This is a genomic window from Syntrophomonas wolfei subsp. methylbutyratica (assembly GCF_001570625.1).
Taxonomy (GTDB): Bacteria; Bacillota; Syntrophomonadia; order Syntrophomonadales; family Syntrophomonadaceae; genus Syntrophomonas; species Syntrophomonas methylbutyratica.
This window is the reverse complement of sequence record NZ_BBQT01000002.1, coordinates 230,687-279,135: the sequence shown is the minus strand read 5'-3', so window position 1 is coordinate 279,135 and position 48,449 is coordinate 230,687. Positions and strand designations below refer to the sequence as shown.

At 45.5% G+C, this 48,449-nt stretch carries 63 protein-coding genes, 5 tRNA genes and 2 other annotated features (1 of these 70 cut by a window edge); of the genes, 1 reads left to right on the top strand and 67 read right to left on the bottom strand.

Annotated elements, in window-relative coordinates:
• The coding region (locus AWB54_RS03135; RefSeq protein WP_174520052.1) for a transposase at nt 1-260 on the top strand (260 nt) is incomplete at its 5' end.
• A gap of 43 nt (nt 261-303) precedes the next feature.
• Here AWB54_RS03135 and truA read toward each other — a convergent pair.
• The 67 genes from truA to gltX all read right to left on the bottom strand — a co-directional run.
• The gene (truA, locus tag AWB54_RS03130; RefSeq protein ID WP_061213158.1) at nt 304-1,041 is read right to left on the bottom strand and encodes a tRNA pseudouridine(38-40) synthase TruA; all 738 of its coding nucleotides are present in this window, start codon (nt 1,039-1,041) and stop codon (nt 304-306) included.
• 72 nt (nt 1,042-1,113) lie between these two features.
• A complete protein-coding gene (locus AWB54_RS03125; protein WP_061213157.1) occupies nt 1,114-1,917 on the bottom strand; it encodes an energy-coupling factor transporter transmembrane component T family protein in 804 nt (267 codons plus the stop codon).
• Between the two features lie 204 nt (nt 1,918-2,121).
• On the bottom strand, nt 2,122-2,985 hold the full coding sequence (locus tag AWB54_RS03120) for an energy-coupling factor transporter ATPase (RefSeq protein ID WP_061213156.1): 864 nt from the start codon (nt 2,983-2,985) through the stop codon (nt 2,122-2,124).
• A complete protein-coding gene (locus AWB54_RS03115; RefSeq protein ID WP_061213155.1) occupies nt 2,970-3,791 on the bottom strand; it encodes an energy-coupling factor transporter ATPase in 822 nt (273 codons plus the stop codon). Before AWB54_RS03115 ends, AWB54_RS03120 begins: the two co-directional genes overlap by 16 nt.
• Nucleotides 3,792-3,845: 54 nt before the next feature.
• Entirely contained in the window at nt 3,846-4,187 is a 342-nt protein-coding gene (rplQ, locus tag AWB54_RS03110; RefSeq protein WP_061213154.1) for a 50S ribosomal protein L17, read from the bottom strand.
• 15 nt (nt 4,188-4,202) lie between these two features.
• A complete protein-coding gene (locus AWB54_RS03105; RefSeq protein ID WP_061213153.1) occupies nt 4,203-5,153 on the bottom strand; it encodes a DNA-directed RNA polymerase subunit alpha in 951 nt (316 codons plus the stop codon).
• A gap of 112 nt (nt 5,154-5,265) precedes the next feature.
• Nucleotides 5,266-5,895, bottom strand: a complete 630-nt coding sequence (gene rpsD / locus AWB54_RS03100; protein ID WP_061213152.1) for a 30S ribosomal protein S4 — start codon at nt 5,893-5,895, stop codon at nt 5,266-5,268.
• Nucleotides 5,896-5,911: 16 nt separating this feature from the next.
• The gene (gene rpsK, locus AWB54_RS03095) at nt 5,912-6,304 is read right to left on the bottom strand and encodes a 30S ribosomal protein S11 (protein WP_011641681.1); all 393 of its coding nucleotides are present in this window, start codon (nt 6,302-6,304) and stop codon (nt 5,912-5,914) included.
• 21 nt (nt 6,305-6,325) lie between these two features.
• A complete protein-coding gene (rpsM, locus tag AWB54_RS03090; RefSeq protein ID WP_061213151.1) occupies nt 6,326-6,694 on the bottom strand; it encodes a 30S ribosomal protein S13 in 369 nt (122 codons plus the stop codon).
• A gap of 21 nt (nt 6,695-6,715) precedes the next feature.
• Nucleotides 6,716-6,829, bottom strand: a complete 114-nt coding sequence (gene rpmJ / locus AWB54_RS03085) for a 50S ribosomal protein L36 (protein ID WP_011641683.1) — start codon at nt 6,827-6,829, stop codon at nt 6,716-6,718.
• A 34-nt stretch (nt 6,830-6,863) separates the two neighbouring features.
• Nucleotides 6,864-7,082, bottom strand: a complete 219-nt coding sequence (infA, locus tag AWB54_RS03080; RefSeq protein ID WP_061213150.1) for a translation initiation factor IF-1 — start codon at nt 7,080-7,082, stop codon at nt 6,864-6,866.
• Nucleotides 7,075-7,308 (bottom strand): KOW domain-containing RNA-binding protein, encoded by a 234-nt coding sequence (locus AWB54_RS03075; RefSeq protein ID WP_082735986.1) that lies wholly within the window; start codon nt 7,306-7,308, stop codon nt 7,075-7,077. The genes infA and AWB54_RS03075 overlap by 8 nt, the downstream gene beginning before the upstream one ends.
• A gap of 72 nt (nt 7,309-7,380) precedes the next feature.
• Nucleotides 7,381-8,145 (bottom strand): type I methionyl aminopeptidase, encoded by a 765-nt coding sequence (gene map, locus AWB54_RS03070; protein ID WP_061213148.1) that lies wholly within the window; start codon nt 8,143-8,145, stop codon nt 7,381-7,383.
• On the bottom strand, nt 8,146-8,793 hold the full coding sequence (locus AWB54_RS03065; RefSeq protein ID WP_061213147.1) for an adenylate kinase: 648 nt from the start codon (nt 8,791-8,793) through the stop codon (nt 8,146-8,148). It abuts the gene before it with no gap.
• 11 nt (nt 8,794-8,804) lie between these two features.
• Nucleotides 8,805-10,070: a preprotein translocase subunit SecY gene (gene secY, locus AWB54_RS03060; protein ID WP_061213146.1), complete on the bottom strand. Its 1,266-nt coding sequence runs from the start codon at nt 10,068-10,070 to the stop codon at nt 8,805-8,807.
• A complete protein-coding gene (gene rplO / locus AWB54_RS03055) occupies nt 10,070-10,510 on the bottom strand; it encodes a 50S ribosomal protein L15 (RefSeq protein ID WP_061213145.1) in 441 nt (146 codons plus the stop codon). Before rplO ends, secY begins: the two co-directional genes overlap by 1 nt.
• 21 nt (nt 10,511-10,531) lie before the next feature.
• Nucleotides 10,532-10,717, bottom strand: coding sequence for a 50S ribosomal protein L30 (rpmD, locus tag AWB54_RS03050; protein WP_061213144.1), 186 nt, complete (start codon nt 10,715-10,717; stop codon nt 10,532-10,534).
• A gap of 12 nt (nt 10,718-10,729) precedes the next feature.
• Nucleotides 10,730-11,233 (bottom strand): 30S ribosomal protein S5, encoded by a 504-nt coding sequence (rpsE, locus tag AWB54_RS03045; RefSeq protein WP_011641691.1) that lies wholly within the window; start codon nt 11,231-11,233, stop codon nt 10,730-10,732.
• Between the two features lie 30 nt (nt 11,234-11,263).
• Complete coding sequence (gene rplR / locus AWB54_RS03040) at nt 11,264-11,629, bottom strand: 50S ribosomal protein L18 (RefSeq protein WP_061213143.1); 366 nt, start codon at nt 11,627-11,629, stop codon at nt 11,264-11,266.
• Between the two features lie 21 nt (nt 11,630-11,650).
• Nucleotides 11,651-12,190, bottom strand: coding sequence for a 50S ribosomal protein L6 (rplF, locus tag AWB54_RS03035; protein WP_061213142.1), 540 nt, complete (start codon nt 12,188-12,190; stop codon nt 11,651-11,653).
• A gap of 18 nt (nt 12,191-12,208) precedes the next feature.
• The gene (gene rpsH, locus AWB54_RS03030; RefSeq protein ID WP_061213141.1) at nt 12,209-12,607 is read right to left on the bottom strand and encodes a 30S ribosomal protein S8; all 399 of its coding nucleotides are present in this window, start codon (nt 12,605-12,607) and stop codon (nt 12,209-12,211) included.
• Between the two features lie 28 nt (nt 12,608-12,635).
• A complete protein-coding gene (locus AWB54_RS03025) occupies nt 12,636-12,821 on the bottom strand; it encodes a type Z 30S ribosomal protein S14 (protein ID WP_061213140.1) in 186 nt (61 codons plus the stop codon).
• Nucleotides 12,822-12,836: 15 nt separating this feature from the next.
• Entirely contained in the window at nt 12,837-13,373 is a 537-nt protein-coding gene (gene rplE, locus AWB54_RS03020; RefSeq protein WP_061213139.1) for a 50S ribosomal protein L5, read from the bottom strand.
• Between the two features lie 27 nt (nt 13,374-13,400).
• Nucleotides 13,401-13,712 (bottom strand): 50S ribosomal protein L24, encoded by a 312-nt coding sequence (gene rplX, locus AWB54_RS03015; RefSeq protein ID WP_061213138.1) that lies wholly within the window; start codon nt 13,710-13,712, stop codon nt 13,401-13,403.
• Nucleotides 13,713-13,731: 19 nt separating this feature from the next.
• On the bottom strand, nt 13,732-14,100 hold the full coding sequence (gene rplN, locus AWB54_RS03010) for a 50S ribosomal protein L14 (RefSeq protein ID WP_011641698.1): 369 nt from the start codon (nt 14,098-14,100) through the stop codon (nt 13,732-13,734).
• 29 nt (nt 14,101-14,129) lie between these two features.
• Complete coding sequence (gene rpsQ, locus AWB54_RS03005) at nt 14,130-14,399, bottom strand: 30S ribosomal protein S17 (protein WP_061213137.1); 270 nt, start codon at nt 14,397-14,399, stop codon at nt 14,130-14,132.
• A 24-nt stretch (nt 14,400-14,423) separates the two neighbouring features.
• Nucleotides 14,424-14,624, bottom strand: coding sequence for a 50S ribosomal protein L29 (gene rpmC / locus AWB54_RS03000; RefSeq protein WP_041427591.1), 201 nt, complete (start codon nt 14,622-14,624; stop codon nt 14,424-14,426).
• A complete protein-coding gene (gene rplP, locus AWB54_RS02995) occupies nt 14,614-15,048 on the bottom strand; it encodes a 50S ribosomal protein L16 (protein ID WP_061213136.1) in 435 nt (144 codons plus the stop codon). The genes rpmC and rplP overlap by 11 nt, the downstream gene beginning before the upstream one ends.
• The gene (gene rpsC, locus AWB54_RS02990; protein ID WP_061213135.1) at nt 15,048-15,731 is read right to left on the bottom strand and encodes a 30S ribosomal protein S3; all 684 of its coding nucleotides are present in this window, start codon (nt 15,729-15,731) and stop codon (nt 15,048-15,050) included. The genes rplP and rpsC overlap by 1 nt, the downstream gene beginning before the upstream one ends.
• On the bottom strand, nt 15,731-16,072 hold the full coding sequence (gene rplV, locus AWB54_RS02985) for a 50S ribosomal protein L22 (RefSeq protein ID WP_011641703.1): 342 nt from the start codon (nt 16,070-16,072) through the stop codon (nt 15,731-15,733). Before rplV ends, rpsC begins: the two co-directional genes overlap by 1 nt.
• Nucleotides 16,073-16,087: 15 nt before the next feature.
• Nucleotides 16,088-16,372 (bottom strand): 30S ribosomal protein S19, encoded by a 285-nt coding sequence (gene rpsS / locus AWB54_RS02980; RefSeq protein ID WP_061213134.1) that lies wholly within the window; start codon nt 16,370-16,372, stop codon nt 16,088-16,090.
• A gap of 84 nt (nt 16,373-16,456) precedes the next feature.
• Nucleotides 16,457-17,284: a 50S ribosomal protein L2 gene (gene rplB, locus AWB54_RS02975; RefSeq protein ID WP_061213133.1), complete on the bottom strand. Its 828-nt coding sequence runs from the start codon at nt 17,282-17,284 to the stop codon at nt 16,457-16,459.
• 110 nt (nt 17,285-17,394) lie between these two features.
• Nucleotides 17,395-17,682, bottom strand: a complete 288-nt coding sequence (rplW, locus tag AWB54_RS02970) for a 50S ribosomal protein L23 (RefSeq protein ID WP_061213132.1) — start codon at nt 17,680-17,682, stop codon at nt 17,395-17,397.
• Nucleotides 17,683-18,306 (bottom strand): 50S ribosomal protein L4, encoded by a 624-nt coding sequence (gene rplD / locus AWB54_RS02965; protein WP_061213131.1) that lies wholly within the window; start codon nt 18,304-18,306, stop codon nt 17,683-17,685.
• A 54-nt stretch (nt 18,307-18,360) separates the two neighbouring features.
• On the bottom strand, nt 18,361-18,975 hold the full coding sequence (rplC, locus tag AWB54_RS02960) for a 50S ribosomal protein L3 (protein ID WP_061213177.1): 615 nt from the start codon (nt 18,973-18,975) through the stop codon (nt 18,361-18,363).
• Nucleotides 18,976-19,125: 150 nt separating this feature from the next.
• Entirely contained in the window at nt 19,126-19,437 is a 312-nt protein-coding gene (gene rpsJ / locus AWB54_RS02955) for a 30S ribosomal protein S10 (RefSeq protein WP_061213130.1), read from the bottom strand.
• Nucleotides 19,438-19,532: 95 nt separating this feature from the next.
• Entirely contained in the window at nt 19,533-20,735 is a 1,203-nt protein-coding gene (gene tuf, locus AWB54_RS02950; RefSeq protein WP_061213119.1) for an elongation factor Tu, read from the bottom strand.
• 231 nt (nt 20,736-20,966) lie between these two features.
• Nucleotides 20,967-23,051: an elongation factor G gene (fusA, locus tag AWB54_RS02945; protein WP_061213129.1), complete on the bottom strand. Its 2,085-nt coding sequence runs from the start codon at nt 23,049-23,051 to the stop codon at nt 20,967-20,969.
• An 18-nt stretch (nt 23,052-23,069) separates the two neighbouring features.
• On the bottom strand, nt 23,070-23,540 hold the full coding sequence (gene rpsG, locus AWB54_RS02940) for a 30S ribosomal protein S7 (protein ID WP_061213128.1): 471 nt from the start codon (nt 23,538-23,540) through the stop codon (nt 23,070-23,072).
• Between the two features lie 14 nt (nt 23,541-23,554).
• Nucleotides 23,555-23,932 carry a 30S ribosomal protein S12 gene (gene rpsL / locus AWB54_RS02935; RefSeq protein ID WP_061213127.1) on the bottom strand — a complete coding sequence of 126 codons (378 nt, stop codon included), beginning with the start codon at nt 23,930-23,932 and terminating at the stop codon, nt 23,555-23,557.
• 26 nt (nt 23,933-23,958) lie between these two features.
• Nucleotides 23,959-24,219, bottom strand: a complete 261-nt coding sequence (locus tag AWB54_RS02930; protein ID WP_061213126.1) for a ribosomal L7Ae/L30e/S12e/Gadd45 family protein — start codon at nt 24,217-24,219, stop codon at nt 23,959-23,961.
• A 115-nt stretch (nt 24,220-24,334) separates the two neighbouring features.
• Nucleotides 24,335-27,880, bottom strand: coding sequence for a DNA-directed RNA polymerase subunit beta' (gene rpoC / locus AWB54_RS02925; RefSeq protein WP_153014642.1), 3,546 nt, complete (start codon nt 27,878-27,880; stop codon nt 24,335-24,337).
• A gap of 110 nt (nt 27,881-27,990) precedes the next feature.
• Nucleotides 27,991-31,320 (bottom strand): DNA-directed RNA polymerase subunit beta, encoded by a 3,330-nt coding sequence (gene rpoB / locus AWB54_RS02920; RefSeq protein WP_061213125.1) that lies wholly within the window; start codon nt 31,318-31,320, stop codon nt 27,991-27,993.
• A 181-nt stretch (nt 31,321-31,501) separates the two neighbouring features.
• A complete protein-coding gene (locus tag AWB54_RS02915) occupies nt 31,502-32,161 on the bottom strand; it encodes a hypothetical protein (protein ID WP_061213124.1) in 660 nt (219 codons plus the stop codon).
• 323 nt (nt 32,162-32,484) lie between these two features.
• Nucleotides 32,485-32,862, bottom strand: coding sequence for a 50S ribosomal protein L7/L12 (rplL, locus tag AWB54_RS02910; RefSeq protein WP_061213123.1), 378 nt, complete (start codon nt 32,860-32,862; stop codon nt 32,485-32,487).
• Nucleotides 32,863-32,932: 70 nt separating this feature from the next.
• Nucleotides 32,933-33,457 carry a 50S ribosomal protein L10 gene (gene rplJ, locus AWB54_RS02905; protein ID WP_235811068.1) on the bottom strand — a complete coding sequence of 175 codons (525 nt, stop codon included), beginning with the start codon at nt 33,455-33,457 and terminating at the stop codon, nt 32,933-32,935.
• A gap of 21 nt (nt 33,458-33,478) precedes the next feature.
• Nucleotides 33,479-33,627 (bottom strand) — a sequence feature (ribosomal protein L10 leader region).
• A gap of 5 nt (nt 33,628-33,632) precedes the next feature.
• Nucleotides 33,633-34,343: a 50S ribosomal protein L1 gene (gene rplA / locus AWB54_RS02900; RefSeq protein WP_061213122.1), complete on the bottom strand. Its 711-nt coding sequence runs from the start codon at nt 34,341-34,343 to the stop codon at nt 33,633-33,635.
• 69 nt (nt 34,344-34,412) lie between these two features.
• Nucleotides 34,413-34,838, bottom strand: a complete 426-nt coding sequence (gene rplK, locus AWB54_RS02895; protein ID WP_061213121.1) for a 50S ribosomal protein L11 — start codon at nt 34,836-34,838, stop codon at nt 34,413-34,415.
• A gap of 72 nt (nt 34,839-34,910) precedes the next feature.
• Entirely contained in the window at nt 34,911-35,420 is a 510-nt protein-coding gene (nusG, locus tag AWB54_RS02890; protein WP_041428091.1) for a transcription termination/antitermination protein NusG, read from the bottom strand.
• A 110-nt stretch (nt 35,421-35,530) separates the two neighbouring features.
• Nucleotides 35,531-35,773, bottom strand: coding sequence for a preprotein translocase subunit SecE (gene secE / locus AWB54_RS02885; protein ID WP_061213120.1), 243 nt, complete (start codon nt 35,771-35,773; stop codon nt 35,531-35,533).
• 18 nt (nt 35,774-35,791) lie between these two features.
• Entirely contained in the window at nt 35,792-35,941 is a 150-nt protein-coding gene (rpmG, locus tag AWB54_RS15180) for a 50S ribosomal protein L33 (RefSeq protein ID WP_082735982.1), read from the bottom strand.
• A 162-nt stretch (nt 35,942-36,103) separates the two neighbouring features.
• On the bottom strand, nt 36,104-37,306 hold the full coding sequence (tuf, locus tag AWB54_RS02880) for an elongation factor Tu (protein ID WP_061213119.1): 1,203 nt from the start codon (nt 37,304-37,306) through the stop codon (nt 36,104-36,106).
• Nucleotides 37,307-37,666: 360 nt separating this feature from the next.
• Nucleotides 37,667-37,743: transfer RNA gene (locus AWB54_RS02875), tRNA-Met, on the bottom strand.
• Between the two features lie 3 nt (nt 37,744-37,746).
• A tRNA-Thr gene (locus AWB54_RS02870) sits at nt 37,747-37,822 on the bottom strand.
• 394 nt (nt 37,823-38,216) lie between these two features.
• Nucleotides 38,217-38,292: transfer RNA gene (locus tag AWB54_RS02865), tRNA-Met, on the bottom strand.
• A 7-nt stretch (nt 38,293-38,299) separates the two neighbouring features.
• Nucleotides 38,300-38,384, bottom strand: a tRNA-Tyr gene (locus tag AWB54_RS02860).
• Nucleotides 38,385-38,396: 12 nt separating this feature from the next.
• Nucleotides 38,397-38,472 (bottom strand) — tRNA-Thr (locus tag AWB54_RS02855).
• A gap of 67 nt (nt 38,473-38,539) precedes the next feature.
• The gene (gene sigH / locus AWB54_RS02850) at nt 38,540-39,190 is read right to left on the bottom strand and encodes an RNA polymerase sporulation sigma factor SigH (protein ID WP_011641726.1); all 651 of its coding nucleotides are present in this window, start codon (nt 39,188-39,190) and stop codon (nt 38,540-38,542) included.
• Nucleotides 39,191-39,291: 101 nt separating this feature from the next.
• Nucleotides 39,292-40,038 (bottom strand): 23S rRNA (guanosine(2251)-2'-O)-methyltransferase RlmB, encoded by a 747-nt coding sequence (gene rlmB / locus AWB54_RS02845; protein ID WP_061213118.1) that lies wholly within the window; start codon nt 40,036-40,038, stop codon nt 39,292-39,294.
• A gap of 110 nt (nt 40,039-40,148) precedes the next feature.
• On the bottom strand, nt 40,149-41,264 hold the full coding sequence (locus AWB54_RS02840) for a phosphomethylpyrimidine synthase ThiC (RefSeq protein ID WP_235811067.1): 1,116 nt from the start codon (nt 41,262-41,264) through the stop codon (nt 40,149-40,151).
• Nucleotides 41,240-42,610 carry an SIR2 family protein gene (locus tag AWB54_RS02835; RefSeq protein ID WP_061213117.1) on the bottom strand — a complete coding sequence of 457 codons (1,371 nt, stop codon included), beginning with the start codon at nt 42,608-42,610 and terminating at the stop codon, nt 41,240-41,242. The genes AWB54_RS02840 and AWB54_RS02835 overlap by 25 nt, the downstream gene beginning before the upstream one ends.
• A gap of 16 nt (nt 42,611-42,626) precedes the next feature.
• A complete protein-coding gene (locus AWB54_RS02830) occupies nt 42,627-43,136 on the bottom strand; it encodes a dihydrofolate reductase (protein ID WP_061213116.1) in 510 nt (169 codons plus the stop codon).
• Nucleotides 43,137-43,148: 12 nt separating this feature from the next.
• Nucleotides 43,149-43,979, bottom strand: a complete 831-nt coding sequence (gene thyA / locus AWB54_RS02825) for a thymidylate synthase (protein WP_061213115.1) — start codon at nt 43,977-43,979, stop codon at nt 43,149-43,151.
• A gap of 412 nt (nt 43,980-44,391) precedes the next feature.
• On the bottom strand, nt 44,392-44,781 hold the full coding sequence (locus AWB54_RS02820) for a Mini-ribonuclease 3 (protein WP_061213114.1): 390 nt from the start codon (nt 44,779-44,781) through the stop codon (nt 44,392-44,394).
• A complete protein-coding gene (gene cysS / locus AWB54_RS02815) occupies nt 44,774-46,372 on the bottom strand; it encodes a cysteine--tRNA ligase (RefSeq protein ID WP_082735981.1) in 1,599 nt (532 codons plus the stop codon). The genes AWB54_RS02820 and cysS overlap by 8 nt, the downstream gene beginning before the upstream one ends.
• Complete coding sequence (gene cysE, locus AWB54_RS02810; protein ID WP_061213112.1) at nt 46,311-47,033, bottom strand: serine O-acetyltransferase; 723 nt, start codon at nt 47,031-47,033, stop codon at nt 46,311-46,313. Before cysE ends, cysS begins: the two co-directional genes overlap by 62 nt.
• Before the next feature lie 185 nt (nt 47,034-47,218).
• Nucleotides 47,219-47,451: a binding site (T-box leader), on the bottom strand.
• Nucleotides 47,452-47,531: 80 nt separating this feature from the next.
• Nucleotides 47,532-48,449, bottom strand: partial view of a glutamate--tRNA ligase gene (gene gltX / locus AWB54_RS02800; RefSeq protein WP_082735980.1) — the 3' portion only. It continues 555 nt past the right edge of the window; 918 of the gene's 1,473 nt are visible here — the last part of the coding sequence; its start codon lies off the right edge, out of view; the stop codon is at nt 47,532-47,534.

Below are 48,449 nucleotides of genomic sequence, written 5' to 3'. Positions count from 1 at the left end.
TTGAGGAATACCGAAAGCGAGCGAAGATCGAACCCAAGAATGCAGAACTAAAAAGATTCCACGGATTGGACCGGGCCAAAGGCTACGGTCTACGAAGTATCCGCATTCAGGCCAAACTAACAGCCCTGTCGGTAAATTTAAAGCGGATAGCCAAGCTGGTATCCGCCTTAAATGGTTTACATGTTCTCATTTTGAAGTTATTATCTCCGTTAGTGGTTAACCGACCAGATTGTGACTGGGTTGCCGCCCAGGCGGCTTAAAAAGGATACTTTTTCAGTGGTTTCGGACCGTCCCCTTGACACCTTACGGGTAAAACACCTGCAGCAAGTATAGTCCCTGGGGTGGGGCCGTTGGTCCGGCCCGGGTTCTATCCTGAGAGGCAATTATCTCTCTCAAGTGTTGGGGAGGATACTTGCCCCTTCCTACTTCCAAAAGGGTGCCGGTAATTATTCTTACCATATTGTATAGAAAACCATCTGCTTCTATACGTAAAAGCAGGTAAGGTCCCTTTTCACTTAAACAGCAACGAAATATCTCCCTTTCAAAGGTTCGCGCCGAGGAACCGCTGGCACAAAAGGACCTGAAGTTCTGCCTTCCCTTGAGTATCCCGGCCGCCTCCTGCATAGCTTCCAGCTTAAGCGGTTCAGTACTGCAGAGAGCATAATGACGATAAAAAGTAGCCTTTTTCTTCTGGCGATAGATGAGATAGCCATAGCACTTTTTAAGCGCATCAAAACGGGGATTGAACTCGGCTCTTGTCTCCTGACTTTCCAAGACCTGAATATCCTCCGGCAGCTGGCTGTTTAAAGCATAAGCCCACCTATCACCGGGAATAGTGGAGCAACTATCGAAAGCTACTACCTGACCCCAAGCATGAACTCCCGCATCGGTTCGTCCTGCGCAAACTAAAGTGGCCTGTTCCCCGCTCAGCCGGTAAATAGCTTTTTCCAATTCCGCCTGTACCGTATTGGCATTTTTTTGCAGCTGGAACCCGTGATAATTGCGGCCGTCATATTCCAACAACAGTTTAATCCTGGTCATTGCTTTTCTCCCTATTTTTCAGCCTGAGTTGACATGGGGACGGGGTTGTTGACACACTCGCCGGCGAGTGTGTCAACAACCCCGTCCCCATGTCATAGTTACCAGCAGACACATCCCCAGGCTTAAAATTATATAAACATAATCAAATGCTTTCATTCTCAATTCATTAAGCTGGGTTCTTCCCTCGGCCCCACAGTAGCCTCTCGATTCCATAGCAGTTGCTATCATCTCCGCACGGTAAATGGAGAGCCGGAAAACCGGAATAATAACTGCCCCCAGTCTTCTTATTCTCCCCAGCAGCTTTCCCTGGCGGAAATCAGCACCCCTCCCCAGCTGGGCCTTCCGGATGCGCTCCGCTTCCTCCAGGAGCAAGGGGATAAAACGCAAGCTGATATTCATTACCATTACCAATTCATGCACCGGTAACCCCCATTTCCCTAACGGTCTAAACATTCTTTCCAAAGCAGCGGTGAAAGCCATGGGAGTAGTAGTCAGGCTAAGCAAATTGGCCAGAATAAGTAGAGTAAGCAAACGCAAGCCCAATGACCCCGCAGCCTGCAATCCTTCCACCGTGATTTTAATGAAATAAAATTCAATGAGTTCCTGGCCGGGAGTCATAAGCATCTGAATTAAAAGGGCCAAAGCGAGGATAAATAAAAACGGTTTCAAAGCCAGGTAATGGATGCGCATGCTTATCTTGCTGGTCAGAATAATAATCATTACCAGGAATAGTATGAAGAGCTGCTCTTCCGGAAAAGCGCTTAAAAAAACAGCCAGGCTAAGCAGCGCGGTTCCGATGATTTTGCTGCGTGGATCCAGCTCATGAATTAGAGACTTTTCCGGTATATACTGACCCAGAATCAGGCTTGTATTCATTTTTCCTCGCTCCTGGCTTTAATTATTTTATCCTTTGACAGCACTGTAAAAAAACCTATTTTGTTGCATAAATATACAAAGCGGGCGTCGAAGACCGCCCTTACAACGCCTTGCAGTCGCTATTAAGGTTGTTGCGCCTGATTTGGAACGACACAGGGGTCGTTCCCTACATAACATACGCTGCGAATCAATAATGTTTTTTTACTATTTGCGGGAGCGGCGAATGAAGTCTACCACTGCCCAAGCCGTTTCTTCGGGGCTGCGAGGAGAAGAAGCAAACTCCCATCCTTTTTGCATTAAGCGATATACCAACTCCTGGGAGGCAGTTAGTTCCCACCCCTGCTGCATCAGGAAATCCAAGTATTCCAACCAGGAAGAAGATGCGGCATCCAGGATGAGCCGTCCTTTATCCAGAAGTATTATCCTGGGGCAAGAGGCCAGCAACTGCTGGTAATGGTGTGATACCATGACAATGCTGATACCCTTTTCCCGGTTTAGATAGTTCAGGCGCTGCAGCAAGGCCTGCCATCCTTCATAATCCAGTCCGGCAGCAGGCTCATCCAGAAGAAGGATTTGCGGTTGCATGGCCAAAATTGCCGCAATGGCCAGGCGGCGCTTCTCGCCGCTGCTCAGGCTATGACAATGGCGTAAGCTGTATTTTTCAAAGCCCAGCCCCATGTGATTCATGGCTTCCCGCACCCGCTCATCTACTTCACTCCGGGAGAAACCCAGGTTGCGCGGGCCAAAAGCTATTTCATCATATACCTGGAGCTCGAAGATTTGCTCCTCCGGAAACTGGAATACCAGTCCCACTATCCGGCGCAGCCGATTGAGCGACTTCTTCTGACCCGGATTGATGGCTTCAGTATCCAAGCAGAGTTTACCTGCAAAAGGGAATAGTAAACCGCTTAAAACCTGCAAGAGGGTGGATTTTCCGGAACCGCTTCCGCCGGTAATACCTACGAAATCACCGTCATTTATGCTCAGGCTTACCCCGCTCAAAGCAGTTTTTTCAAAAGGCGTCCCTGACTGATAAGTAAAGGAGATGTTCTCTAGATAAAGTGACATATTTCTTCAACCAGCTTATCCATATCTAAAATATCTGTTCTTAGCAAAATCCCCTGGCGGTTGATTTCTGCAATAATATGGCTTATTTCCAGGGGCGCCAGGCCCAGGGCCAATAATGAAGCGTGCCCGGGGAATAGTTCTTCGGGAGTAGAGATAGTTTTTACTTTTCCCTCTTCCAACACCACCACCCGGTCTGCTTCTCTCGCTTCCTCCAGGTCATGGGTAATCATAATCACTGCTACTCCCTCATTTTTATGCAGGCTGCGTATACTCTCCATTATTTCCCGCTTTCCCCGGGGGTCAATCATGGACAATGCCTCATCCAAGACCAGGTAGCGCGGCTTCATAGCCATCACTCCGGCAATGGCTATTTTTTGTTTCTGGCCTCCGGACAAGAAAGCGGGAGCTGAATCTTTATAGGATTCCATAGAGACCAGTCGCAGTGAATCATTTACTCTACGGCGAATCTCAGCAGGGTTTAGACCTAGATTTTCCGGACCGAAAGCCACATCCTCCTCCACCTGGTTGGAAATCAACTGGTTCTCCGGGTTGGAGAAGAGCAAACCCACTTTTTGCCGGATAAGCTGAAGCTGGTTAGCATCAGCGGTATTCCAGCCATCTACTTCCACTTTTCCCTGACTGGGAAGCAAAAGCCCGTTTAACAAACGGGCCAGAGTTGATTTGCCGGAGCCATTTCTCCCTAATATCACCAGGAATTCATTCTCTCGAATATCCAGGCTTATGTTTTTTAAAGCCGGAAGCTCTTCTCCCGGATAGAAATAGGTCAAATCCCTAAGACTTATCATGCTTACTCCTCATGGCCGAGGACTTCAACCACCGCTCACCGATGAAAGGTGAGTTTATTCTACCAGTTCAATCAAAACCATAGGTGCACCATCACCCTTGCGATAACCCGTTTTTATCAGCCGGGTATAGCCACCATTCCGTTCCTCATAACGAGCAGCAATATCGCTGAAAAGTTTCTGTATGACCTCATCGCTCATAATATAGGCAGCAGCCTGCCTGCGGGCATGTAAATCTCCTCTTTTGCCCAGGGTAATCATTTTTTCCGTCAGCCTTTTTATTTCCTTGGCCCTGGTTTCAGTAGTGCTGATTTTTCCTTCTTTCAGCAGAGAGGTCACCGAGTTTCTTAGCACCGACCTTCTATGATCACTCCTGAGCCCTAACCTGCGATAACTCACGGGGGCCCCTCCTTTCTAATCTTCTGACTTCCTAAACGACAGGTTTAATTCCTTAAGCTTTCTTTCAATTTCCTCCAGTGATTTTTGGCCCAGATTTCTTATCTTGCTCATTTCCTCACGGTTTTTGGCAATCAAATCTCCCACCGTATTAATACTGGCTCTCTTCAGACCGTTGGATGCTCTTACGGAAAGCTCCAGTTCCTCTATGGACATCTCCAGGATCTTGTCTTTCTTTTCCTCTTCCTTCTCCACCAGGATTTCTACCTCGGCATAGGTATCATCTATTTCCGTGAAAAGTTTTAAGTATTCAATTAAAATTTGAGCAGAAAGGCTGATAGCTTCCTCCGGGCTTATACTGCCATTGGTCCATACTTCCAGGTTCAGGCGATCATAGTCCGTCCTTTTCCCCACCCGGGCGTTCTCTACCGTATAATTGACCCGGCTCACTGGTGTAAATATGGAATCTATGGGAATCAAGCCCACAATATCATCGTTTTTCTGCGGTTGCTGGTCAGAACTTACATAACCCCGACCCCGCTCCACCGTCATTTCGATTTCCACTTTTCCGTCTTCATCCAAACTGGCCAGATGCAAATCCGGATTCAATATCTCTACTTCAGCATCAGGCGTAATATCGGAAGCCTTTACTTCCTTTGGTCCCTGCTGCTCCAAACGGATAATTTTACGCTCGCTGCCGGTATAACTTAAGACCAGTTTTTTGATGTTAAGAATAATCTCGGTAGTATCTTCCAATACACCGGGTATGGTGGAAAACTCATGAAGTACTCCATCGATTTTTATAGATGTAACTGCAGCTCCCGGTAAAGAAGAAAGCAGGACCCGGCGCAGTGAATTCCCTAGAGTAGTACCATATCCTCTTTCCAGGGGTTCGATAACAAATCTTCCATAATTGCTGCTAGAATTCTTTTCCACACATTCTATACGTGGTTTTTCCATCTCCAGCATTTATATATCCCCTCCTTTTTTTGGGCGGCACCAGGCCAGTTTAAGCTGATACCTGGCCATCCAACCAGCCTCGACCTTTTGATTAAAACCTGAGTACTGGCTTAGAGGTGTTTTATCTGGAATAAAGTTCGACAATAAGCTGCTCATTTACCAGTGTATCAATCTGTTCTCTCCTCGGATAGGCCAGAACTGTACCGGTCATTTTCTCCGCATCTACACTCAGCCACTCGGGCGGGGTCTTATAGGCAGCCTGTTCCTTCATTTCTTGGAATTTGTTTGATTCTCTGCTGGATTCCCGAACTTCTATAATGTCCCCAACCCTAACCAACATTGAAGGAATGTTGGCTTTGTGTCCGTTAATAAAAAAGTGACCATGATTAACCAGTTGCCGGGCCTCTTTCCGGGAGGAGGCAAAACCCAATCGGTAGACTACATTATCCAGACGTCTTTCTAAAAGCACCAGCAAATTATCTCCGGTTATCCCCTGTTTGCGATCAGCTTTCCGAAAATAGTTGCGGAACTGCTTTTCTTGAATCCCGTATATCCTGCGGGTTTTTTGCTTTTCGCGTAATTGAATCCCATATTCACTGGGCTTTTGCCGGCGTCCCTGCCCGTGAGCGCCTGGCGGGTAAGCTCTTCTGCTAACCGAGCATTTTTCCGAATAGCAGCGGTCGCCTTTGAGAAACAGCTTTTCCCCTTCCCGGCGGCACTGGCGGCAGACTGAATCAGTATATCTTCCCACTTAAACTATTACCTCCTTAAACTCTTCTTCTCTTGGGCGGTCTACATCCGTTATGAGGAATAGGAGTAACATCTTTAATAACACTTACCTCCAGGCCGGCGGCTTGCAGTGAACGAATAGCCGCTTCACGCCCTGCTCCAGGTCCCTTGACATAGCACTCTACCTCTTTCAGGCCATGTTCCATAGCTGCCTTGGCCGCATTCTCCGCTGCCTGCTGGGCCGCAAAAGGCGTACTTTTTCTCGATCCCTTGAAACCAATGGTTCCAGCACTGGACCAGGATATGGCATTACCATGCCGGTCGGTAATTGAAATAATGGTATTGTTAAAAGTGGATTTTATATGTGCTATACCATGTTCGATATTCTTTTTTTCCCGTCTCTTGACTCTCGTAGTAGTCCTGCGTGCCACTGATTCTTCCCCCTTTGTGCTTTATTTTTTCTTCCCGCCGGCGGTACGCTTGGGTCCCTTGCGGGTACGGGCATTGGTCTTGGTATTCTGTCCTCTTACCGGTAAACCGCGACGGTGACGGATTCCCCGGTAGCAACCCAAATCCATCAGCCTTTTGATATCCATATTTACCTGCCGGCGCAGGTCCCCTTCAACATGGTATTCCTTTTCGATAATTTCTCTTAGTCTGGATACTTCTTCCTCGGTTAAATCTTTTACTCTGGTATCGGGATTTATACCTGCTTCTGCCAGTATTTTCCGGGAAGAAGACCTTCCTATCCCGAATATATAGGTAAGGGATACTTCTATTCTCTTATCCCGGGGTAAATCTACACCTGCTATTCTTGCCAAATTCGCTCACCTCCCTGTTTATTAACCCTGAACTTGTTTATGCTTGGGGTTTTCACAGATAACCATGACTTTTCCCTTGCGCTTGATAATCTTACATTTCTCACAGATAGGCTTTACTGACGGTTTTACCTTCAAAACAATTACCTCCTCTTAGCCCATGCCAAGTTTCTTATTTGAAACGATAAATGATTCTTCCCCGCTTTAAATCATAAGGCGACAATTCTACCATCACCCGGTCTCCGGGTAATATCCGAATGAAATTCATGCGCATCTTTCCAGATATGTGGGCGAGGACCTTGTGGCCATTATCCAGTTCGACTTTAAACATGGTATTGGGTAACGGTTCCACCACCGTCCCCTCAACTTCAATGACATCTTCTTTAGCCATCAACCAGACCTCCTTCCCCTCTGTCCTGTATTCGCTTCAAGTTTTTTCTAATTATATGGTTCTCCGGAACTTCGCCTCTCGCCAGGTAGCTTTCCACTTCTTCCGCCTTGATCCTGGTCCATTGCAGGTGTTTAATATTTTTGAGCTTGGGGTTTTCAATTTTGCGTTGTTCTCCATCAGCTACTAATACAAATCGCTCGTTTACCAGCTTTACTACTACAAACATCCTGCCTTTATCACGCCCTGATTTGGAATAAACCACTTTCCCTAAATCATCATAAATGACCGATCACCCCCGTTACCTTAAGGTAAGGATCTCCGGTTCCCCGGCAGTAATGGCAATGCTATGCTCAAAGTGCGCCGACCAGCCCCCGTCACGGGTTACCACCGTCCACTCATCGGACCTGGTATATACCTGGCAACTACCCATATTAAGCATTGGTTCAATAGCAATAGTCATTCCTTCCTTTAAGACCGGTCCTCGATCACGTTTTCCATAATTGGGTACAGGAGGTTGTTCATGCATATCCCGACCTATACCATGCCCGACAAAATCCCTCACCACCGAAAAGCAGTTTTTCTCGGCATGTTCTTGAATTGCCCGGGATACCGCACCTAATCGTCTGCCTGCCCGGGCCTGTTCTATGCCCTTCATAAGAGATTCTTCGGTAGTGGAAATCAATTTCCTTACCCTGGGATCAACCTGGCCCACTGGAACTGTAATGGCCGCATCGCCGGCAAATCCGTCCAGTATAACAGCAAAATCAATGCTTATGATATCCCCTTCTTTAAGAAGCCGGGAGCCGGGGATACCATGAACAACCTCCTCGTTAAGTGAAGTGCAGATAACAGCAGGAAACGCTCTTCCTCCTCTGGAGTGAGGATAGTTTTTGAATACTGGTATGGCGCTATTTTTCCTGCATTCTTCTTCCGCCAGGGCATTTAGTGCCCCGGTAGTAATACCTGGTTGAACTTTATTTTCCAGCATTTTTAACACTCGAGCAACCAGCTTCCCGGCTTTCCTCATCTTTGCTATCTCATCCCGAGTTTTTAAGCAAATCATTTACAGGCTCTCCAGCTTCTCTTGAATATCGGCGAAAACCTGATTGCTGCCACGGCTTCCTTCAATATTGAAGAGCACTCCCTGGGCTTCATAATACTGCAGCAGGGGGCGAGTTTGCTGGCTATAGACTTCCAGGCGTTTGGCCACGGTTTCTCCCCGGTCGTCATTGCGCTGAACCAGCTCACTCCCGCAACTATCACACTTTCCTTGCTCGCGCGGGGGATTAAAATTAAGATTATATACCCGTTTGCATTCCTGACAGCTGATTCTGCCTGATAGCCGCTCAATCAGGAGTTCCGTGGGCACATCAATATTAACGGCCAGATCTATTTTTTTGCCCAGTTCTGTCAGGGACTGATCCAGAGCCTGGGCCTGAGCCGTGGTGCGGGGAAATCCATCCAGTAGAAAACCCTGCTCGCAGTCAGCCTGAGTTATTCTTTCTTTAACTATAGCGGTAGTAATCTCATCCGGCACCAGTTGCCCGCTGCTCATGTATTTCTGAGCCTCCTGGCCCAGTTCGCTCCCCTGGTTTACCGCATCCCGGAAAATATCCCCGGTGGAAATATGGGGGATGGGAAAGCGAGCTTTTATTAATTCTGCCTGGGTACCTTTACCGGCGCCGGGAGGACCCATCAGTATGATATTCATCTCTTCATCTCCTATTTTACAAAACCCTCGTAACTGCGGAGCAGTAAGTGGGACTCAATCTGCTTCATGGTATCCAGAGCCACGCCAACCACAATCAACAAGGCCGTACCGCCAAACCAGAGACTGGTAATTCCGGTCAAGCCAATTATAAAGTTGGGCAAAATAGCAATCAATGCCAGAAATACTCCCCCCGCCAGGGTCAAGCGGGATAAAACCCGGTCAATATACTCGGCAGTAGGGCGTCCCGGCCTTATACCAGGGATGAATCCACCATACTTTTTAATATTATCGGCCACATCCATGGGATTAAAGATGATGGCAACATAAAAATAGGTAAAAAAGACAATCAAAGCGGCATAGACCATATTGTACGCAACACTGCTAAAACTAAAGTATTCTTGCAGAAAACGATTCAATCCCGAAGCCGGATCCATCCAGGAACCTATGGTAGCCGGAAACATCATCAAAGACATAGCAAAAATAATGGGGATAACTCCGCCGGCATTTACCCTAAGGGGTAAAAAGGTACTCTGTCCTCCATAGACTTTGCGTCCTACCACCCGTTTGGCATATTGAACCGGTAGTCTTCTCTGTCCTTCGTTTACCGCAATAATAGAAGCAATTATCGCTAATGCTAGAACGATAAAGAGAAGTATATTAAAATAACCGATTATTCCTCCGGCCAATTCCTGTCCCACTCCGGCTATTTGTCCGGGTAAGCGGGATACAATTCCGGCAAAAATAATTAACGAAATTCCGTTTCCTATTCCCTTTTCGGTAATCGTCTCCCCTATCCACATTAAAAGAGCGGTACCGGCGGTCAGGGAAATGGCAATTATAATGTAGGAAAGAAAACCTGTGTGCATCAAGGCTCCGCTTCTACCCAGGGCTATGGACATCCCCATAGCCTGGATAAACCCCAGGACAACGGTTCCATAGCGGGTATACTGTACTATCACTTTTCTGCCTTCTTCGCCTTCTTTTTGCAGTTCCTCCAGTCTGGGCACAACTACAGTTAGAAGCTGCATGATTATGGTGGCATTGATATAAGGGGTGATACTCATAGCAAAAATACTAAAGCGTTTAAAAGCACCACCGGATATTATGTCAAAAAAACCAAACAGCTGGCCGCTTAACAGTTTTTCCATGGCCCCGGGATTGACCCCGGGGACAGCTATGTGAGCCCCCAGGCGGAAAACCAGCAGCATAAACAAAGTAAACAGGAGTTTCTTTCTTAAGTCTCCCACTTTAAAGGCCTGTTGAAACGAATCGAGCATTATATCACCTCTACTTTTCCACCTTTGGCCGTGATCTTTTCTTCCGCTTGCTGGCTGATTTTGTGAGCTTTAACTTGCAATCTCTTTTCCAATACTCCATTCCCGAGTATTTTCACTCCATCTTTGATAGCCTTTACCAGCCCGGCTTCCTGTAGAGTATCCGGGTTAACTTCACTGCCATCGGGGAAAATATTCAAATCCTCTACATTGACAATAGCATATACCTTCTTGAAAATATTGTTGAAACCGCGTTTGGGCAGGCGTCTTTGTAGAGGCATTTGTCCGCCTTCAAAACCGGGGCGCACTCCACCACCGGAACGGGATTTTTGTCCTTTATGGCCCCTAGTGGAAGTTTTGCCGTGGCCGGACCCAGTTCCCCGACCTACTCTTTTCGTGCGCTTATTCGCACCGGCTGGAGCTTTAAGTTCTTCCAGTCTCACAATTGAACCTCCTTGTATCAACTAATCAATTTCTTCCACCGTAAGCAGGTGTTGTACTTTATTAATCTGACCCCGAATCTGCGGGCAATCCTCTTTAATAAGACTCTGTTGCAACTTCTTGAATCCTAGACTCTTAATCGTTGCTCTCTGGGTTTCAGGGCAGCCGATGAAACTCTTAGTCCAGGTCAACTTCAAGTGCTTGGCCAAGTCGTATCCCTCCTAGTTCATGATCTCATCTATGGTCTTACCCCTCTGCCTGGCAACATCTTCAACCCTTTTAAGGCTTCTTAAACCTTCCATGGTAGCATGTACTATATTGGTAGCGTTATCTGAACCCAGTGATTTGGTAAGTATATCCTTAATCCCGGCAGCTTCCAAAACAGCTCTTACCGGTCCGCCGGCAATAACCCCGGTACCCTCTGAAGCTGGTTTCAACAAAACCTGCCCCGCACCGAAAATTCCTAAGATTTCGTGGGGAATGGTTCTGCCATCTATCAAGGGAACGGAAAGCATATTCTTCTTGGCATTTTCTATGGCTTTACGAATGGCTTCGGGAACTTCCGTGGCTTTACCTTTACCGGTTCCCACCTTGCCTTCACCATCGCCCACTACTACCAGGGCGCTGAAACTAAACCTGCGTCCACCTTTAACCACCTTGGCTACCCTTCTAATAGTTACAACTTTTTCTATCATTTCCGGGGCAGCTTGTTCTTTATCAATCATCATTTCCCTCCTTACTTACGGAAATAATCGCTAAAATACAAGTCCCTTATCCCTGGCAGCATTGGCCAGGGCCGCTACACTACCATGATATTTATAACCGTTGCGGTCAAAAACCACTTCTGTAATGCCTTTTTCCCTGGCTCTTTCCGCAATGTTGGCCCCCACTTCCTGGGCTGCAGCAACATTGCTTTTGGATTCGAGTCCTTTAAGGCCTTCTTCCAGGGTGGAAGCTGCCGCCAAAGTTACTCCTTTTTCATCGTCAATTATCTGCGCATATATATGGTGCAGGCTCTTGAATATACATAAACGCGGTCTCTCGCCGGTACCCGCTACTTTCCTGCGCACTCTTTTATGCTTACCCTGCCGAAGTGTCTTTTTGTCGGGCTTCTTAATCAACGAAAACACTCCTTTCCTGCTTTATTTGCCCCCTGCTTTACCTGCCTTACGCCTGATTACTTCGTTTTCATATTTAATTCCCTTTCCTTTGTAAGGCTCAGGCTTCCTTATGGCCCGAATGTGAGCTGCAGTATTTCCAACCAGTTGTTTGTCTATTCCCTTTATGGTAATACGGGTGACGGCCGGAACTTCAAATTCTATGCCCTCCGGAGGCTCTACCTCTACCGGATGGGAGAAACCGATACTTATAACCAGCTTTTTTCCCTGCATTTGAGCTCGGTAGCCGACACCTACCAGTTCCAGCTTCTTTTCAAAACCTGCGCTAACCCCTTGCACCATATTGGCAATCAAAGCACGAGAAAGGCCGTGCATAGCACGATGTTGCTTAATGTCACTGGGCCTGTTTACTACCAGTTCATTGCCTTCCTGAACCACCGTTATACCCTCGGGCAACTCCCATTCCAGAACCCCTTTAGGCCCTTTTACAGAAATGGCATTGTCCTTTATTGAGACTTCTACGCCTGCAGGTAGGCTGATAGGTTTTTTTCCTATTCTTGACACTTTCGTACCCTCCTTCAGCTACCAGATGTAACAGATTACTTCCCCGCCAAGACCTTGTTTGCGGGCATTTTTATCGGTCATAAGTCCTTTTGAGGTGGAAATCACAGCGGTCCCCAATCCTCCCAAGACCCTGGGAATTTCATCTTTTTTAACATATACCCTCAATCCAGGTTTACTAATCCTCTTTATCCCGGTAATTACCTTCTTTTTATCCGGTCCATATTTGAGGTATATTCTGATAATCCCCTGTTTTCCGTCTTCGACGAATTCATAATCCTTGATGTACCCTTCTTCTTGCATTATCCGGGCTATGGACAGCTTGATTTTGGAACCGGGTACTTCAACGGTTTCGTGCATGACCATGTTGCCGTTTCTAACCCGGGTTAGGAAATCGGCTACGGGATCAGTCATGACCATGGTGTATACCTCCTTTACATAAAAGCGTTTACCAGCTAGATTTTGTAACGCCGGGGATTTCTCCCTTGTGGGCCATCGCTCTGAAGCAAATCCGGCACATGCCGAATTTCCGCATATAAGCCCGGGGTCTTCCGCATATTTTACAGCGGTTATAGCTGCGAACGGAAAATTTCGGCATTCTTTTTTGCTTGGCTATCATAGCTTTTTTGGCCATTGCTCCTAATTCCCCCTATCTAAATGGCATTCCCATACTTTTTAACAATTCCCTGGCTTCTTCATCAGTCTTGGCGGTGGTAACCATTATAACCTCCAAACCCCTGATTTTATCGATTTTGTCATAATCTATTTCCGGAAATATGGTCTGTTCCTTTATTCCCAGGGAATAATTCCCTCTTCCATCAAATGCCTGGGGAGATACTCCCCTGAAGTCACGAACCCGGGGAAGGGCCAGATTGATCAGGCGATCCAAAAAGTCATACATTCTCTCCCCCCGCAGGGTGACTTTACAACCTATGGCCATACCTTCCCTTAATTTAAATCCGGCAATGGATTTACGCGCTCTGGTTATAACCGGCTTTTGACCGGATATAATGCTTAGATCGTTTACAGCTCCATCAAGAGCCTTGGGATTCTGAATGGCCTCTCCCACTCCTATGTTTACTACCACCCGTTCTACTTTGGGAACCTGCATAATATTATCATACTGGAATTTCTCCATCATCTTCGGCACTATGTCATTTTTATATGTTTCATATAACCTGGCCATTAAAGTGCTGGCCTCCCTTCTGGAGTTTTAATCTAAGGCTTCTCCGCATTGCTTGCAAATTCTGGCTTTTTCGCCGTTTTCCATTATTTTATGGGCTATCCGGGTGGGCTTGTTGCACCGGCTGCAAACCAGCATCACATTACTGGCATTTAGGGGTGTTTCAATTTTCAAGATACCACCCTGGGGAAGAGAACGACTGGGTTTTTGGTGCTTCTTTACCCGATTCACGCCTTCAATTACCACCCGGTTCTTGTCGGGTATTACCCGCAGTACTTTGCCCTTCTTGCCAGCGTCTTTGCCGGTTGTGACCAGAACGCTGTCACCTTTTTTAATTCGCATCTACTACACCTCCCAAAGCCTAAAGTACTTCTGGCGCCAGGGATATGATTTTCATAAAGTTCTTTTCCCGTAGTTCCCGGGCCACCGGTCCAAAAATACGGGTGCCTTTGGGATTATTGTTGTCATCTATGATAACAGCAGCATTCTCCGAAAAGGCAATATAGGATCCATCCGCCCTTCTAATTTCTTTCTTGGTACGTACTACTACCGCTTTAACCAGGTCGCCTTTCTTAACCACCCCGCCTGGTGATGCTTCTTTAACTGAAGCCACAATGATATCGCCTACACTGGCATACCTGCGGGTAGATCCACCTAAAACCTTTACACAAAGCACTTTTTTCGCCCCGGTATTATCGCCAACTTGAAGCATTGTTTCCTGTTGAATCACAGCTTAAACCTCCCTGCCGAAAACCAAACTTACTGCAAAGTCTTGGCTTTCCGAACTATTTCCACTAGTCTCCATCTTTTGTCTTTACTTAAGGGGCGGGTTTCCATAATTTTAACAATATCCCCGGTTTTGGCCTCATTGTTCTCGTCATGTGCTTTGTACTTCTTGCTGGTTTTAATCGTCTTTTTATAAAGAGGATGCTGTTTTACGGTTTCCACGCTTACTGTTATAGTCTTATCCATCTTGTCACTGCTTACGGTGCCTATTCTGATTTTCCGGTTAGCGCGGTTCTCAGTCACCCTTTAAAACCTCCTTTCTTCCGATTACCTGCCTGCGGCAATTTCTCTTTGCCTTAAAATAGTTTTGCAACGGGCAATATCCTTTTTTACTGCCTTGATTCTCTTATGGTTATCCAGTTGTCCGGTAGCCAGTTGAAACCTGAGGTTGAATAATTCTTCCTTATAACCGGATAATTTCTGGTTTAACTCATCATCGGTTAGCTCCCTAATCTTTTCAGCTTTCACTAACCTCACCACCCATTTCTTCTCTTTTTAGAAATTTACATTTGACTGGAAGCTTGTGTGCCGCAAGCCTCATGGCTTCGCGTGCTACTTCTTCACTAACCCCGGATAGCTCAAACATAACCCGTCCGGGCTTAACCACTGCCACCCAATGCTCGGGAGAACCCTTGCCTTTTCCCATCCTGGTCTCAGCAGGTTTTACGGTCAAAGGCCGATCAGGGAATATTTTAATCCACAGCTTGCCGCCTCTTTTGACATAACGGTTAATGGCTATTCTGGCCGCTTCAATCTGCCGGTTGGTTATCCAGGCCGGTTCCAGAGCCTGCAGGCCATAATCCCCGTAAGTAACGGTATTGCCCTTGTTGGCCTTTCCCGCAAGACTGGGACGATGTTGTTTTCTATGTTTTACTCTTTTTGGGGTAAGCATTATCTACCTGCCTCCTCCATTTCTTTCTGTTTGGGCTCTTTGGGTCTTTGCTTGGCCTCGGGTAAAATCTCACCCCGGTTGATCCAAACTTTGATACCTATTTTTCCGTAGGTGGTATTGGCCTCGGCAAAACCATAATCAATATCTGCTCGCAGGGTATGCAGGGGTACTTTGCCTTCAGCATACCATTCCGTCCGGGCTATTTCTGCTCCACCCAGTCTTCCGGAAATTGCTATCTTGATGCCAATTCCGCCCGAGCGCATGGTACGCCCCACGGTCTGCTTCATAGCCCGCCGGAATGATATCCTTTTTTCCAGCTGCTGGGCTACATTTTCAGCTACAATCTGTGCATCCAGTTCCGGCCTTCTGATTTCCTGAATATTTATATTGACATTCTTTTTGGTCATCTCAGCCAGATTGACTTTGAGTCTCTCTACTTCGATACCGCCACGGCCGATAATAATCCCGGGCTTGGCGGTATGAATGGTTACTCTTATCCGGTTGCCTGTACGCTGTATTTCCACTTTGGAAACACCCGCGGCATAAAAACGATCCTTTATGAATTTTCTAAGCTTAAAGTCTTCATGCAATAGTTCGCTATAATCCCGATCAGCATACCAGTTGGAATCCCAATCCCTGATAATACCAATTCTGAACCCTTTCGGATGAACCTTCTGACCCACTATTTTACCTCCCTTTCCCTTAGCACCACGGTAATGTGGCTGGTTCTGTGGCGCCTGACGTCTGCACGGCCATATGCCCGGGGCCGCATTCGTTTTACGATGGGGCCTTCATCAATGAATATCTGGGAAACCACCAGGGCATTGGAATCCATATCAAAATTGTGTTCAGCATTGGCAATAGCAGACTGCAGTACTTTCCTTATCAGGGGAGCCGATTTCTTATTGGTATACCTCAAAATCGCCATGGCTTCTTCAGTATCCTTGCCTCGAACCAGATCCGCTACCTGCCGGGCTTTAAAAGGAGATACGCGAATATAACGAGCAATAGCTCTGGCTTCCATTTTCCATCCTCCTTCCTACCGCGCTCTGCTGGATTTTTCAGATTTGCCGGCATGGCCCCGGTAAGTCCGGGTGGGGGCAAATTCGCCCAGTTTCATGCCCACCATATCTTCGGTTACATAGACTGGTATATGCTTGCGCCCATCATGTACCGCCAGGGTGTGCCCGATCATTTCCGGCATTATAGTAGAACGCCGGGACCAGGTTTTGATTACTCTTTTCTGGCCTGATTGATTCATCAATTCTATTTTTTTTAGCAATTTGTCTTCACAATAAGGTCCTTTTTTCAGTGACCTGCCCATCTAAAGACCTCCTTTATTATGCTAGGGATTTCCCTTAAGCGGGCGTTAACCCAATATCTGCTTTTTCTAAGCTTAACCTGCTCCCTAGGGTTTGCGCTTTCTGACAATCATATTGTCCGATGGCTTTTTCTTGCGGGTCTTACCGCCTATGGCAATCTTACCCCAGGGAGAGACTGGATGCTTCCTGCCGATGGGAGCACGGCCTTCTCCGCCACCATGAGGGTGATCAGCCGGATTCATTACCGAACCTCTTACGCCGGGTCTGATACCCAACCAGCGACTGCGGCCGGCTTTGCCCAGGGTCATATTCTCATGCTCCAGATTCCCTACTTGACCAATAGTAGCCCGACAGTTTACATGAATAAGCCTTACTTCTCCGGAAGGCAAGCGCACATGGGCATAGGCTCCTTCTTTGGCCATCAGTTGCGCCACTACTCCGGCCGAGCGTACCAGTTGAGCACCTTTACCGGGTCTTAGCTCGATATTGTGAATCAGAGAGCCTACCGGTATGTCTTTCAATGGCAGGGTATTGCCTGTCTTTATATCAGCATTGGGACCTGATTCTATCACATCTCCCACCCTCAAGTTATGGGGCGCTATGATATAAGCCTTGTGCCCGTCAAAATAATGCAGCAAGGCTACATGGGCAGAGCGGTTGGGATCGTATTCTATCGCTGCTACCCGAGCCGGAACATTATCTTTAACCCTCCTGAAATCAACTATACGGTACTGGCGTTTATGGCCGCCACCCCGATGTCTTACCGTAATACGGCCCTTTACATTTCGGCCCGCTTTCCTTTTGAGGGGAGCAGTAAGGCTTTTTTCCGGTTCCTGCTTGGTAATCTCCTCAAAACTCATGGTGGTCATATGCCTTCTACTGGGTGTCGTAGGCTTGAATTTTTTTATGCCCATCTATCGTTTCACTCCTTACTACGACAGTAAATTAACCTGCTTATAAACAAATTTTTTAAACTAACGCCCCGTTGATAAGGGGACGTATCAAAAGACCTGTCCCTGTTATATTACATGCCTTCAAACAAACGTATCTTATGGCCGGGTTTAAGACTGATTACCGCCTTTTTGCGGTCGGGTTTTTTGCCCTCAAAGCGGCCCATCCTTTTGGGTTTGCCTTTTATATTCATAGTGTTTACACTCTCAACTCGAACGGCAAATATATTCTCGATGGCGTTTTTTATCTCGGTTTTATTGGCCCGCTTGTCAACGATAAAGGTGTATTTGTTATCGGCCAGCAAATTCATCGATTTTTCGGTAACCACCGGCTTAATTATAATGTCTCGGTAATCTCTCATTTAGGCAAATACCTCCTCTATCCGGGCCACTGCCTCGCGGGTTATGAGCAAAGTATCGTAATGCAGTAAATCATAAACATTGATAAAATCTGCTCTTATGGGTTTTACCCCGGGAATGTTACGAGCTGATTTTATTACATTGGGATCACCATAAGCGGTAACTACCAGGGTCTTCTTCCCCACCGGCAACGACTTAAGGGTCTGAACCATAAGCCTGGTTTTGGGTTCATCAAAAGTGAGGGAATCCAGTACAATAATATTGTTATCGAGTACCTTGCTGGATAGAGCTGATTTCATAGCCAATCTTCTGACTTTGCGCGGTAATCTATAGGAAAAGTCTCTGGGCCTGGGCCCAAAAGCGACCCCGCCTTTAGTCCACACCGGGTTTCTGCTGCTACCCACACGAGCCCGACCGGTACCTTTTTGCCGCCAGGGTTTCTTGCCTCCACCTCTGACCTCAGCTCTGGTCTTGCTTGAAGCAGTACCCACTCGCTTATTGGCCAGTTGCATTTTTACGAAGTCAAACATAACCGCCTGGTTGGGCTTAATGCCGAAAACGCTGTCATTAAGTTCTATTTCACCGACCTGGGCCCCGCTCATATCATACAACGCAACCTTGGGCATCTTTTTGCTTACCTCCTCTTAAAATAGTGGAAAGCTCTAATTAGCTGCTCTCTGCTATTTTTCCTTAACTGAATTCTTTATAATGACAAAACCTCTCTTGGGCCCTGGAATTGAACCTTTGATAAGAATAAGATTCCTATCCGGATAGACTTTTACTACCTTCAAGCCCTGAACCGTAACTCTTTCTCCCCCAAGTCGACCCGGGAGCTTTCTTCCCTTAAAAACGCGGGCCGGTCCCTTTGCTCCCAGGGAACCGGGGCGCCGGTGATATTTGGAACCATGACCCATGGATCCACGAGCAAAGTTGTGTCTTTTAACACCGCCGGCAAAGCCTTTACCCTTTGAAGTACCAATTACATCAACCAGATCTCCTGCCGCAAAAATATCCGCTGTTATTTCCTGCCCTACATCGTATTCATCTACATTATCAATACGGAATTCCTTGATGTAGCGCAGCGGTTTCACATTGGCTTTTTTGAAGTGTCCTCTGGCTGGCTTGTTGGCCAATTTTTCTTTCAGGTTGTAAAAGCCTACCTGAATGGACTCATAACCATCGCTCTCCACCTTTTTCTTCTGTAAAACTGTACAGGGGCCAGCTTCAATAATGCTCACTGGTACAGCTTTATCGTTCTCATCAAATATTTGTGTCATGCCAATTTTTATTCCCATTATGGCTTTCTTCTTAGTAGTCACCTTAATTACCTCCGTCTTCTGGTGATAGGTTGGAAGTGGGATATCCAACGTCACTTCTCTTTTTTTGGAATTATTCTCTTGCCTGCGAGGCCTGCTTTCCCACTGGTCTCTTAAGCAGTGATTCAGCTATAGCTTGATCTCTATATCTACTCCTGAAGGTAAATCCAGGTGCATCAGAGCATCTATGGTCTTGGGATTAGGATCCAGTATGTCTATCAGGCGTTTATGCGTTCTCATTTCAAACTGTTCCCGTGAATCCTTGTTTACATGGGGAGAACGCAGGATAGTATAGATACTTTTTTCCGTAGGTAAGGGAATCGGACCGGATACACCGGAACCATTCTTCCTGGCTGTCTCCACAATCTTTTGGGAAGACTGATCCAGAAGCTTATGGTCAAACGCCTTTAGTCTAATCCTTACTTTTTGCTGGCCATTCACTCTTTGTTAAACCTCCTTAGACTGGCTTCAATAATACACGCATCCAGGTGTTCGGGGGCAAGGGCCATTTTATCCCCTGCCCTTTGTCACCCTGTTTACTCGTTCAAACTGGTAACCACACCGGCACCTACAGTTCTTCCGCCTTCACGGATGGCGAATCTCAAACCTTCTTCTACGGCTATCGGGGTTATCAGCTCTATTGCCATCTGTACATTGTCCCCGGGCATTACCATCTCTACTCCTTCGGGCAACTGGATTATTCCGGTTACGTCGGTGGTCCGGAAATAGAATTGCGGTCTGTAACCGCCAAAGAACGGGGTGTGTCTCCCGCCTTCTTCTTTGGTCAGGACGTATACTTCAGCATTGAATGCGGTCAGGGGCTTGATGCTGCCGGGCTTGGCCAGTACCATGCCTCTTTCTACTTCTTTGCGGTCTACTCCTCTTAACAGGGTGCCGATATTGTCTCCGGCTTCGGCATAGTCCAGAAGCTTGCGGAACATTTCTACTCCAGTACACACGGTCTTTCTGGTGGCTTCTCTCATTCCTACTATTTCTACTTCGTCTCCTACTTTTACCTGACCTCTCTCTACTCTTCCTGTGGTTACGGTGCCTCTTCCGGTTATGGTGAATACGTCTTCTATGGGCATCAGGAAGGGCTTGTCAACTGCTCTTTCCGGCAGGGGTATATAACTGTCTACCGCATCCATCAGTTCCCATATATGCTTGCACCATTCGCATTCCCGACTGCCACAACCGCATTCCAGGGCCTTCAGGGCTGAGCCCATTAGTACGGGGATGTCGTCTCCGGGAAACTCATAGAAGCTTAAGAGTTCTCTGACTTCCATTTCTACCAGTTCCAGTAGCTCGGGGTCGTCTACCATGTCGGTCTTGTTCATAAATACTACTATATAGGGTACCCCTACCTGACGGGATAGCAGTATGTGCTCCCGGGTCTGCGGCATGGGGCCGTCAGCGGCTGATACTACCAGTATGGATCCGTCCATCTGCGCTGCTCCGGTGATCATGTTCTTTATGTAGTCAGCATGACCGGGGCAGTCTACATGGGCGTAGTGACGGGTTTCGGTTTGATATTCAACATGCGAGGTGTTGATGGTTATGCCTCTTTCCCGCTCTTCCGGGGCTTTGTCAATCTCTTCATAGGACGTGGCCTTGGCTCCTCCTACTTTCGACAGGGTCTGGGTTATCGCTGCTGTCAATGTGGTCTTGCCATGGTCTATGTGACCTATGGTCCCAATGTTAAGATGAGGTTTCGTCCTCTCGTATTTTGCCTTTGCCATCCTTTCTCTCACCTTTCCTTTTGTATTTGTTTTTATTTTTAGTGCCAGGCGCCTAGTTACTTTTGGATGTAAAAAATTATAATTGTGCATTAGCTTGTATAAATATACCGCTCGCAGTCTTCGCATGGGCAACACCTGCGGCTTGTCTCGCGGCTCAAGGGGTACCGCGCTAATCTCCCGTCTTCCGTCCTCCCTTATCCGACTTCCGCCTTCCGACATCCGTCTTCCGCCTTACACCGGCAGCCCATATCTTCGGGCTATTATCTCCCGGCTTTTGGACTCGGGTACCTCAGCATAATCCTTTATCTTCATGGAAAAACTGGCTCGGCCCTGAGTAAGGGATCTTAAACTGGTAGCGTAACCAAAGGTTTCCGCCAGCGGTACCAATCCTTTTACCGCTTTAGTATCGCGGTTCTCTTCCAGAGCTATTATCCTTCCCCGGCGAGCATTTAGATCGGAAATTACATCCCCCAGGTATTCCTCGGGACAGATAATTTCCAGATCCATCACTGGTTCCAGGAAAACTGATTGGGCGTTTTCCAAAGCTTCCTTCAATGCCATACTGGCGGCAATCTTAAAGGCTGGTTCGTTGGAATCCACCTCATGATAGGAACCACCCTTTAGAACTACTTCCACATCATCCACCGGGTATCCACCCAGTATGCCCGCCTGTAAAGCTTCCCGCACCCCCATTTCCACCGCGGGTATAAATTCGCGGGGTATTGCTTCAGGGCTGGATTTGTCTGCAAACTTTTTTCCCTGACCCTCAGTCAGGGGTAAAATTTCCAATAATACATGAGCATATTGCCCGCGACCACCAGCTTGCCGGTCAAATTTGACTTCTGCAGCGGTCTTTTTCTTAACTGTTTCCTTATAGGCCACCTGGGGCTTGCCGATATTGGCATTAACCTTAAATTCTTTGAGCAGGCGGTCAATAATAATCTCCAGGTGTAATTCCCCCATACCGGATATTATCATCTGGCCGCTTTCTTTATCCTGTCTGGTTTGGAATGTTGGGTCTTCCTCCGCCAGCCGCCGCAGGCTTTCTTCAATTCTTTCCTGGTCAGCTCTGGTTTTGGCCTCGATGGCTACATCGATAACCGGTTGCGGAAAGTCAATCGTTTCCAACAAGACAAGATGGTTTTCGCTGCAGAGGGTGTCGCCGGTTGCCGTATTTTTCAAGCCTACCCCGGCTACAATATCACCGGCACAAGCTTCCTCTATTTCCTCGCGGTGATTGGCATGCATTTTCAACAATCTGGCAAAACGTTCTTTTCTATCCTGACGACTGTTGAAGAGAGTGCTTCCTGCCTTTATCCGACCGGAGTAAATACGAAAGTAGGTTAGTTTTCCCACATAGGGGTCACTGGCCAGTTTGAAGGCCAGGGCACAAAGAGGAGCATCAACTTCGGGCTTTATTCTCACGTTTTCTCCACTGGCTATATCCATCGCCTCAATTGCAGGTATATCAAGAGGGGAAGGAAGGTAGTCCACCACCGCATCCAGCAGCATCTGCACTCCCTTGTTCTTAAATGAAGACCCGCAAAGTACTGGTACTATTTGGTTGGCGATACAACTTTTTCTCAAAGAACTTCTGATTTCCGCTGGGGAAATCTCCCGGGCCTCCAGGTATTTTTCCAGTATATTGTCATCGTATTCTGCTAATCTTTCCAGAAGAAGATTCCTGAATTCCTGAACTTTTGCTCTTTCATCAGGGTTTAATTCCCTCTTCCGGTATTGCTCGCCGCTCTCATCTTCATAGATGTAGGCTTTAAAATCAATCAAATCAATAACACCAGAGAATGCTTCCTCTACCCCAATGGGTAATTGTATGGCCACCGCATCACTGCCCAGATTATTTCTTATCATTTCGATTACTCGAAAAAAGTCAGCGCCTACCCGGTCCATTTTATTGATGTAAGCGATGCGAGGAACCTGGTAACGATCAGCCTGTCTCCATACGGTTTCTGATTGTGGTTGCACGCCGGCTACCGCACAAAAAATACCTATAGACCCATCAAGCACTCTTAATGAGCGCTCTACCTCAACTGTAAAGTCCACATGGCCGGGCGTGTCGATAATATTGACAAAATAACCCTTCCATTTGCAAGCTGTAGCTGCCGAGGTTATGGTTATTCCTCTTTCCTGTTCCTGGCTCATCCAATCCATAGTAGCGGTACCTTTATCCACTTCACCCATCTTATGGACCCGTCCGGAATAAAACAATATTCTTTCCGTGGTGGTGGTTTTTCCGGCATCGATATGAGCCATAATGCCAATATTTCTAATAGCAGTTAAATCATAGCTGTCAGCCATCGAATTCCTCTCTTCGACTTACCAGCGGTAATGAGCAAACGCCTTGTTGGCTTCTGCCATTTTATGGGTATCTTCTCTCTTCTTTACAGCCGCGCCAGTATGATTGGCTGCATCCATTATCTCGCCAGCCAGGCGCTCGGCCATGGTTTTTTCTCCTCTTTTGCGGGCATAACCGACCAGCCATCTTATGGCCAGAGTCTGTCTTCTATCTGAGCGGACTTCCACCGGAACCTGGTAATTGGCTCCGCCTACCCGTCTGGCTCTGACTTCGACAATAGGGGTTATGTTTTTCATGGCTTCTTCAAATACTTCCAGGGGTTCCCGGCGGGTTTTGCTCTGTACAATTTCAAAGGCGCCATAACATATTTTTTCAGCTAAACTTTTCTTTCCATCCCACATAAGCTGGTTAACCAGCTTGGTAAATATCTTACTGTTGTAGATGGGATCCGGTAAGACATCTCGCTTGGGAACTGGTCCTTTTCTCGGCATTTTGCGCCTCCCTCCTATTTCTTTTTCGGCCTCTTGGTGCCATACTTGGATCTTCCTTGATTACGCATCTGAACCCCGGAAGCATCCAGAGTTCCTCTTATGATGTGATATCTTACACCCGGCAAATCCTTGACTCTTCCCCCTCGGATAAGCACCACGGAGTGTTCCTGCAGGTTATGGCCAATGCCCGGAATATAAGCAGTAACTTCTATGCCATTAGTTAATCGTACCCTGGCAATTTTGCGTAAAGCCGAATTAGGCTTTTTGGGGGTGGTAGTATATACCCGGGTACAAACCCCCCTTTTTTGGGGACAGCTTTTTAAGGCGGGCGCGGTTGACTTTTGCTCACCCTTTTCGCGTCCTTTTCTTACCAGTTGATTTATGGTCGGCATTTCTGCACCTCCCTTCTATTGCTGGGCTAACCCCCAATGGGGCCTTTCAAGAGAGCTACCGTTGCTGAGCCCACATCAATCCCACAGTATTTGCCCAATTTTTCCATAGTTTCAGCCATTTCAACTTCCACTTCTTTAGCCTGGCAAAGCTTTTTTATGGCTTCCACAATGTGAGGTTCGGCATCTGCAGCAATAAATACTTTCCTGGCCTCATCCCGGTTAATTGCTTTCTTAACTTGCTTGCTTCCAATCACCCTGGGATAATCCCTGATCTCTTCCAGTGGCAAAGCTAACCCTCCTCCTAAAAAAAGCCTTTGATCAGACTAAGTCGGCTAAATTTGCCACGCACTTAGATATTTTAGCACCTGCTAAGAGCCCCGTCAAATAGTTTCTTGGAGCGCTTTAGTCTGATACCATATTTTCACTTTCCGGAACTTCGCTGATACTGGTTTCCCGGTAAGCTGAATAACCGGTTCCAGCCGGAATGAGTTTGCCAATTATGACATTCTCTTTTAAACCGATTAGATGGTCTATTTTCCCTTTTATGGCCGCTTCGGTTAAAACCTTGGTTGTTTCCTGGAAAGAGGCCGCCGAAAGAAACGAATCTGTATTCAACGAGGCCTTGGTTATCCCCAGGAGCATGGGAGAACAGGTAGCTGGTAAACCCCCTGCCCTGATCTCGCGATTGTTTTCATCTTCAAAACTGGATATATCCACAAATGCTCCCGGTAAAAGCGAGGTATCTCCCGGGTCTTCAATCTTAACCTTTTTAAGCATCTGACGAATCATTATTTCTATGTGTTTGTCACTGATATCAACCCCCTGGGAGCGGTAAACTTTTTGCACCTCCTGCAAGAGGTATCTCTGTACTTCCTGCAGGCCCTTGGTCTTCAAAATATCATGCGGGTTCAAGGGTCCTTCAGTCAAAGCATCGCCTATTTCCACCTCGGTTCCTTCTTCAACCTTCAAACGTGAGCCATAATGAACCGGGTAGGTTCCCAGTACTTCTCCGTTTTCACCAAGTACTTCTACCTCGCGACGCCCTTTGTTTTCTCCAAATCTGACCTTCCCATTGACTTCTACAACTACCGCCTGCCCTTTGGGCTTGCGCACCTCGAAAAGCTCTTCCACCCTGGGTAGACCGCGGGTTATATCGTCCCCGGCTACTCCTCCGGTATGGAAAGTGCGCATGGTAAGCTGGGTGCCAGGCTCTCCGATAGACTGTGCTGCCAGTATTCCTACGGCTTCGCCGATTTCTACATTGTAGCCGGTAGCCAGATTGCGTCCATAGCATTTCTTACAAACCCCGTGCCTGGTCTTACAGGTCAAGACGCTTCTTATTTTAACCTTTTCCATACCGACCCTTTCAATTTCGTAACCGATATCATCATCTATCATCTGGTTTTCCTCCACCAGTATCTCTCCAGTATCAGGATGGATAATGGTATCGACCGATACCCGCCCAATGATACGCTGGTGCAAGGGTTCAATTAGTTGGGAGCCTTCCATAATCCTCCCTACCCAAATACCTTCTACCGATTCACAATCATCCTCGCGAACTATTACATCCTGAGATACATCAACCAAACGGCGGGTCAGGTAACCTGAATCAGCCGTACGCAAAGCAGTATCAGCCAGACCTTTCCTGGCACCATGAGTAGAAATAAAGTACTCCAGAACAGTTAAGCCTTCACGGAAATTAGCTTTAATAGGGAGGTCAATAATTTTGCCGGAAGGATCCGCCATAAGTCCCCGCATTCCGGCTAATTGGCGAATCTGCTGGAAATTGCCCCGCGCACCGGAGGTGGCCATCATGTATACGGGGTTGTCTTCCGATAAAGAATTTTTCAAAACTTCGGTTACATCATCAGTAGCCTGGTTCCAAATCTCCACTACCTGGGCATGCCTTTCTTCATCGGTAATTAAACCTACCTCGTAATCACGCTCAATAGCCTCAACTTCCTGGTCTGCTTCCTGTAAAATCTCATACTTGGCCGGGGGAGTTTCAAAATCAGTCACACCCACGGTAATACCGGCCCGGGTACTGAACTCATACCCCAAACTTTTAAGACTATCCAGCATGTCAGCGGTACGAGCATTGCCTTCCAGGCGATAACATTCGTAGACTATATTGCCCAGCTTTTTCTTATCTATTATTTCATTGTAGAATCCCAGACTGGTCGGGATAGCATCATTAAAAATAATCCTCCCTACCGAAGTATCTACTATTTCCTGCAGGAAGGTCTGCGGCTCATGGCTTTTCAGCAGTTCCCGCCCGGTCTTTTGGGGCACACTCATCTTTACCTTTATTTTTTCATGTAAATCTATCTGATCCAGTTCAAAGGCCATCCTGGCCTCATCCGTACTGCTAAATGCGCGGGGGTTCTCTTTACTAAAAGCTTCCGCACTAATAAATGTAAGGTAGTAGAGACCGATAACCATATCCTGAGTCGGAGTTACCACCGGTTTGCCGTCTTTAGGGTTCAAGATATTATTACTGGCCAGCATCAACAGGCGGGCTTCGGTCTGGGCCTCAGCGGACAGGGGTACATGTACCGCCATCTGATCTCCATCAAAGTCAGCATTATAAGCGGTGCAAACCAGGGGATGCAGCTGCAAGGCGCGTCCTTCCACCAGTACTGGTTCAAAAGCTTGTATGCCCAGGCGATGCAAAGTGGGAGCACGATTCAAAAGTACCGGATGCTCTTTAATGACATCATCCAGAATATCCCACACCTCTTCCCGGCCTCTTTCCACCATCTTCTTGGCGCTTTTGATATTGGAGGCAATAGCCTTGTCCACCAATTTTTTCATTACAAAGGGTTTAAAAAGCTCCAGAGCCATTTCCTTGGGCAGCCCACACTGGTGCATCTTCAGGTTGGGTCCTACTACAATTACTGATCTTCCTGAATAATCCACTCGTTTACCCAGTAGATTCTGGCGGAAACGCCCCTGTTTACCCTTGAGCATGTCACTTAACGATTTGAGCGGGCGATTGCCTGGTCCCGTAACCGGCCTTCCTCTTCGCCCATTATCAACCAGGGCGTCAACCGCTTCCTGCAACATTCTTTTCTCGTTACGAACAATAATATCCGGTGCCCCTAAATCAAGCAGCCTTTTCAAGCGGTTGTTCCGGTTTATCACTCGCCGGTAGAGGTCATTCAAGTCCGAGGTAGCAAAACGGCCGCCATCCAATTGTACCATCGGTCGAAGATCCGGAGGAATAACCGGTAAAACATCCAGAATCATCCACATCGGGTCATTACCCGACAAGCGGAAAGATTCTACTACCTCCAATCGTTTTATGGCCCGGCTCTTTCTTTGCCCGGTAGTAGTGGCTATTTCTTCTTTTAGATCCGAGGACATTTTATCCAGTTCAACTTCATAAAGTAGAGATTTTACCGCTTCCGCTCCTATCCCCGCCTTAAAAACTTCTCCGTATCTATCCCGGTTCTCCCGGTATTCCCGTTCGTTTAGCAATTGTTTTTTCAACAGGGGGGTATCACCGGGATCCAGAACAATATAACTTACGAAATATATTACTTTTTCTAAAACCTTGGGAGACATATCCAGTAGTAAACCCATGCGACTGGGAATTCCTTTAAGGTACCAAATATGACAAACCGGAGCAGCCAGTTCGATATGCCCCATCCGCTCTCTTCTAACCTTGGAGGTAGTTACCTCGACACCACAACGATCACATACTATTCCTTTGTGGCGTACGCGCTTGTATTTCCCACAATGGCACTCCCAATCTTTTACCGGCCCAAATATCTTCTCACAGAATAATCCTTCCTTCTCCGGTCTCAGGGTCCGATAGTTAATGGTTTCCGGTTTCTTAACCTCTCCGCTGCTCCAGGATCTAATCTGCTCTGGGGAAGCCAGGGATATTCTGATCCGATCAAAATTTTCTGACAAATCGTTCTCTCCCTTCCAGAAGATAATCATACCCGTCTCCAGCAAGACCGACAGTAATCACATATACCGTTAATATCAACTCTGCCTCCGGAGAAACATCCAGTCACTTGTTTCTTCCGTACAGTTCCTCATTATCTTCCTTATTCAGGACTGGATTTAACTTCCGCGTCCTCTTTGTCATCTGCATTCTCTATGGGTTGAGTAATCTCCAACATTCTTCCTACGGGATTATCCGGTAAATCCAGGCCCAGTTCCCGGGCTTTTTCCTTTTCATTACCTTCATTTTCATTATCCTTAATCAGTATTTCATGGTCATCTCCAGCCAGAATCCTAACATCAAGAGCCAGGCTCTGGAGTTCCTTTATCAATACTTTAAAGCCTTCAGGTACTCCCGGTTCGGGTATATTTTCTCCTTTGACAATGGATTCATAGGTCTTTAACCGGCCGGCCACATCATCTGATTTAACGGTTAGGATTTCCTGAAGAGTATATGAGGCACCATAAGCTTCCAAAGCCCAAACCTCCATTTCCCCAAATCTCTGTCCTCCAAATTGAGCTTTTCCCCCTAACGGCTGTTGGGTAACCAGGGAATAGGGTCCGATAGAGCGGGCATGAATCTTGTCATCCACCAGGTGCGCCAGTTTCAACATATATACATAACCTACGGTTATTTCGTGTTCAAATTTCTCTCCGGTTCTCCCATCAAAAAGTATGGTTTTCCCACTTTCCAGCAGGCCTGCTTCCCGCAGCTTGGTGAAGATATCTTCTTCGTTGGCACCGTCAAAAACCGGGGTAGCAATATTGAGGCCCAGGGCCCTGGCGGCCCAGCCCATATGACATTCCAGGATTTGTCCGATATTCATGCGGGAGGGCACTCCCAGAGGATTAAGTACTATTTCCACCGGAGTTCCATCTTCCAGAAAAGGCATATCTTCCTCCGGGAGGATACGCGATATTACTCCTTTATTGCCGTGGCGGCCAGCCATCTTATCCCCCTCGGAAATTTTCCTCTTCTGGGCGATATAGACTCGAACCAGCTGGTTAACGCCAGGTGGAAGTTCATCCCCTTTTTCCCGGGAAAAACGTTTCACCGCTACTACCTTGCCTGCTTCCCCATGAGGAACACGCAGGGATGAATCGCGAACTTCACGTGCCTTTTCGCCAAAAATGGCTCTTAATAATCTTTCTTCCGGTGTCAGCTCGGTTTCACCCTTGGGGGTGACCTTTCCTACCAGAATATCGTCCGGCCTTACTTCGGCCCCTACTCTGATTACCCCCTGGTCATCCAGGTTTTTTAACATATCTTCAGATACATTGGGTATATCACGGGTAATCTCTTCCGATCCTAATTTGGTATCCCTGGCTTCACATTCATATTCCTCAATATGAATAGAAGTGAACACATCATCTTTGACCAACTTTTCGGAGATTAGAATAGCATCTTCATAGTTGTAGCCCTCCCAGGGCATAAAAGCAACCATAACATTACGCCCTAGAGCTAATTCACCATGCTCGGTACTGGGGCCGTCAGCTATAACCTCATTTGCTTCCACCCTCTCGCCTACTTTTACTATCGGCCTCTGGTTATAGCAAGTACCCTGGTTGGAGCGCATGAATTTCAAAAGCTCATAATTATCTATAGTTCCATCATCGTTTTCTATAGTTATCCGGCTGGCACTGGCTTTTTTCACCGTTCCGGCCTTTTTGGCTATTACCACTGCTCCGGAATCCCGGGCGGCTTTGTGTTCCAAACCGGTACCCACAATCGGAGCCTCGGTCTTAACCAGGGGCACTGCCTGCCTTTGCATATTGGCTCCCATTAATGCCCGGTTGGCATCATCGTTTTCCAGGAAGGGTATTAAGGCTGTAGCTACACTGAAAACCTGTTTGGGGGAAACATCCATGTAGTCGACTCTATTCTTGGGAATCTCCAGGATTTCTTCAAAGTAGCGGGCTTCAACCTTTTCTTCAATAAAGTAACCATTTTCATCCAGGGGAGCATTGGCCTGGGCTACATAATATTCATCTTCTTCATCGGCAGAGAGATATACAATCTCATTCAAAACCCGACCCAACTTCTTGTCCACTTTCCGGTACGGGGTTTCAATAAAACCAAAATCGTTAACCTGCCCAAAGGTGGCCAGGGACCCGATTAAACCGATATTGGGTCCTTCCGGGGTTTCTATGGGACAAATCCGGCCATAGTGGGAATGATGAACGTCACGGACCTGAAAACCGGCTCTTTCCCGGGTTAGCCCGCCAGGCCCCAGAGCGCTGAGACGACGCTTGTGGGTTAACTCCGCCAGAGGATTAGTCTGGTCCATAAATTGGGATAACTGGGAACTGCCAAAGAATTCTTTTACTGCCGCTGTAATCGGACGAATATTTATTAAAACCTGAGGGGTAAGGGTTTCCACATCATGGATACTCATCCTTTCCCTTACCACCCGTTCCATTCTTACCAGCCCGGTTCTAAACTGGTTTTGCAGCAGCTCTCCAATAGAGCGGAGTCTCCTGTTGCCCAGGTGATCTATAACATCGGTCTTGCCTTCACCTTTTATAAGTTTCAAAAGATAAGCAATGGTAGCCGTAATATCCTCCAGGGTCAGATGTCTGTTTTCGGGAGGAATATTAAGACCCAGTTTTTTGTTAACCTTATAACGACCTACCGCAGCCATATCATAACGTCGAGGGTCAAAAAACAAGTTTTTCAGCAATTGCTCCGCGGCATCTTCGGTAGCCAGTTCACCTGGCCTTAGCCTCCGGTAAAACTCAATTAAGGCTTCTTTCTTATTGGTACTGGTATCCTTTTCCAGAGTACGGGCAATGGTCTCGTCTTCATCATACATTTCAAGTATGACTTCATTGCTCTCGTAACCCAGAGCCCTGAGTAAAACGCTTACCGGTATTTTACGGGTTTTGTCTATTCTAGTGTAGACCAGGCCTGCGCTATCCATCTCCAGTTCAAACCAGGCACCCCGATTGGGAATAATAGTGGCCCCAAAAAGGGGATGTCCGGCCACATCCATCCGTTCGTTGAAATATACTCCGGGCGACTTAACCAATTGGCTGACTACAACTCTTTCCGCTCCGTTAATAATAAAAGTACCTTTTTCTGTCATCAGGGGCAGATCCCCCATATAGACCTCGGATTCTTTTATTTCGCCATTTTCTTTGTCCGTCAGCCTTACTTTGAGTTTCAAGGGAGCCTGATAACTGACATCCCTCTCTTTGCACTCGTTAATGGAATATTTGGGTTCACCCATACTGTAATCCAAAAAGCCCAACTCCAGGTTTCCGGTAAAATCAGAAATAGGAAAAACCTCTTGCAAGGCCTCTCTCAGGCCGTGTTCCAAAAACCAATCATAGGAGTTCTTTTGAATCTGAATCAGGTTGGGTAATTCGACAGGTTCCTTAATGCGGGAATAACTAAGCCTACTGACACGTCCAAATTGTTCAAGATGAGCCATTCAATAATTCACCCCTTTAAAAAATTCCCAAAAGAAGTGAAAAGCAAGGCCTAACCTTAAACCTCGCTTTAATTCCAAACTTACTAATACCATCTATTTAATAAATATTTCACCTTATACTACAATGGCAATTATTAATATTATCATATAGACTATTTGCAGTCAAGATATTTTTCTGTTATCAATCATCATCTTCATCTAAATCTTCTTCCTGTCCAATATTCTCCAGGGAGTATCTTTCTTGAATGAGATTATTTACCCGCTTCATTCTTCTCATAAACCATATTATTATTATCAGAAATCCCGTTCCAAATAGCACCACTCCCAGCATTAGCCCATCCAAAACACTTGCTGCTAAAAGCTTCTGCCCATCTTCCATGGCAGCCAGGCGTTTTAATTCCCAGGTAGCGGCCATGTCTTTAACTTCATCGGCCGAGCTTTCGCCAATGGCACCCGGAATCCTAATCTTAAGCTGTCCCTGTCCTGAATCAACTACTGCTTGTAAAAAATCCGCCGATTTATCTTTTTCCCAGAATAAAGATGTTCTCTTGAATACTATGTAATTCTTAATCTCTGCCTTTATCGGTAATCTTTGCGATTGAGCCTGATAAGCCTGCCAGTTGTCCAGCTTGCGCTCTAACTTGTACTCTTCTCCTCCCTCTATTTGCTTCCACTCCTTAGTATCAAAGCCGGGTGGTTGCTCCATAGTCAGACTTTCATATATGGAACCATCATCGCGTAAATCTATTTGCCAGAGTACCTCTGCCGCCTGAACCGGCCCAGGCCATAATACTATCATAAAGAGGAGAGTAAAGATTAATGGGGAAAAATTCTTCATCATCTATCATACCCCTTCCTTACGTAAAATAAACTTGAACTAAGATTATATCACAAATTTGATTTGAGCAATAAAAAAAGTGCTGCTTGAGCAGCACTTTTTTTAGTCTTTTATTGGACTTCCTGTAAATAAAGCATGATTCGTAAGAAAAGTGAGGAGTAAGGGGTGAGGGGTTAATTTATTTCCTACTGCATCTTACTATTCAAGCGCCTACTAACTCGCTTTTCATCGGTGGTCATGGCCCTCACCCTGCGGGTACTCCTGGTGTTCCACCCTGCGGGTATCACTATTAAGGTTGCGGCCATGAGGGGTTCTACTGCAAAAAACTATTTTACTTCTACACTGCCACCGGCTTCTTCAATCTTAGCTTTTATTTCGTTGGCCTCTTCCTTGGTGATTTTTTCTTTTACCGGATTGGGGCATTCATCTACGAGGGTCTTGGCTTCTTTAAGTCCTAGCCCGGTTATCTCTCTAACTACCTTAATGACATTAATCTTCTTTTCACCGGATGAGGTAAGAATAACATCAAACTCATATTGCTCCTCAACGGCTTCTGCAGCAGCACCAGCGGCAGGGGCAGCAGCAACGGCTACGGGAGCAGCGGCGCTAACTCCAAATTCTTCCTCCAGGGCCTTTACCAGTTCGGATAACTCCAAAACGGTCATTTGCTTGACGATATCGATAACTTCCTGTACTTTACTCATTAATATTACCTCCCAAATTTAATATATTTAATTATTTGTTCTCTTACTCTCATTGAATTACTAAAGGTTCTTAACCTGCTTTTTGTTGCCGGATCTGATCCAATACATTTACCAATCCGCCGATATTGGCATTAAGTACATATACCAGGCTGGTGATTGGCGCCTGCATAGTACCCAGAACCTGGGCCAGTAATACTTCCCGTGGTGGTAATTCAGACAGGGCTTTTACTCTATCAGGTAAAACCATCTGTCCCTCAAGTATAGCAACTTTAACCTCCAGCTTTTTGTACTGCTTGATAAAGTCATAAATAACTTTGGTAGGGCTTACCGGATCTTCCTTGCTAAAAAGCACCACATTGGGGCCGGCAATATGCGATATTACCTCGGGATTCCCCGTATTTTGCAGGGCAAACTCGGTCATGGTGTTTTTGAGCACCTTGAATTCTACCCCGGGCATCCGGAGTTTGTTCCTTAAATCGGTAATTTCTTCAACCTTAATCCCCCGGTAGTCGGCAAAAACAACCAGCATGGAGTCCTGTAGCTTTCCCTCAATCTCTTTTACTATCTTTTGCTTTTCTTCAATTTTGGGCATCATTTTTCACCCCCTCTTTTAACTAAATCCATTAAAAAACCTCTGCCGATGACCTGCAGAGGTTAATATACTGCATGGAAAAATACAGTTTTTATATCAATCCCTCGGCAGGTGAACTACTGTTCTTTAAGGCTTTTGCCACCGGCTGTCTACGGTAATTTTATTGGCAATTTTAATTTTATTTGTTGGCCGCCATTAAGACTAGCGGGTTGATTTTTACTCCCGGGCTCATGGTAGAGCATACTGTGACTGAGCGCATATATTGCCCTTTAGCCGCTGCCGGCCGGGCTTTGAGCAAGGCCTCAGCAAAGGCATTCAGATTTTCTTGCAATTTATCCACCTCAAAGGAAATCCTCCCAATGGGTGCATGTACAATAGCGCTTTTGTCCACCCGGTACTCTATCCGACCGGCCTTTAATTCCTTAATGGTACGCTCGATATCAAAGGTTACTGTTCCTGCTTTCGGATTCGGCATCAATCCGCGAGGCCCCAGGATTTTACCCATTTTTCCTACAACGGCCATCATATCGGGGGTAGCTACCGCCACATCAAAATCAAACCAGCCACCCTGTATTTTTTCGGCCAGGTCTTCTCCTCCGACATAATCAGCCCCTGCCAGTTCAGCCTCTTTGATTTTCTCTCCCTTGGCAAATACCAATACCTTACGGGTTTTCCCCGTTCCATTGGGCAGGCTAACCGTACCTCTGACTTGCTGGTCAGCATGCCGCGGATCCACGCCCAGTTTAATGTGCACCTCTACGGTTTCGTCAAATTTGGCTTTGGCTATCTCCTTAACCAGTTCCAACGCTTCTCGCGGCTCATAAAGTACCAGGCTATCCAATTTTTCGCTGGCTTGTTGGTAATTTTTTCCTCTCTTCAATTCTTTCATCCTCCTTGTGGTAATCGGCTTAGGCCTCCCACCATGGTTCATAATCATAAAACATAAAATCACTTATACTTAATCAATTATTTCCAGTCCCATACTGCGGGCGGTTCCTTCTATCATTTTTACCGCTGCATCAATGTCGCTGGCATTCAGGTCTTCTTTTTTGGTTTCCGCTATTTCCAGCAGCTTGGCCCGGGGGACTTTACCAATCTTCTTCTTGTTCGGCTCACCCGATCCTTTGTCTATATTGGCAGCCTTTTTCAACAAATCAGAAGCCGGGGGTGATTTAATCACAAAAGTGAAAGACCGGTCTTCAAACACTGTTATTTCTACTGGTACAATATAGCCGGCTTGATTGGCTGTTCTGGCATTATACTCTTTGCAAAATCCCATTATATTAACCCCATATTGGCCCAGGGCTGGTCCTACCGGTGGTGCTGGCGTAGCTTTTCCTGCAGCAATCTGTAGTGATATTTTACCCAAGACTTTTCGTGCCATTTCCCTCCACCTCCTTCTTTCCTTAATAGCTTTAAGCATCGGAAGAAACTGCGGAGCAGTTTCAACACAGCGCTATATCTTTTCTATTTGTTCATAATCCAGTTCTACGGGCGTCTCCCTGCCAAACATGGAAATGTTAACTCTTATCTTTCCTTTTTCCGGCAGCAATTCCCGCACTACTCCTTCGAAATTGGCAAAGGGACCGGTTTTGACCCGGATACTCTCTCCTATTTCAATATCAATAATCATGGTCTTCTTTTCCATCAGTCCCATCTGACGGCGAATCTTGTCTATTTCTTCCTGATGCAGGGGAATAGGCTTGCTGCCACTTCCTACAAAACCGGTTACTCCAGGAGTATGGCGCACTACATACCAGGAGTCATCATCCATAATCATGTTTACAATAACATAGCCGGGAAAAATTCTCTTGTTGGTAACCTTGCGTTTGCCGTTTTTGTATTCTACTTCCTGTTCCTCGGGAATAATAACCTCAAAGATTTTGTCCTGCATATTCATGGATTCTACTCTTTTGGACAGGTCAACCTTTATTTTGTTTTCATATCCCGAATAGGTATGTACCACATACCAATCACCCTGATGTCTTGTTTCCTCAGCGGGCTCTACACTTTGCTCTCTTTCAAGAACTTCCGTGACACCTGCTTGCCGGTCGTTAATTAGATCCACCTCCTTATCTAGGCAAAGGCTTCAAATAGCTTCGCCAATAAAAACGAGAGTCCTGAATCAAATAACCAGATTATAACGGCTACCAGGGTTACAGCGATTAGTACCACTCCAGTATAAGCTATCATTTGTTGTCTATTAGGCCAGTGTACCTTTTTTAATTCACTGTAAACATTTAAGAAGAATTGTTTCCCATTCTCCCAGCGTAGTTTTAAAGCTGATTCCTTAACTTCCGAAACATTATTTTTCACCATTTATTCACACCCTCTAGATTACTTGATTTCTTTGTGGAGTGTATGCGTATTGCAAAAGCGACAATATTTCTTCTTCTCTATTTTTTCACCTTGCTTTTTCTTGTCTCTGGTGGTCGTATAATTACGTTGTTTACATTCGCTGCATGCCAGTGTTACTCCAACTCTCACTGCAATGACACCTCCATCCTCTGCACAAAAATCCTATAATAATCTATCACAAGGCTATTCCTCATGTCAAATAGCTCTTTTTTCTTCATCAGTCAATACAGCAGGGGAACAAGACCCCTGCTGTATAATCCCTTAACAGAAATATAGGATCATTTTCCCTGTTTACTCGTTCAAACTGGTAACCACACCGGCACCTACCGTTCTTCCGCCTTCACGGATGGCGAATCTCAAACCTTCTTCTACGGCTATCGGGGTTATCAGCTCTATTGCCATCTGTACATTGTCCCCGGGCATTACCATCTCTACTCCTTCGGGCAACTGGATTATTCCGGTTACGTCGGTGGTCCGGAAATAGAATTGCGGTCTGTAACCGCCAAAGAACGGGGTGTGTCTCCCGCCTTCTTCTTTGGTCAGGACGTATACTTCAGCATTGAATGCGGTCAGGGGCTTGATGCTGCCGGGCTTGGCCAGTACCATGCCTCTTTCTACTTCTTTGCGGTCTACTCCTCTTAACAGGGTGCCGATATTGTCTCCGGCTTCGGCATAGTCCAGAAGCTTGCGGAACATTTCTACTCCAGTACACACGGTCTTTCTGGTGGCTTCTCTCATTCCTACTATTTCTACTTCGTCTCCTACTTTTACCTGACCTCTCTCTACTCTTCCTGTGGTTACGGTGCCTCTTCCGGTTATGGTGAATACGTCTTCTATGGGCATCAGGAAGGGCTTGTCAACTGCTCTTTCCGGCAGGGGTATATAACTGTCTACCGCATCCATCAGTTCCCATATATGCTTGCACCATTCGCATTCCCGACTGCCACAACCGCATTCCAGGGCCTTCAGGGCTGAGCCCATTAGTACGGGGATGTCGTCTCCGGGAAACTCATAGAAGCTTAAGAGTTCTCTGACTTCCATTTCTACCAGTTCCAGTAGCTCGGGGTCGTCTACCATGTCGGTCTTGTTCATAAATACTACTATATAGGGTACCCCTACCTGACGGGATAGCAGTATGTGCTCCCGGGTCTGCGGCATGGGGCCGTCAGCGGCTGATACTACCAGTATGGATCCGTCCATCTGCGCTGCTCCGGTGATCATGTTCTTTATGTAGTCAGCATGACCGGGGCAGTCTACATGGGCGTAGTGACGGGTTTCGGTTTGATATTCAACATGCGAGGTGTTGATGGTTATGCCTCTTTCCCGCTCTTCCGGGGCTTTGTCAATCTCTTCATAGGACGTGGCCTTGGCTCCTCCTACTTTCGACAGGGTCTGGGTTATCGCTGCTGTCAATGTGGTCTTGCCATGGTCTATGTGACCTATGGTCCCAATGTTAAGATGAGGTTTTGTCCTCTCGTATTTTGCCTTTGCCATCCTTTCTCTCACCTTTCCTTTTAAAATAAAGTAAGACTTGCTTCAGGTGGAGTTTTAACTCCATCTGAAGCTTAGTCGCACTTATCCAGGGACTTAGTCGCCCTTACTCCTGCCTATAGAGGCGGGAGCCTTAGAGCGAGTTAGTCATCGGATAAATCCGATAACGGATTCCCTGCAAAGAGTAGTATCCTGTCCAATAGTATAAGACATTACATGAAAATTCAAAACCTTATTCACTATCTCTACTATAATATTGACTCATTTACATTCAGTGGGGGCCTCATAGCAGAATCGTTAATTAATATTCTACCCAATAAAAAAATAAAATAAAAGGAGTGAATATCACTCCTTAATAATCTATGGTAGCGGCGAAGGGATTTGAACCCCTGACACTACGGGTATGAACCGTATGCTCTAGCCAGCTGAGCTACGCCGCCGGATGGAGCCCTTAACCGGACTTGAACCGGTGACCTCATCCTTACCAAGGATGCGCTCTGCCGACTGAGCTATAAGGGCGTAAATTAACCTGGCTGTTTTTGCCTGCTTTTAGCAGCGTTCTATATTCTATTTGTTTACATGGATGTAGCTATTGTACTGTCCATGGTCGCTTACATGGTTGCACCCTGCACCCTTCGGGTACTCCTGGTGTTCCATCCTTCGGATGTCACTATTAAGGTTGCGGGCACTACTAGTGCGACCCTGGGTAAGTTTCTGCCTGCTTTCAGCAGCATTTAATATTTTATTTGTTGACATGAATGTACCCGTAGTACGTTCCATGGTCGCTTTTATGGTTGCACCCTGCGGGCACTACTGATGCGACCTCGGGTAAGTTTTTGCCTGCTTTTAGCAGCATTTAATATTCTATTTGTTTACATGGATGTAGCTGTAGTACTGTCCATGGTCGCTTTTATGGTTGCGGGAGCCGGACTTGAACCGGCAACCTTCGGGTTATGAGCCCGACGAGCTACCAACTGCTCCATCCCGCGTCATTTATGGTGGAGGGAGAAGGATTTGAACCTTCGAAGGCGGTGCCAACAGATTTACAGTCTGCCCCCTTTGGCCACTTGGGTATCCCTCCAGGTTTTCTTTATGGAGCCGAGCACAGGACTTGAACCCGCAACCTGCTGATTACAAATCAGCTGCTCTACCGGTTGAGCTAGCTCGGCTCAGCAAGTAATATTGTATACTCTGAACCGGGCAAAGTCAACATAAATTGAAAGGTAAAATCTTAGCTTACATGGCGTTCCTGTCCTCGAGATATTTTTCCAGTTTTCTTTTTACCCTCTGCAAGGCATTATCAATTGATTTTACATGTCTTTTCAAGTCTATAGCTATTTCATGATATGACTTGCCTTCTAGATATGCCATCAGTACTTTCCATTCCAGCGAACTCAGAATTTCCCCTATTTTTTTCTCAATAAAGATGAATTCTTCACGGCTAATAACAATTTCCTCAGGATTGGAAATTCTGGTAGTAGAAAGAATATCCATAAGGGTGCGCTCTGACTCTTCATCATAGATAGGCTTATTTAAAGATACATAGGAGTTAAGAGGGATGTGTTTCTGCCGGGTGGCAGTTTTGATAGCGGTAATAATCTGTCGGGTAATACATAATTCTGCAAAAGCCCTGAAGGAAGTAAGCTTGTCCATTTTATAGTCTCTAATAGCCTTAAACAAGCCAATCATACCCTCTTGAATGATATCCTCCTTGTCTGCTCCAATCAAAAAATAAGACCTGGCTTTGGCGCGGACAAAATTTTTATACTTGTCCATTAAAAATTCGATTGCAAATTGGTCACCTAGCTGCGCTAAATCTACTATTTCTTCATCACACATCTCCAGATATGTAATACAAATGGTTTTCTCAGCGACAGAACCGGGCATTTGACCGCCTCCATATATAAAATAATATTAATTATGATGCAAAAACCCTGGTATTGACACACACATAAATATTATAGTCACTGTTTTATCGACTCGTCAAGCTATCCGGGAAGCAAGTTTATCCGTTGGCGCAGAACTTCATAAATAAGCAAGGCTGCCGCAACCGAGGCATTTAAAGAATTAACTTGGCCAAACATAGGTATCTTTACTAAAATATCACAGTTTTCACTAACCAGCCGTCTTATTCCCCGTCCTTCGCCCCCAATTACCAGGGCCGTGGGGCTGGGAATGCTGGTATTAAAATAACTCTGCTGGGCCTTGGCGTCAGCACCAATTACCCAGAATCCCTCTTCTTTCAAGTACTTGATGGTGTTAACCAGGTTGTTTTCCCGGATAATTGCCATATGTTCCACGGCTCCGGCTGAAACCCGGCTAACCGTAGGATTGACCTCAGCTGATTTATGGCTGGGAATAATGATGCCATCTACACCGGCACATTCTGCCGTCCGGATTATAGCTCCCAGGTTTTGCGGATCTTCGATACCGTCAAGCAGCAATAAAAATGGGGGCTTTTCGTTCCGGTCCTTGAGTTTTTTTAAGATCTGGCCCAAGTCGGCATAAGGGTATCTTTCCACTTCGGCAATAATCCCCTGGTGCTTGCCCTCACAAAGCTCATCCATTTTCTTCTTTTCCAAATATTGCGGCTTAAGTTGTTTTTCACGAGCCAGAGTCAGGATTTCTCCCAGTCGTTTATCCTGCCGCTCTCGTTGTGCATAAATCTTATAAACCCGGCGTTGCCCCTTCAGGGCTTCACTTACCGCGTTTATCCCAAAAACCAGTTCTTTCATCGCTCCCACCTAACAAAGCACATATTATTAAGATTCAACAGAGGAGAACCCCTGCCCCACCTCCTTCACAATAACAAAACGATACGCTGAAGGGAGAAACGGGGGAAAAATTATTTAATGCTAAGTGGACAGAATTCTTTACACCTTTCACAGTTCTCTGTATTCTTTCCAAATACACAGGTATTAGCTTTTGCTCTATTTTGTACAATTATCATGTCCATCACTGTGTCATTTAAATTGTGAATGTCAATAATATGAGCTGCTATTCTTGCAGTTTTTATTGATTCAATAGTTGATTCTATTGTAGGTCGTCCCCCTGTATGTTCTTCCCGTGTTACGGTTGCTAGAATATTTGCACACCCTTCTAACCCCATAATCACAGCTCCTATAGCGCTTGAAACATGATCCATCCCAATTGCTATATCTGTAGGAATAGGACCCAAAGGCATGATTGGAAACCCTTCAGTTTTTAATATTGATGATATCCTCTTAATATCATTTGGCCTTGCATGCCCTGGAGATTCTATTATTACTCCTACATTATTCTGCGAAATCAACTTAGCTAATGATATTTGTTTTTCAATCTCCATTCTTTGTGCTTTATCATTACTATCAAAAATATTCGCTGAGCGAAAGGTAGTTCCTATACTCAATACTACTTCATACTTTCGTGCATAAGAGATAATCTGAGGTAATATTCTTAGATAAACATTTTCATCCTTAAACTCCTTTGCCACTAAGTCCTTAATTACTATTCCACCACCACGCGAAGTTATTGGTACAATCCGTTTTTTTGCCTCTTCATATATCTCTTTATTTGCAGTTGGATGAATCGTAATTAAACCAACCCCGCATTCCATTTGATCAACTATAATTTCCAATAAATCCTTTTGATCAATTACTCCATTCTTATTATTGGCTAAATATATTGGTAATGTAGCGGATACAAATGGTGTATCCTTGATTACTTTATACCAAAGTGCTTTGCTCCTTTTTACTTTCTTCGTACTTAGATCAGAGAGTATATCCGGGCTTTCCTTAATACTGGAAATTCGAATAATCTTTTTATGTTCATATTCATAATCTGAAATATCATTAAACCCAATTAAACTATTTATCAAAGTTCTTTTTCCATAGCCTGCCTCAAAAAAACCATCGTTTTTCTTTAGTCTTGCAATGTGCTTGTTATGATTATTAACTTCTATTTTACAAGTCTCATCAGGCACCTAAAAATATCCTCCGTTGATACTACTGTATCTAATAATTTATCATGGTACTCTTTATCTACTTCCTTAATCATTTCCATTATAGAACCGTTATTAATAATCTGCTTTATTACATCATTATCCCTATCCTCAGGAATGACAATCGCAGGTATTATTTTACAGTTTCTGTTTATTGCCACTTCTACTTCCGCCTCTGTACCGTCTCTACCACTAAACACTACAACAATTTGAGTAGAATTAAATAACTTGGCTCTATATTTTTTTAATTCTGGCAACAGAGATAAATCATTAGAAAACTTAGGGTTTGCTGCGTAAGGATTTGGGAAAATTCGCATTCTATCACTAACATCCAATTGTTTCACTATGCATTGCTCTGTAAACGCAGAAACTGCATCTGCTCCAATTCCTGCAGACTGCCCACTAATAAGGATAATGTCCTTCTCTTCTGCTAACTTCATCCCTAATTCTCTGGCAACTTCATTTCCATTTTTATGGGATCCTGTAATATATACTGTTTTTCCCCTGGAACTTTGACTTATTGATACCAATATATCTTTTAATTCATCATAATCATCAATTAACAAAGTTGAAATTCCAAATCTCTTTAAATCCGTACACCATAGTTTTTGTCGTTTTGCTTTTTCTTTGCGCTTTATAGGCTCCTTATCTGTAGCCCTTTTTATTATTATATAATGCTCTTGCGTTGATTTCTTACTTAGTCTTCTAGCTGTTACCATGATATTTTTTATGTTAGGATCTCTGTAGCTATATCCTATAAACAAAAATGATTTTTTAAGCAGATCATTGCATAGCCTTTGAGATATTGCTGGTTTGTTTACTAAAAAATCTTCATAATCTTCTTCAGTTATAGTAATTTCGTCATGATGAGATCTTGATATACACCCATGCATTTTTATTATCTCAATTTCTGAGTTATTTACATTTCTTGAGATCATATCATCATTTACTTTGACATCAGAAAGGAATTCTAAAAAAGCGGTTTCCAGCAATGTATCATAGTTAGTCGTCCATATAGTAGATACTTTTGTAGTTGCAAGAGCCTTATGATAATCATTTATATTATATTTTTTATTAAAAGCTTTTGATATTTGATTCAGCAGTGGACCTCTGTTTCCAGAGTATTCATTCACAATATACTGTGCTATTTGCGGTAAATCGTCATTTTCATTATCTATTTTAATTTCAAGTTCATTTGTTAGAGGCTCTAACAGCTTAAACCAATCTACTTCTGTAGATTCATATGATATCCCACTTCCGACAAAAATTGCACCACAATTATTTTTCAGGGCATCCGATACCCTGTTTATAACAGTTTCTTTTTTCATGAGTTTGAACCTCGCTTTAACCGAAATAACAAATAAACCGTCTATTAACAAATTTAAGAAAGCGAAATTGAATATTGTTATAATTTTTTAAATCACTTGATGAAACTAATTCCCAATCATCTATTTTATCGAAATTTATGAAATATTTATCTGCCTCATATGTGTTTTCAATTCTAGTAACATAGGCTTCCGTGCAATATGGCAATAGCTGTGTATATATGGATTCCCCACCTATTACAAATACATTATCCAAATCATATTTTTTCAGTTCCATGAATAATTCAGTAAGGGTACGGCATATAATAACCTTCTCATTATTAAATTCCTCATTTTTACTAAGTACAATATTTATTCTATCTTTCAGAGGTTCTTTACCCGGCAATGATTCGAATGTTTCCCTCCCCATAATTAAGACCTTGCCTAAAGTCATCTGCTGAAAAAACTTCATATCCTCTGGTATACGTTGCAATAAGTTGCCTTTATATCCAATTCCCCAATTCAAATCAACGGCAACAATAGCTTTCATTATGCCTCCTTTTCAAATAGCAACAGGAATATTTTTGATCTGCAAATCGCTTTGATAATTATCTAATACAAAATCCTCAACTTTAAATTCATAAAAATCTTTTTTATCCGGGTTAATCAGCAAATTAGGTGCTGGATATGGGGTTCTTTGGATTAGTTCTGTAATTAACGGTATATGTCTATCGTATATGTGGGCATCAGCAATAACATGCACTAATTCCCCAACTTCCAAGCCACATACTTGTGCAAAAATATGTACAAGAATTGCATATTGAACTACGTTCCAGTTATTTGCAACTAGTATGTCTTGAGATCGTTGATTTAATATCGCATTAATCTTTCTTCCGGTAACATTAAAGGTCATACTATATGCACAAGGATATAAGTTCATTTCATGCAAGTCGTTGTGATTATACATATTAACTATAATCCTTCTACTATAAGGATTATTCTTTAAATCATATAAAACCCTATCGACTTGATCAAATTCCCCCTCACCGTACTTATGTTTGATACTCAATTGGTATCCATATGCCTTTCCTATTGACCCATCCTCATTAGCCCAACTATCCCAAATACTACTATTAAGTTCTTTAATATTATTGGATTTCTTTTGCCATATCCATAGTAATTCATCGATTGCAGCTTTTAAATTTGTTGGCCTTAATGTTAGAATTGGAAATTCTTCTGAAAGATCGTATCTATTAATAACACCAAACTTTTTAATAGTATGTGCTGGTATACCATCCGCCCATTTTGCTCTTACAATCTCACCTTTAGAAGAAATCCCATTGTCAAGGATATCTTTACACATTGCAATAAAAATATTATCGGCTTTACTCACAAGACATAACCTCACTAATCCATAATATTACTTGATTAGTATCCATATGGTATTAAGCATCGGAAGAAACTGCGGAGCTGTTTCAACACACCGCTGCAATGAGGCAGGGGATTAGAACCCGCCGCCTGTTTTTTAATAGTAACCCGACCACTTAAAGAAGCGGGGGATATATTTCACCTCGTTATAAAATTAATTATGTTTAATTATCGGGCACTCGCCCCCTTTCACCTGCTCGCCTTCGCCGGTGCAATCTTAATAGTGACATCCGAAGGATGGAACATCAGGAGTACCCGCAGTGCTACATCCATACTTCGCCAACGCTCGCTTTGTATATTTATGCAACCCTTCTGCACCAAAAGGGGGTTTTTGCAGTAGAGTCATCGTTTTATTCCGTGCTCCCTATTCCTTAATTTTACAGCTCCTCCAGGGCCAGTTGCAGAAGTTCCTGCAACCTTGGTTCATCACCCTTCAAATAAATATAGCCCAGCAGGGCTTCAAAGCCCGTACTCATGCGATAGTCGTGCACTCCGGCATGCCGGGGGGGTGTTGACCTGCTGTTGCGGCCGCGGCGGACAATGTCTTGCTCCTCCTCGCTTAAGTGATCCAGTATCTGCCTGAGCACCCGGGCCTGGCTTTCTGCCCGTACCGCAGCCACAGCATCCAGATGCAGGTCCTTGATCCGGCGTTTCCCCTGTATCGCCAGGCGGGTCCTTACCGCCAGCTCGAAAACAGCATCACCTACATAAGCCAGTAGCACCGGCGAGTATTCGCGCAGTGCCTTCTCTTCTATTTCCTCATGCATCAACAATTCTCCAGCGGACTCCTTCCCGGGTATCCTCTACTGCTATGCCTGCTTCCTGCAGCTCGTCCCTTACTTTATCAGCTCTATCAAACTGCCGGGCCTTTTTGAACTCTGTCCTGAATTTCAGCAGCTTGTTAACCAGATTTTCCGCAGCCGGCAACTGTTCCCAAAGAAAGCGTGAACCCTGTGCCGTATCCTCCACTCTTATTCCGTTGTCACTCATAAAGTCTCGTATTTGATCTGCCAGGGCAAAATCTTTTTCCTGGCGAGCCAGCTGCCGCAAGTCTCCCATTATTTTCAGAAGCTTTTCCACCATCTGGTTCTGATTCTGCTCTTTATCCATAAAGATACCCAATACATCAGCCAGTTCCTGGAATACCTTCAAGGCCTGTTGCAGCGCAGAGCGGCTTGTAGTATCATTGGCGGCTGCTGCCAGGTAGCTATTAATTTGGTGGGAAATTTCAAATAAATGCCCCAGGGCCCGGGCAGTATTAAAGTCATCATCCATCGCCTCTATATAACGATTCTGCAGTTCCTCCACCGACTGCAAGAAACTCAAGGCTGGACCCTCCTCAAAGGTCTGCTCGCCCCCAAGCTCGCCATCTCCTATAAACTCCCGGGCCAGGTTTTCGGTGGTTTTTAACCGGCCCAGGGCGCGCCGCGCCTCTTCCAGCTTGCCATCATCGAAATCCAGTGGGCTGCGGTAATGGGTGGATAGCAGGTAAAAACGCACAACATCAGCCGGATATTTTTTCAGAATATCACGAAGTATAAAAAAGTTACCCAAAGACTTGGACATTTTCTCCTGGTTTACCGTAATAAAACCATTATGAATCCAGTACCGGCTAAAAGGCTTTCCGGTTAAGGCTTCAGCCTGGGCTATTTCATTCTCATGGTGGGGAAATATCAAATCATTTCCCCCTCCGTGAATATCCAGGGTCTCTCCCAGGTATTTCATGGACATTACCGAACACTCTATATGCCAACCGGGCCGACCCGGTCCCCAGGGGCTGTTCCAATACGGTTCTCCAGGTTTGGATGCTTTCCATAGAGCAAAATCCATGGGCTCTTCTTTACGCTCATTAACTTCCACCCGGGCTCCGGCCAGCATCTCTTCGAGGGAGCGGCCGGAAAGCTTGCCGTAATCCTTAAAGGCCCGCACCCTATAAAAAACATCTCCATCAACCTCATAGGCATAGCCCTTGTCTATTAAGCCAGCAATAGCAGCAATTATATCCGTCATATGCTGGCTGACCCGGGGGTGAATATCGGCGCGCTTGATGCCCAGGGCATCCGCATCCTTAAAATACTCCTCAATATAGTGTTCCGCCAACTGCAAGGCATCCTGCCCTTCCTCCTGGGCTCGTTTAATTATTTTATCATCAACATCGGTAAAGTTCTGCACATATTTAACTTCTAACCCCCGGTAGAACATATAACGGCGTATGGTATCAAAAACCACCAGGGGACGGGCATTACCCAGGTGAATATAGTTATAGGTGGTAGGACCACATACATATATTTTTATCTCAGGCGGAGCCAATGGCAATATTTCTTCTTTTCTTTTGTTTAGGGTATTGTACACCCGCATCATCCTTTTCCTCCCTTTCCAACCGGGCCAATTTTTGCTCCAGTTCATCGATTTTGGCCTGCATAGCCGCTAAAGTATCGGCAATGGGGTCAGGCAGAAGATGGTGTTCCAAGTCCACTTCTATTTTACCGTTTTCCACCCGGGCGCCATCACGCACCACTATTCGCCCTGGAACACCAACCACGGTGCAGCCGCTGGGAACAGCCTTTAAGACTACAGAGCCGCCACCTATTTTTACATTATCCCCCACGCTTATGGCCCCTAATACCTTGGCGCCGGCACTGATGGTAACATTATTGCCAATAGTGGGATGCCTTTTACCTTTCTCTTTACCTGTTCCGCCCAGGGTTACCCCCTGGTAGAGGGTAGCATTGTCTCCTATTTCAGCCGTCTCTCCAATTACTATACCACTGCCGTGGTCAATAAATAAACCTTGACCTATCCTGGCTCCGGGATGGATTTCAATTCCCGTCAAAAAGCGGTTGATATGAGATACCATACGGGCCAGAAAATAGAGTTTGCGGCAGTAAAGAAAATGGGCTATACGATGATGAATAATGGCGTGAAAGCCCGGGTAACAGAAAATAACTTCGAGAACACTTCGCGCCGCCGGGTCTCTCTCAAAAACTACCTGAATCTCTCTCTTTAGGGTTGAAAGCATTTTTACCCCTCCCAGATTTTTTTTGCTTCGGAAGAAACTAGTAACTGCGGAGCAGTTTCAACACAGCGCTGCAACGAGGCGGGGGGATTAAAAGCCATCGCCTGTTTTGCCAATAGGAACCCGACCGCTTACAAAAGCGGGGGATATATTTCGCCTCGTTATAATAAAAAAAGCCCTTCGTCCCTCCAAGAGACGAAAGGCATTCTTCCGCGGTTCCACTCTAATTGAGCGCTGTTTTTCTAAAAGCACTCCCCTTAATCCCATAACGGCTTATAACCGGATAGGCCTACTTAAAGATTCGGCCTACCTGCTCCCGGGTGCAATTCAGCAGAGCTCATACTGTGAAAAGGCTCTCAGCCGCTGACCTTTTCTCTCTGGCAGCGATACCATGCTTACTTATCCCGTTCCCCGCAATTAAGTATTCACTTGTTCTAAATTATATGCAGCAGCAGCAATTATGTCAACTCCACAAGCTCCAAACCCAAGCAGTTTCCATAGTTATTGGCTTTTAATAAAATCTATAGCCCGGTCTATTCTTCTTATGGCTTCCTCTCCGCCAATAACGGCTATATACGAGGACAGGTCCGGGCCGTGGGCCTGGCCGCTCAAGGCACAACGCAGGGGCATAAATACATCCCGGGGCTTGAGTTTGAGTGTTTTAGTAATGCCTTTGATTAGCTGCTTGATCTCATCTACTTCATTTACCTTATGGATTCCCTCCTTAAAAGCCTGCATTAGTGGAATGACCCCTTCTCCTGCCAGTACTTCCCGGGCATCACCAGCGTAGTCAATATCGCCGAAAAAAACTTCCAGCTGCTCTTTCACATCGGCCAGGCAAACCAGGTAGTCTCTTATTGTACTCACCAAAAGCCCATACCTTTCCTCACCCATTTGCTCTATCTTCTCCAGGTATTTGCTATCTGCCAGGTAAGGCTTAAGCATTCCCTTTAGTTCTTCATCTCCGATCTTTTTAAGATACTGCTGGTTGATAAAATTGAGCTTATTAATATCGAAAACTGCCGGACTTTTGGCTACCCGTTCCAGGGAAAAGGCGGCGGCGATTTCCGCCGGGCTCATTATTTCCTCTTCACCTTCCGGGGACCAGCCCATTAAAGCCAGGAAATTGAACAGGGCCTCCGGTAGATAGCCCATTTCCCGGTACTGCACCAGCGATGTGGCTCCATGACGCTTGCTCATCTTCTGCCGGTCACTGCCGAGGATAAGAGATATATGGGCAAATTCAGGACGCCTGAAGTTCAGGGCATCGTATATCATCAACTGGCGAGGGGTGTTGGACAAGTGCTCCTCGGCTCGGATTACATGACTGATGCCCATGAGTACATCATCTATAACCACCGCGAAATTATAGGTTGGTATCCCATCAGACTTTACTATTATGAAATCCCCTATATCATC

Excerpts from the sequence above, each read along its gene's own strand:
- tuf (WP_061213119.1), bottom strand. The coding sequence starts at position 20,735 with ATGGCAAAGGCAAAATACGAGAGGACGAAACCTCATCTTAACATTGGG.
- rpsH (WP_061213141.1), bottom strand. The coding sequence starts at position 12,607 with ATGGTCATGACTGATCCCGTAGCCGATTTCCTAACCCGGGTTAGAAAC.
- rpsG (WP_061213128.1), bottom strand. The coding sequence starts at position 23,540 with ATGCCGAGAAAAGGACCAGTTCCCAAGCGAGATGTCTTACCGGATCCC.
- rplK (WP_061213121.1), bottom strand. The coding sequence starts at position 34,838 with ATGGCACGAAAAGTCTTGGGTAAAATATCACTACAGATTGCTGCAGGA.
- truA (WP_061213158.1), bottom strand. The coding sequence starts at position 1,041 with ATGACCAGGATTAAACTGTTGTTGGAATATGACGGCCGCAATTATCAC.
- rplC (WP_061213177.1), bottom strand. The coding sequence starts at position 18,975 with ATGGGAATAAAAATTGGCATGACACAAATATTTGATGAGAACGATAAA.
- rpoB (WP_061213125.1), bottom strand. The coding sequence starts at position 31,320 with ATGGCTCATCTTGAACAATTTGGACGTGTCAGTAGGCTTAGTTATTCC.
- rpsS (WP_061213134.1), bottom strand. The coding sequence starts at position 16,372 with ATGGGCAGGTCACTGAAAAAAGGACCTTATTGTGAAGACAAATTGCTA.
- rplV (WP_011641703.1), bottom strand. The coding sequence starts at position 16,072 with ATGGAAGCCAGAGCTATTGCTCGTTATATTCGCGTATCTCCTTTTAAA.
- cysE (WP_061213112.1), bottom strand. The coding sequence starts at position 47,033 with ATGCTTTCAACCCTAAAGAGAGAGATTCAGGTAGTTTTTGAGAGAGAC.
- rplA (WP_061213122.1), bottom strand. The coding sequence starts at position 34,343 with ATGAAAGAATTGAAGAGAGGAAAAAATTACCAACAAGCCAGCGAAAAA.
- AWB54_RS03025 (WP_061213140.1), bottom strand. The coding sequence starts at position 12,821 with ATGGCCAAAAAAGCTATGATAGCCAAGCAAAAAAGAATGCCGAAATTT.
- fusA (WP_061213129.1), bottom strand. The coding sequence starts at position 23,051 with ATGGCTGACAGCTATGATTTAACTGCTATTAGAAATATTGGCATTATG.
- AWB54_RS02835 (WP_061213117.1), bottom strand. The coding sequence starts at position 42,610 with ATGAAAAAAGAAACTGTTATAAACAGGGTATCGGATGCCCTGAAAAAT.
- rplJ (WP_235811068.1), bottom strand. The coding sequence starts at position 33,457 with ATGATGCCCAAAATTGAAGAAAAGCAAAAGATAGTAAAAGAGATTGAG.
- AWB54_RS02915 (WP_061213124.1), bottom strand. The coding sequence starts at position 32,161 with ATGATGAAGAATTTTTCCCCATTAATCTTTACTCTCCTCTTTATGATA.
- rplD (WP_061213131.1), bottom strand. The coding sequence starts at position 18,306 with ATGCCCAAGGTTGCGTTGTATGATATGAGCGGGGCCCAGGTCGGTGAA.
- AWB54_RS03125 (WP_061213157.1), bottom strand. The coding sequence starts at position 1,917 with ATGAATACAAGCCTGATTCTGGGTCAGTATATACCGGAAAAGTCTCTA.
- rplX (WP_061213138.1), bottom strand. The coding sequence starts at position 13,712 with ATGCGAATTAAAAAAGGTGACAGCGTTCTGGTCACAACCGGCAAAGAC.
- tuf (WP_061213119.1), bottom strand. The coding sequence starts at position 37,306 with ATGGCAAAGGCAAAATACGAGAGGACAAAACCTCATCTTAACATTGGG.
- cysS (WP_082735981.1), bottom strand. The coding sequence starts at position 46,372 with ATGCGGGTGTACAATACCCTAAACAAAAGAAAAGAAGAAATATTGCCA.
- rpsE (WP_011641691.1), bottom strand. The coding sequence starts at position 11,233 with ATGATTGATAAAGAACAAGCTGCCCCGGAAATGATAGAAAAAGTTGTA.
- rlmB (WP_061213118.1), bottom strand. The coding sequence starts at position 40,038 with ATGAAAGAACTGGTTTTTGGGATAAACGCGGTAAGTGAAGCCCTGAAG.
- AWB54_RS03115 (WP_061213155.1), bottom strand. The coding sequence starts at position 3,791 with ATGATAAGTCTTAGGGATTTGACCTATTTCTATCCGGGAGAAGAGCTT.
- AWB54_RS02830 (WP_061213116.1), bottom strand. The coding sequence starts at position 43,136 with ATGAAAGCTATTGTTGCCGTTGATTTGAATTGGGGAATTGGATATAAA.
- rplW (WP_061213132.1), bottom strand. The coding sequence starts at position 17,682 with ATGAGAGATTACCGAGACATTATAATTAAGCCGGTGGTTACCGAAAAA.
- sigH (WP_011641726.1), bottom strand. The coding sequence starts at position 39,190 with ATGCCCGGTTCTGTCGCTGAGAAAACCATTTGTATTACATATCTGGAG.
- map (WP_061213148.1), bottom strand. The coding sequence starts at position 8,145 with ATGATTTGCTTAAAAACTCGGGATGAGATAGCAAAGATGAGGAAAGCC.
- rplB (WP_061213133.1), bottom strand. The coding sequence starts at position 17,284 with ATGGGCATAAAAAAATTCAAGCCTACGACACCCAGTAGAAGGCATATG.
- AWB54_RS03065 (WP_061213147.1), bottom strand. The coding sequence starts at position 8,793 with ATGAATATCATACTGATGGGTCCTCCCGGCGCCGGTAAAGGTACCCAG.
- rplE (WP_061213139.1), bottom strand. The coding sequence starts at position 13,373 with ATGGCCAGGTTATATGAAACATATAAAAATGACATAGTGCCGAAGATG.
- AWB54_RS03120 (WP_061213156.1), bottom strand. The coding sequence starts at position 2,985 with ATGTCACTTTATCTAGAGAACATCTCCTTTACTTATCAGTCAGGGACG.
- AWB54_RS02820 (WP_061213114.1), bottom strand. The coding sequence starts at position 44,781 with ATGCATGAGGAAATAGAAGAGAAGGCACTGCGCGAATACTCGCCGGTG.
- rplL (WP_061213123.1), bottom strand. The coding sequence starts at position 32,862 with ATGAGTAAAGTACAGGAAGTTATCGATATCGTCAAGCAAATGACCGTT.
- AWB54_RS03105 (WP_061213153.1), bottom strand. The coding sequence starts at position 5,153 with ATGCTGGAGATGGAAAAACCACGTATAGAATGTGTGGAAAAGAATTCT.
- secE (WP_061213120.1), bottom strand. The coding sequence starts at position 35,773 with ATGGTGAAAAATAATGTTTCGGAAGTTAAGGAATCAGCTTTAAAACTA.
- secY (WP_061213146.1), bottom strand. The coding sequence starts at position 10,070 with ATGCTCGATTCGTTTCAACAGGCCTTTAAAGTGGGAGACTTAAGAAAG.
- rpsL (WP_061213127.1), bottom strand. The coding sequence starts at position 23,932 with ATGCCGACCATAAATCAACTGGTAAGAAAAGGACGCGAAAAGGGTGAG.
- rplP (WP_061213136.1), bottom strand. The coding sequence starts at position 15,048 with ATGCTTACCCCAAAAAGAGTAAAACATAGAAAACAACATCGTCCCAGT.
- AWB54_RS03075 (WP_082735986.1), bottom strand. The coding sequence starts at position 7,308 with ATGTTTGTAGTAGTAAAGCTGGTAAACGAGCGATTTGTATTAGTAGCT.
- infA (WP_061213150.1), bottom strand. The coding sequence starts at position 7,082 with ATGGCTAAAGAAGATGTCATTGAAGTTGAGGGGACGGTGGTGGAACCG.
- rpoC (WP_153014642.1), bottom strand. The coding sequence starts at position 27,880 with ATGATTATCTTCTGGAAGGGAGAGAACGATTTGTCAGAAAATTTTGAT.